This is a genomic window from Schaalia canis (assembly GCF_003858455.1).
Taxonomy (GTDB): Bacteria; Actinomycetota; Actinomycetes; order Actinomycetales; family Actinomycetaceae; genus Pauljensenia; species Pauljensenia canis.
The window spans coordinates 1-57,671 of the sequence record NZ_RQZF01000013.1 but is presented as its reverse complement, the minus strand read 5'-3'; the positions used below and the strand labels follow the sequence as shown (position 1 = coordinate 57,671).

The following is a 57,671-nucleotide window of genomic DNA, read 5'->3' as shown; positions in this document are numbered from 1 at the left end:
TGGTAAACCACGTCAACGGCATCGCATACCCTAGCCAACGCACGCCCACCGCCATGGAATCCAGCGGGAAAATCAGGCCCGAGAGGAGCACCTGCGGCATAAGAGTCATGACTGAAAGCTGGATTGCCTGCCCGGTATTTTGCGACACCACCGAAATGAGGATGCCCACCCCAAGGACAGCGAAGAGGAATAGCGTGGTCAGCAGGGCATAGATCGCGAAACTGCCTACGAAAGGCACGCCAAAAATCCACGAGGCCAACGCAGTGATCACCGCAATATTGCACAGGGAGATCACAAAGTAGGGCGTGATCTTGCCAGCGATGATTGCCGCCGGATGCAGGGGCATGACGGCGAGCTGCTCAAGGGTTCCCGCCTCGCGCTCGCGGACAAGGCCGATGCTCATAATGACCACGCTAATGAACTGGACGATGAGGCCCACCAGGCCCGGCAGCATGACCCACGAGGTTTTCAGGTCGGGGTTGAAGAGAACGGTTGTTGTCGAGTCGGCGTCAATGGTGTCGAGGTTGAGTGCGCTGGTGTCGGGCAGCACTGGGAGTTCTGGCAGCGCAGGGAGGTCGGGCAGCGTGGGGAGGTCAGGGAGTGCCGGGGGCTCCGGGAGTGACGGCAGGTTGGGAGGAGGGCCTGGCGTGGGATTGGCGAGGGCGGCGCGTAGCTCCTCCATCCGTGAATCGACTTCGCTGAGTGTGGAGCGCAGTTCAGTCAGCTGTGAGCGTGCCTCATTGATCTGGCTCTTGCGGCTGTCGAGGTCATCTCGGAGGGCTTCGATGTCTTTTGTGGTGGCACGGGCGCGTTCGCGGACATCCTCGGCGATGGTTTGCATCCAGGTTTTCTCAACGGCCATCGCTTCGAAGAGCCCTGATCCGTCGATCCACACGTGAGTTCGCGTCGACAGGAGGGCGTCATCATTGGTGGTGGCTGTGGCGAAGATGATGGCATCGTAGGCGTCTGCTCGGAGGAGGGGGTCAATGTTGGCTTCGCTCAGAGTGGGGTCGACGTGCTCGATGATAAAGCCTTCTTGCGAGGGGCTGAGGTTGGCGAGGGCGTCGGCGACGGAGCGCGCACCGGGGCCGCCGATAAGGACTTCATTGCGTTCGACGGTGAAGTTCGCGGCGAAACCGAAGACGATGAGGAGCATGGTCGGGATGAAGAGAAGGAGGGCGAGGGTGCGGCGGTCGCGTAGGAGTTCGCGGAATTCCTTGATCACCATGGCTTTCATTGCAACCTCCTCGTTGCCAGGTTTCACTAGGTGATGAAATTAGCGTAGCACGACTTTTCATCGCATGGTGAAAATCATCGATAGAATATGCCGAGGTTCGACGTTTGCGGGGCAGTGCGCGGCGAACACGCCCACGAGAACAAAACGTCCACCAGAAGACCAGGAGAGGGGAGAGGAAGTGGCAACTCGCGATTCTTCCACGACACACGAGGGGGCGAGGACGGCCTCGTCAAACCGTCGCGGACCACGCGCAGACCGCACCGATATCGCAGCCGCCATCCTCGACGGCGCCCGCAGCGTCTTCGCGCGCCACGGCTACCAAGGTGCCACCATCCGCATGATCGCCACCGAAGCAGGCGTTGATACCAAACTCGTTCACTACTACTTCGGCACCAAAGCAGAACTGTTCTCCGCCGTCATCGCCACGACCTTCGAAGCAGAAGGCGTTAAAGAACGCCTCATCAAAGCCCTTGCCCAAGAAGATCAAGGTTGGACGGGATACCTCGAATACATCATCACCACCCTGGACGATCCCCGCTTTGGCCCAGCGTTCATCTCCCTACTGCGCAGCGTTGGCACCCACGAAGAATCACACGCCATCATGCTGCGCTTCATCAGCGAACAGATCTTTCCGCAAATTCCTGGCAGCGCAGAAGGAGAGTCCGCATCCCTTGACCTCGTGCTCATCGGATCCCACATCTACGGCATCCTCTTCGCGCGCTACATTCTGGAACTACCTAAAGTAAAAACTGCAACGCCAGCGCAGATCGCACAAAGTGCTACGCCAGCACTTGATGCCTACATGAAAGCCTTTACCCAACGCAGTCGACCTCGATAGAGCCACCATGTTGCAGGAGACCTCAATGCCTTCATGGACCTTCACCGGCCGATTCCGCAGCTACCAACAGCGCGTCCTCGACCAGGCGCACACTCTTGCCTGTGACGGACGCCTTCACGTCGTTGCCGCCCCCGGATCCGGCAAAACCATCCTCGGACTAGAAGTCGCAGGACGGCGAGGGCAACCCACCCTCGTCCTCTCCCCAAGCCTCACCATTCGCGATCAGTGGCTCAGTCGCCTCAACGAACACTTCGCAACCCATACTCCCGAAGCCGCACAGCATTCCACGTCGATCCGCACACCCGCCTTCATCACCTCCACCACCTACCAGTCACTCCACGCTGCCCACGAACGTTCCACCGACGAAGAAACCGGCGAGACCTTCACCGACACCGACCTGCTTGCCCAATTCGACCACATCGGAACGATCATCCTTGATGAGGCCCACCATCTGCGTTCCCAGTGGCACAACGCCCTCGTAGACTTCATCGCCCGCATGAAAGAGAGGAACGTCGAACTACTGATCATCTCCCTCACCGCCACCCCTCCCTACGACACGACACCCGCACAATGGCAGCGTTACATTGACCTGTGCGGAGACATCGACGCCGAAATTTCCGTTCCCGAACTCGTGGCCACTGGCGACCTCGCTCCCCACCAAGACTACGTTCTTGTCGGTCTGCCCACCGAAGAAGAAATCCAACGCCTACGCGATCTCAGGCGTAACACCGTCGAGGCCGCCGCACGCCTTGCCAACCCCGATGATCAGACGGGTAGCGCGCGCACCCTCCTCACCGACGCGCCACTGCTGCTCGCCCCAGAGGAATACCTCGACGCCTGCCTCGATGACGAGCCCGGAAGCCTGGGCTTGCTTCTTCTCCTTCGGGAATGGGGAGTGCCTCTCCCAGAGGTTCTCACACTCCTGCTCACCACCGAGGAACACGCTGGCAGCATCGAGGACGGTTTCGCCTTCATTCTGGCCAATCCCACCCTTTTCCCCGATGCCTTTAACGATGCTGTCACCGAGGCGCTCAAAAGCGCCCACCTTCTGCGCGGACGCAAACTCATCAACACCACGGACCTTTCGGCCAACACGTTGCTGGTGAACTCGGCAGGCAAATGCGACTCCATCGGCACTATCGCCCGACATGAAGCAGAGCAGATGGGTGAGGACTTGCGCATGCTGATCCTCGCTGATCACATTCGCGCCGATATGCGCAGCCTCATCGGCACCGACCAGCCTCTTGTGCAGCTTGGCGTGGTTCCCGCCTTCGAGGCCGCCCGCCGCGCCCTAGCTCAAGCGGGAACGCCGCGCGCAGCGGCCGCCGCTCAGAGTATGGGGGTGCTGACAGGTAGTTTGCTCATTGCCCCTCGCTCAGCCCTGGAGCGGCTGAACGCCCTCGCATCTCAACATGGCGTTGAACTTTCCACTCGGGCCCTCCCCAACTGCGAGGACTACCTCATTGTCAGTGGGGCAGGCGCCGCAAAAACCTCAGTTCGGATTTTCACTGAGGCCCTCGCCGAAGGCACCCTGACAATCCTTGTTGGCACGGCGGCTCTGCTGGGCGAGGGGTGGGACTGCCCCCAGCTCAACACCCTGGTTCTTGCCTCCACCATTAAAGCCACCATGATGAGCAACCAGATGCGCGGGCGGGTCATCCGCATTGACCCTGCTGTTCCTGACAAGGTCGCTCATGTGTGGCACCTGGCCACTGCAGACCCTGTGCACCTGCTCAACCGCGACGTCGAAAAGGACGAACTCAGCGCTTCGCGTGATTTCAGAGCACTCAGCAAGAGATTCACAACCTTTGTCGGGCCGCGCGCTTACGATCCTGTCGTCGAAAACGGCATTGAGAGGTGCGCGGGAGAGTCTTCCGGGTGGACGGACGTGTCCATCCCGATACTGAACAAAGACACCCTGTCTCGCTCCAGTAATCGGCTGCTCGTTGCTCAACTATGGCGTCAAGCTATTGATGACCAGAACTACGAGGGCGGCGGTGGTATCCACCTGCGTACGCGCGCCGGCATTGCTCTCCCTGAAGTAAAGATCGTCGCAGCGGCAGAGATGTTTGTTGCCGCTGGCGTAGCGTTTGGTGCCATGCTTGTTTTTGAAACACTGCGTTTCTTTGCGCGAGCGGGAACATGGGGGCCTCTCACTCTGGCGATCTACCTCCTTGCAGCGGTGATTGTGGTGACGTGGGGTGTGCTCTCCTGGTATTTCCGTCGGCCCCTGCTCTACCCTGAGCATCGAATTCGACGTCAAAGTCAAGCTCTTGTGCAGGCTCTACGAAGTATTGGCCTGATTACCAGCGACAGTGCAACAGTGGATGTCGATAGTGACGACCAGTACACCTATCGGGCTTCGCTCAGTGGCGCAAGCGATCGTGAAGAGCAGGTGTTCGCGCAGGCGTTAACAGAAATGTATGCCCCGGTCAGAAACCCCCGTTACATCCTGATTCCCGCGCTACGGCATCTGCCGTGGAAAACCTTCTTTGCTCAGAACGTCCCCCAGGTGATTGGAAGCAAACGCGAACACGTTGACATCTTTGTCGATGCGCTAAAAACGAATGGTGTGCACATGCACGCTCTCTATGTGCGCAGTGTGGAAGGGCGCGCCTATCTGCTGAAAGCACGCAAACACGCAGCGAGCAACCGAGGCGCAGGCACGGTCGATCAACGTCGTTATATGACAGCCCGCAGAGTCTACGGGCGTTGAGGGCGAGGCAAAGGAACGGCGCCGCTTTCCAAGTGTGTCAGGCAGATTGAATTGCTTGAGCTTCCGGGGTGAAGTCGTAGATCATTGGAATCGCAGTGGTGACTGCCTGTAGTCCAGCGCGCTGGAGAATCGGGCGGGAGTACTCCGTGCAGTCGGCGTGGAGATAGCGTTTGCCTGCGGCGAGTGCGCTTCGAGCGCGCGCTGCCGTGATCGCACGGTACAGGCCAAGACCGCGATGCTCAGGCAAGCAAGTGCCGCCCATGAGCGAGGAAAAATCGGTGCCGGGGATGTGCTCGATACGGCCCGTGCAGACCATGCGATCCGGGCCAGTTGGATCAAGCGCGTAGCGCACACACCATAGTTCTGCGCCCTTGTTTGCATAGAGCCGACGCGTTTGACGGTCGGCATACTCGGCGCGCCGAGCATCAGAGAAGTTAAAGACCTGAGCTGCCAACTCATTGGCGGCATAGAGGTCTTCGCGTGAGGTTAGACGCTCAACGCGGTAGCCCTCCGGCAGGGGAGACTCAGCATCAAGGATCGCCTCAGCATCGCCAACCATCACGGTTTCAGCATCATCACGGCTGAAACCGTGAGCCTCCAGACGCTCACACAGATCTGCGGGTTCATCGTGTCCGCGCGCCTTCCACTCAAAAGACCGCACTGTTCCCACCTGGCGATAGTGGGAGATCACCTCGTCAATCAGGGCGTCAATGTCGCCGGCGCCCTCAAGGGAGGCGTAGGTGACAAGGCCCCGCCGGGTCGAAGTAAGGAGCGCGGCGTAAACGGGGCCGATGCGCGTGACAGAAGCAGCATCAAAGACCTCGGCATCGGTGCGCATCTGCGTGTCATAGATCTGCAGGAGGGAATCGCTAGTCATTGGCATACCCTACCTCCTTCCGACAAGACAGAGGCACGCGCACGAAGCAATGAGGTGTAGGCAAGGGGGCGGACATGACGGAGGCCGGAGGAGCGCAGCGGAGGAAAGAATGAGGATGCGGGCACGTTGGCCGCTGAAGGGCGAGGCAAACGCAGGAGTTCAGGCGGGCGGATAGAGTTCACACTGGCGGATAGCGACAATGCCCCAACACTGGCGTAGAATCGGAGAGTTGTCATGCGCCCGCTCGCCGGGTGCCCATTCCTTTGATTCTGGAGTGCACACACGTGAAGAGCACCGTTGAGACCCTCGAGCCCACCAAGGTTCGCCTGACCGTTGAGGTTCCCTACGAGGAACTCAAGTCCGAAATGGACAAGGCGTACAAGGATATTGCCAACCAGGTCTCCATCCCCGGTTTCCGTAAGGGCCGCGTCCCCGCACGCATCATCGACCAGCGTTTCGGTCGCGCCGCCGTCATCGAGCAGGTTGTCAACGAGGTCCTGCCCACCCACTACTCCGGCGCCGTGCAGGAAAACGACCTGCGCCCCATGTCCCAGCCTTCCGTTGAGGTCACCGAGATCCCCAACACCACCGGCGAACACGGCGGTCAGCTCGTATTCACCGCCGAGGTTGACGTTGTTCCCGCTTTCGAGGTGCCCGACGTTGACGCCTCCACCGTCATCGAAGTTGACACCACCGAGGTGTCCGACGAAGACGTTCAGGCTGAACTCGATGAACTGCGTGGCCGCTTCGCCACCCTCACCCCCATCAAGCGCCAGGCCAAGACCGGCGACTTCGTGACCATCGACCTTGTGGCCACGGTGAACGGCGAAGAGGTTGACTCCCTTTCCGACGTCTCCTACGAGATCGGCAAGGGCAACATGCTTGACGGTCAGGACAAGGCTCTGCGCGGCTGCCATGCAGGCGACGACATCACCTTCACCACCACCCTCAAGGGCGGCGAGCACGAAGGCGAAGAGGCTGAGGTCTCGATGCACGTTTCCTCCGTCAAGGCCCGTGAACTGCCCAAGGCTGATGACGACTTCGCTCAGATGGTGTCCGAGTTCGACACCATTGACGAACTGATGGAAGACCTGCGCAAGCAGGCCGGCCAGACCAAGACCTCCCAGCAGGCTCTTCAGGCCCGCGACCGCCTGGTTGAGCACCTGCTCGACAAGGTCGAAATCCTCCTGCCTGAGTCCGCTGTGGACGCTGAGGTTGCTCAGCGCGTTGGTGATTCTGCCACCGCTAAGGCGAAGAAGGAAGCTCGTGCGGAGATCGAAAAGGAGTTCCGCACCGAGATTCTGGCCGAGGCAATCGCCAAGAAGCTTGAGGTTCAGGTTTCTCAGCAGGAGCTCATTGACTACGCGCTGCAGATGTCTCAGACCTACGGCATGGACATCTCCCAGCTCTTCTCCAACTCGGCTCAGCTTTCCGCTGTTGTCGCTGACCTTGGCCGCGCGAAGGCTCTCATTGAGATGCTGCGTCTGGTGACCGTCAAGGACACCGCTGGCGCTGACGTTGACCTGTCGGCCTTCCTCGGTGAAGAAGCTCCCGAAGCTGAAGAAGAGGCTGACGAAGACGAAGCTGGCGACGAAGAGTGACCCTTTCAGTTTCTCACTGACTCGTCTTAAAGCCTGGGGCGGCATCCTGCGATGCCGCCCCAGGCTTTTTGTTCTCACCTGGAGGCCTAGGGTGCGCGAATGTGCTTGAGCGGGGAGTGCTGGAGGGGCCGTGCAGGGAGTTTTGGAGCACTTGTTGCATTGCGTGACACCTCTAGCTGTCACCTCAGGTCGCAACTGCTTCACAGCACAACACGTGTCACGTCACTGCACCACTGTCGCATGGGCTTTCTTCAGAGGAAGCCTTTGACCCGAGCAGGCCTGAAGTGGATGCCAACTGCTTGGTGCGAGCTGCATGCGGATGCCCTCAGCACGAGAGGGCTGATCGTTGTGGCTGAAAGCCCGTGCGCCGATAGCGAAAAGCAGTGGATGCAGCGCGCCCCATCCCGCAAAAAGCATTAGGTTAGGGGACAGTACAAGTCCGCAAGTGGACTGTGAATCCTGGAGGTGACACGTGAGCAACGTGATGCACGGCGCCGGCGCCGAATCCCCGATGGCGTTGGGTGACTCCGTCTACCAGCGCCTGCTGAAGGAACGGATCATCTGGCTTGGCGGTGAGGTCCGCGACGACAACGCTAATGCGATCTGCGCCCAAATGCTGCTGCTCGCGGCAGAAGACCCCAACCGCGACATCTACCTCTACATCAATAGCCCAGGTGGATCAGTAACCGCAGGTATGGCCATCTACGACACCATGCAATACATCAAGCCCGACGTCGTCACCGTGGGTATGGGTCTGGCAGCCTCGATGGGCCAGTTCCTGCTGACCGCAGGCACACCCGGCAAGCGCTACATCACGCCGCACACGCGCGTACTCATGCACCAGCCCTCAGGCGGTGCGGGCGGTACGGCAACGGATATTCGTATTAACGCTGACCTCATCCTCAAGATGAAGGAAGAGCTGACCCAGATTACTGCCGACCTGACGGGTAAGTCCTACGAGCAGATTCTTGCTGACGCTGACCGAGATCGCTGGTTTTCCGCCACCGAAGCCCTTGAGTACGGCTTCGTGGACAAGGTCGTGTCTACCCCGCAGGAAATCGGCAACCGCGCACAGGATGGAGCCAACTGACTATGAGCACCCAGCCCTACTTTGAGGCTATCGCCCGCCAGATGCCCCAGGCGCGCTACGTCCTGCCCTCCTTCGAGGAACGTACAGCCTATGGCTTCAAACGCCAAGACCCCTACGCCAAGCTCTTCGAAGATCGTATTGTCTTTATGGGCGTTCAGGTTGACGACGCTTCGGCTGATGACGTCATGGCTCAGCTTCTGGTTCTTGAATCTCAGGACCCTGACTCGCTGATCACCATGTACATCAATAGCCCCGGCGGCTCCTTCACCGCAATGACAGCTATCTACGACACGATGCAGTACATTAAGCCTCAGATTCAGACGGTCTGCCTGGGGCAGGCTGCCTCGGCTGCTGCTGTCCTACTTGCTGCGGGCTCTCCGGGCCGCCGTTTGGCCCTGCCCAACGCCCGCGTGCTCATTCACCAGCCTGCGATGGAAGGCATGCACGGACAGGCCTCTGACATTCAGATTTTGGCCGACGAACTCGACCGTATGCGCGCATGGCTGGAAGACACTCTGGCCGCCCACTCCAACACCCCTGTTGAGCAGGTGCGTCGCGACATCGACCGCGACAAGATCCTCACCGCACAGCAGGCGCTGGAGTACGGACTCATCGACCAGGTGCTTGCCTCCCGTAAGGGCAATGCCTAAGCAACACACCACTCAGTAACTGGCCCCTCGCTGACAGGCGCATAAGAAAAATGGGGCACAGTGACAACGCTGGGAAGAGGGCGGCTGCACTATGCAGCCGCCCTCTTTCCATGTATCTTCCCAGGTCAATTCAGCCCATGGTGGTAAGAACCTGTCAACTACCGTGAAGCCTCACTGAGCCGATGTGGTGGAATCTGCTCAGGCACGCTGCCATTGCGAACGGAACGCGCCCCCATGACTGCCGTGGCAACAGCATCACGGGCAGCCAACGGGTTTGCAAGATGCTCCGCTTCAGAACGGGCCGCACCCTGGGCAATGATCGACACAAACTCAGCCATCGTGAGTTTGTCAGCATCGCCATGACCACCCAAGTCGCCGACAATGGGGTACTCCTCATCGCCTTCAGGCGCGAAAGTGTGCCGTCTATTCCACACACGCACGACACCACCTTCACCGTCTCCGAAGTTTTCTAAACGCCCAGCATCCCCAATGACGGTGTAGTTACGCCAGTAGTCAGGTGTGAAATGGCATTGCTGGTAGGAGGCGAGAACACCATTGTCTAGACGCATCTGCAGCATGGAAATATCTTCAACGTCGATGATGGGATTCAGGTTGCGCTGTGCTCGCGGCGGCCAGTTATCCATAGAAAACCACTCGGGCATCGTCATATCCGAATTGTCCCGACGAGACTCAATATCCCCATAAATCATGAGGTCGCCCATCCCCTGCACCACAGACGATGACGCTCCCGCAAGGAAATGGATGACGTCAATATCATGCACGCCTTTTTGTAGCAGCAAAGTGCCCGCCCGTGAGCGATCCGCATGCCAGTCCTTGAAGTAGTAATCACCCCCGTTACCAACAAAATGTCGGCACCACACTGCCTGAACCTGACCGATGGCGCCCTCGTCAATGAGGCGTTTCATCAGCGTAATGACCGACATGTGCCGCATATTGTGCCCAACATACAGGGGCGTGCCCGTGGATGCGGCAAGGTCAACGAGGGCGTCTGAATCCTCTAAAGAAATGGACATCGGTTTTTCGAGGTAGACGGGAATACCCGCCTTGAGTAAGACCTCCGCGACGGCTTTGTGCGTATCATCTGGGGTACAGACGATGGCACCGCGGACGCGGCCGCTGCCGGGGCCTCCGGTGTGGGCGATGAGTTCTTCTACGGAACTGAGGATGTCGATATCACCAAAGAGTTCGCGGGCTCGGCCTCGTCCTGCTTCCGTGGTGTCTACAGCCCACGCCACCCGGGAGCCGGGCTCAACGGTGGGGATGTGCTTGCCGATGGTGGCGCGGGCACCGCAGCCAATCATGGCGTACTGGTAACTGGTCATGAAGGTTCTCCTATCCGCAAGAGGTCAGGCGGGGGTGCCGGGTTCGCGCAAGGTGATTTCTACGACGGTATCATCCGCATCAGGCAGCATGTGGGTGAAAGAGTCATCTCCGCCTTCCGGGCCGAAAGCAACGAAAGTCAGGTCGGGGTATGCCTCGATCACCCACGAGGACGCCAGATGAAGTTCCTCTCCGGTGGCAAGCAATTTGACCGACTCAATAGTGCTCGCATCCACGCCCGGCAGCGGCAATGGTCCGATGGGCTGCTCAAGGACATGCGCGTAGAGGTAACGGCCTCGTTGTGTCCATCGTCCCCACTCTGGTTTAGCAAGGGCCGATCCTTCAGCACCCTTGATGGATGCGCTATTTGTGTGCACCCACTGCCCCAGATAGCGCAGGACGTGCGCGGACTCATCGGGAATCCGCCCCTGCGCATCAGGCCCGACATTGAGCAGGAGATTACCTCCTTTACTCACGACTTCCACAAGTTTACGAATGAGGGTTTGTCCGCTTTTATAGTCGCGGTCGGAGTGGTGCCACGCCCAGTGGTTATTTAAGGTCACGCAGGATTCCCAGGGGACGGGCGCGCGATCATGACCGAGAATTCCCTCTGGTGGGACGATCTGCTCGGGCGAGACAAAATCTCCGCAGTAGGAGGAAGGCGAATCAGTCACGATACTGCCAAAGCCTGACGCTGACACTTCGAGACGATTGTCAACGACCGCATCGGGTTGGTGGCGGCGGACCATTGCCATCAGTTCTGTGGCGCGCCATGCTTCTCCGGTGAGCTCACCGTAGGAGAAGTCAAACCAGAGGATGTCCAGGGTGCCGTAGCGGGTGCAGAGTTCTTCAACCTGGGCGTGCATGAAGTCAAGGTAGCGGTTGAAGTCTCGATCTTCGTTGGTGAATGCCGGGTTGTTGCGTTCAGGGTGGAAACTGTCTCCGTAGTGGGGGTAGTCCGGGTGGGACCAGTCAATCAGCGTGAAGTACAGGCCAACGCGGATGCCTCGTTTGCGGAATGCTTCGAGGAACTCAGCGACGAAGTCTCGTTTGGGGGCCATTGCCGCAGAGGAGAAGGTTGAATACTGCGAGTCGAAGAGGCAGTAGCCGTCGTGGTGTTTCGCGGTGAGTACGGCGTATTCCATGCCGGCTTCTTGTGCGAGAGCTGCCCAAGCGTCGAAGTCAACGGACTGAGGGTTGAAGGCCTGCGCCCATGGGGCGTAGTCCTCGCTGCTCATTTCTTCATGGGAACGAACCCATTCGCCGCGCCCTATGGCCGAGTACACGCCCCAGTGAATGAACATGCCAAGGCGTGCACGGCGGAACCAGTCGGAGCGGGAAAAACGGTCGGGTACGGGGGTGCGTTGGTAGGGCAGGGTTGTGTTGAGGTGAGTTGACATGAGGATGGAGGTCTTCCAAATGAGGTGTGGGTGACGGCGGTGCCGACAGTTGCGCTGGGGTGGGGGAGCTTTAGCTCTTGACCGCTCCGGCCACCATTCCCGACACGATGTGCTTTTGGGCAAAAAGGTAGACGGTGAGGACGGGGATCACTGAGACAACAATGTTGGCGCAGACAAGGGCGTAGTTGTAGCTGTGTAATCCCTGGAAGTTAAAGACGGTCATCGGCATGGTCCATTTGTCCTGATTGGGCATGAGGAAAAGGACGTTTTGGAACTCGTTCCACGCGAAGGTGACAAGCAGGACGATGCAGGTGACGCTTGCTGGTCTGAGCAGCGGAAGGATGATGTGGAAGAAGGTTCGCAGCGGGCCGGCACCGTCCACAATGGCGGCTTCATCAAGTTCGCGGGGGAGACGCTGAATGAACCCAACGTACATGAGGGTAATGAAGGGGATCTGGATGCCAACGTCGACAAGGATCAGGCCGGTAAAAGTACCGTAGAGTCCTAGGAACTGTAAGACCTTGATAGCTGGGATGAAGCTGAAGGGGGCGATCATTCCAGCCAGCAGGTACTGGTAGGCGCGAACGGTGAAGGTTGTTCGTGAGCGTGCAATGACGAAGGCCGCCATTGCGCACACGAGGACGGTCAGTGCAGTAACTCCGACGGCAACAATGAGTCCGTTCAGGAGGCCTTTTGCCACGCCGGGGGTGGAAAGCACGGTGAGGTAGTTGTCCCATCGCCATTGTTCTGGCATGGAAAAGTTCATCACCTTTGATTCCTGGTCGGATTTGACCGAGGTGAGAAGCACTAGAGAGAGGGGAATGACGTAGGTGGCGGTAATGAGGATGGCGCAGAGGTAAACCAGCGCTGATACGACGGGGTTACGCGAGGTTGCTCCCATGCGCTGGAAGGTGCGCGTCATGCGAGTGCGGGGCGAGGGAGTGTGTGGTGTCGTCGTCATTCTGCATCAGCCTGACTGCGTTGGATGAGGAAATGGATGAGGAATGCGATGGTGGTGATGAGGACAAATTGTGCGAAGCTTGCCGCTGCAGGCAGTGCGAGGGAGCCGGTGACAAGCTGTTTGGCGATGAAGGTGGAGATCACTTCGGTTGAGTGGCCGGGGCCGCCGCCGGTGGTGGCGTAAATGATGTCAAAGGCCTTCATACCTGAAATGAAGGTCAGCAGGAGAGCAAGGTTGACGGCGTGGGCGACGAGGGGCAGTTTGATGGACCACACTGTGCGAATGGGGCCAGCTCCGTCGATTTTTGCTGCTTCGAGGGCGTCTTGGGGGACCGACTGTAGTGCGGCGAGCACGATGACAACGGTCCATCCCACACCGATCCACACGTCGATACCTGCCACTGTCACCAACGCGGTGTCGAAGTCCCCGAGCCAGGGGCGAGTGATTGCGCCGAGTCCGACGACCTCAAGGAATTGATTGACAATGCCATCGGAGTCAAGCAGGAAGTTAAAGACCATGCCGACGACCACCAGAGAGATCATGATGGGGGCGTAGACCAGTGCGCGAAGGAAGTCTCGTCCGATGAAACGTTGGTCCATGAAAAGGGCTAAGAGGACGCCAACCCCGGTTTTTCCTATGGTCACAAGGAAGGCGAAGAGGAATTGGTTGAGGACGGCGGGAAGGAACTGGCCGGTGGAGGAAAAGAGGGTGTAGTAGTTCGTCAAGCCGACGAACTTCATCGTTGAGGACGTGAGCGTGGCGTCGGTCAGAGACAGGCCCAGGCCGACGAAGGCGGGGATGATGTAAAAGACGGTGAAGATGATGAGTGCCGGTGCGAGGAAGTACGAGGGGTACATGCGTGCGCGGCGGCGAGAGGAAGCAAACACAGGTCCTCCTGAGCGCATTGTGAGAAGAGAAAGAGGGCGTGGCGAGGGCGGCCCACTACGCGTGTGGCGCGTGGTGGGCCACCCTCGAAGGAATCAGAATCCTTCGATGCCTGCAGCCTTACCTGAAGCGATCATGCCTTCAGCTTCGGCGGTGAGGAACTCATCGGCGCTCATCTTTCCAGCGACGAGCTGCTGGTAGGCGGCGATGAGGTCAGTCTCAGGTGCGGGCACTAGCGAGACCTTGTCGATAGCGAGGGTGGTGTCACCATTGGCGATTGCCTCGCTGACTTCCTTCATCGCAACCGGGGTGCTGTCGGGCACGGTGACGTCGGTGAAGTTGCTGATGCCGGGGGCTCCATCCATGAACTTCTGGGCGATCTCCTTGGAGGACAAGAACGCGAGGAACTTCTTTGCCGCATCAATGTTTGCGCTGCTCTTTGCGATGTGCAGACCATCGGCGCCAGAGACACCGAGCATGGTCTTGCCGTCTTTACTGGGCAGGGGGAAGAATCCGATGGTGTCCTTTGCGCTTTCGTTGAGGTCAGCTAGGGCGCCGATCACCCAGGTGCCGTTGATGATCATGCCGGCTTTTCCATCAACGAGGTTTTGCAGGGATTCTTCGTAGGTGGCGGTCAGAACGTTGTCGTTGAGGTAGCCATTTTCAGCCCACTGTGCAAGGGCGGTGTATTGGTCTTTGAGTTCGGGGATGGCATCCCAGCGGATTGAGTTGGAGTTGAGCTTGCCGATGGTGTCGCCGCTGAGATTCATCAGGGGGTTGGTGGCATTGCGGTGCTGGAGCAGGGTCCACCCGTCTTTTCCTGCGAGGTAGAGGGGAGCAACGCCGGAGTCCTTGAGGGTCTTCATGGCCGCTGTGAGTTCATCAAGAGTTGCGGGGGTGGTGATCTTTGCGGCCTCAAAGACCTTCTTGTTGTAGAACACGCCGAAGGAGGCGCCGGGGGTGGGGGAGGGGTAGGAGTAGATCTTGCCGTCGCTGAAGGTGATAGAGTCGATGGAGGCCTTCGGCATGCGAGAGGTGAAGTCCTCACCAGACAGATCGACCATGACGTTGGGAACATCGAACAGAGTGTAGGAGCCTGCGAAGATGTCAATATCGGTGCCGCCTGCTAAGCGGGAGCCGACAACGGAGTTGTAGTTCTCGTCGGGAACTGCCTGAAGGGTGACCGTAATGTCGTTGGCCGCATTAAAGTCTTCAACGGCGCTTGTGAGTGCGGGAACACTGGCCCACGAGGTTGGAAGCACGTAGGTGATGGAGGTCCCGTCCGTTGCGCTGCTTGCGGAGCTGACGCTGTCGTCGCCTCCTTGTGAGCAGGCTGCGAGCCCGAGGGTAAGCGCGAAGGCGCTTGCTGCGGCGACCATTGTGGTTGTTTTTCTCATAAGGGTTTCCTCATCGAGACGGGGAGCTGCTTGACTTGCTTTGCTCCGGGGCTGGTGGAATGGGAATAGGCAAGGGTGTTGCGTTGTGGAGGTGATACTCCAATGACGCGGCACCCAGGGTGCGGAGTTCGATGTTTTCGAGTCCGCGCAGCGCTGCACCAAGGGCTGGCCCCCAGGTGGGGAGCGCCGAGATTGTTGTGGCAAAGGCAGGCCCGTGGGGGAGTTCCTTGCGCAGTGCCTCGGTCACTTCGTGGAAGATGATGGAGCTGCGATGGGCGAGGGGTCCTCCGAGGACGATCATTTCGGGGTCGGTGCTCGTTGCGAGGAATGCGATCTGTTGAGCGGCGCGTCGGCTGAAGTCGCGGATGGAGGTGCAGGCTTCTTGATCTCCCGCTTCGCATTTATGTGCGAGGTCAAGCACTGCAGGCCAGCTCTCCCATTGGTTGCGATAGGTGTCGGGGAGTTCGGCGGTTGACTGTACGAGGTTGAGTTCGCCGGCGAACTCGTGGGCGCCGCGGCGGAGTTTGCCGCCAAGGATGAGGCCTGCTGCTACTTGGTACCAGACGAGTGCGTAGATGATGTCGTGGAGTCCGCGCGCGCACCCGATGTGTTGTTCTGCGTAGGCTGCAGCTTTGAGGTCGTTTTCGAGGATGAGTGGGCTGGGAAGCTCGGAGAAAAGTGAAAGGTCGATGAGGGCCTTGTGTTTGCAGATGCGTTGTACGGTGCCCGAAGAGTCGACTTGCCCGCCGATGGCTGCTGAGAAGCAACTGACGCTGTCAAGGGGGATGCCGGCTTCGCTCAGGAAGGTAGACATTTGCTCAAGGATTAGTGCGCTTCTTTCCTGTGGGGTGAGCGTGGCGTCTGCTTCGATGGTGAGAGCGTGTTCGATGGTGCCTTCGAAGTTGAGGATGAGGTAGCGGTGTTCGTGGCGTGAGATGTCGAGGACGCAGAGGGTGGCTCCTGCGGGGTTGAGGGAGAAGGCTGCTGCTGGGCGTCCTCCTTGTCGTCCGATGCGGGGTTCTTCTTGGGTGACGAATCCGCATTCGATGAGGGCGTCAAGGTGGGTTTTGAGTGCGGGCCGTGAGAGTCCGATGGCGCTGGCGAGGGCGTGCAGGGGTTGTGAGGAAGCGCGGCGTAGTTCAGCGACGCAGCGTGCTCGGCTTGCGGCGCTGAGGTCAGCAAGTCTGTCTGCGTGAACGGTGTTGTCCTCCATGACGACCACCCTGTCGTAACTTATGAAAGTCAATTTAATAAGTCGAGGATAGGAGCCTCGGCTTAGCTTGTCAAGACAGTGTGAATGAAGCTCCGAGGGCGGCGGTGGGATGTGATTTAGGTGAAGAACAGGGCGCGCCACCGCGCAAAGGCCTCGCCACTCACCTAGGCTTGAGGAAGAGATTTATCCTTTCACACGCCTCTGGAGGATGCTGCTATGAGCCGTCTTGTCGATAGCGACGAGCTCTTGAAGTGCTCTTTTTGCACAAAGACTCAAAAGCAGGTGCGTAAGCTCATTGGCGCCGGCAAGGTCTACATCTGTGATGAGTGCGTGGAACTGTGCAACGAGATCATTGACGAGGAACTCTCCGAATCCACCCAAAACACCCAAACCCCGCTGCCTAAGCCCAAGGAAATCTACGCTTTCCTCGACTCGTGGGTGATCGGCCAAGAACGCGCTAAACGCGCTCTCTCGGTTGCCGTCTACAACCACTACAAGCGCGTGCGTTCACGCGAAGCCGGTAATGAAGAGGACATGGCAGGCACGAAGTCCAATATCCTCCTTTTAGGTCCAACGGGCACGGGAAAAACCCACCTCGCACGCTCCCTCGCACGTCTCCTTCATGTTCCTTTCGCCATTGTTGACGCCACTGCTCTGACCGAGGCCGGATATGTGGGTGAGGACGTGGAGAATATCCTCCTCAAGCTCATCCAAGAGGCCGACGGCGACATTAAACGCGCCGAACGCGGCATTATCTACATTGACGAGATCGACAAGATCGGCCGCAAAGCAGAAAACGCTTCCATTACTCGTGACGTCTCGGGCGAGGGCGTGCAACAGGCCCTCCTGAAGATCATTGAAGGCACTGTCGCTTCGGTACCCCCGCAGGGAGGCCGCAAGCACCCCCACCAAGAGTTCTTGGAGATTGACACTTCGGGTATTCTCTTCATCGCTGCAGGCGCTTTTGCCGGCATCGACGAAATTGTTAAAGCCCGCCTGGGGCAACGCTCAACAGGCTTCGGATCGGAACTGAAATCCGCCTCTGAGATTGGCGACATCTACGAGCAGGTCACCCCCGAAGATCTGCACAAGTTCGGCATGATCCCTGAGTTCATTGGCCGTCTGCCCGTGCTGACAGCAACAAAGCAACTGACCGAGGATGACCTCACCCGAGTTCTCACCGAGCCGAAAAACTGCCTGGTTCGCCAGTACCAGCATCTTTTTGAGCTCGACGGTATGCAGCTTGACTTCACCCGAGAAGCCCTGCTGGCTATCGCGGCTCGGGCAAATGAACGGCAAACGGGCGCTCGAGGATTGTCCTCTATCATGGAAAACACCCTGTCAGACTTAATGTTTGAGCTGCCTAGCCGCTCTGACGTTGCGCGTGTCCTCATCACCCGCGACGTCGTGGAAGGCACAGGGAATGCAGAACTCTACGCCGAACGCACTGATATTCGAAGCGCCTAAGCGTACCGCCAAGGAACGAGGCAGAAGTCCGCGATCCTCTTCGCAGAGAACTACGGGATAGAGGGGCTGACACTCAAAGGAGTGCCAATGACAAAGAACAATCGCCCATCGTCAGAAAATGAGCCGCGCCCAGCGTCCCCTTCGCTCATCCCAGACGAACTGAAGGCTGCCCGCGCGACTATCGACAACATTGATGCGGCACTCATTCATATGCTTGCAGAGCGTTTCCGCTGCACCCAACAGGTTGGCCACATTAAAGCAATCCACGATATGCCGCCTGCCGATCCGAAGCGTGAGGCTCAGCAGGTAGTGCGTATGAGGGCGCTGGCAGAAGAATCAGGACTTGACCCTGACTTTGCCGAAAAGTTCTTGAACTTTATGGTCACTGAGGTGATTCGCCATCACGAAGCCATTAAGGAAGGCTATAGAAACGCCGACTGAACCGGCTTGCGCAGGTGAAAGGTATAGCGCACGACTTTCACCAACGACATACAGGGGCGGGGCGTGCATCGAAGGGGTTTCATGCATGCCCCGCCCCTGAGTATTGACGTCCGGGCTGCTCATCCGAATCGCCAAACTTCAGTAGGAGGCTCCGCGCAAAATGCTGCGCACTCCTACGATGCCGACTAGAGGACGCTGTCCGGCACACCCTCTAGCCGGCATCCGTCGTTACTTTCGGGCTGCTTTCACTGCCTCTGTTACCCGGCGGTGAGCCTCCCAGATTTCTTCTGGTAGCCCCTCAAATTGTGCAAGATGCTCCTCGCGGTGGGCACATTCGCGCTCCCACTGTGCGGCGTCGAAGGAGAGAATGGCCTCAAGATCCTTGCGCGAGCCGTCAAAGCCTTCAAGGTTGAGTTCCTCGGGTGTGGGGATTACGCCGACAGGTGTTTGAGTACCCGTGACGCGGCCTTCCTTGAAATCAAGGAGCCAGAGAAGAGCGCGTAGATTATCGCGGTAGCCGGGCCAGAGGAAGTGTCCATCTTCAGAATCTCGTTGGAACCAGTTAACGTGGGCGAAGATGGGTTGTTCTGAAGCAGCGCCAATAATACGCAGCCAATGGCGAGCGTATTCTCCTTCGGAGTAGGACATGAAGGGGCGCATGGACATGGGATCGTAACGCAAGACGCCCTCCTTGCCTTCTGCGGCAAAGGTTGCTTCTGCCCCAAGAGTTAGGCCATCGTAGACGCCTTCGGCAAGATCAGCAATAGCGCGGATGAGAGGTTCACGATCACGTACTCGACCGCCGAAGATGATGGCGTCAATGGGAACGCCTTGGGGTTCCTCGTAATCGGGGGCGATATTGGGAACATTGGCCAAGGTGGTAGTGAAACGCGAGTTAGGATGGGCCCACTCATCGCCCTTGTCGGTAGAGCGTTGCCTTTCGGCCGGTCGATCAGAGATCAGCTCTCCCCTCCAATCAAGCCAACCGGTGACGTCCTCTGGGTGGGTGGGGGTCCGGCCTTCCCACCAGAGCTCCTGAGTGGTGGGATTGTAGGCAACGTTCGTGAAGAGTGTGCGTGAGCCGGGCTTAATGGCTTCGATTGCGGTGGGGTTGGAGATTTCGTTGGTGTCCTTGGCGACGCCGAAGGCGCCGAACTCGGGATTCATGCCGTAGACTCGGCCGTCGCGTGGGTCTACGCGCAGCCAGACAATATCGTCACCGTAGAAGTAGACCTCGTAACGATCACCTAGGGCATCGGGCGGGAGCATCATGGCCAGATTGGTCTTACCTGACGCTGAGGGAAAACCACCACAAATGTAGTAGGTGTGGTCCTTTTCCTTGTCCTTGATTCCGATGAGCATGAACTGTTCGGAGAGGAATTCCTTTGAATCCCATCCATCGTAGGCGGCTTGGCGTAGGCCGTGGGCAATCTTGCCCAGCAGAGCGTTGCCGCCATAGGAAGATCCGAAATGGAGGATCGTCCGCTCGTCGGCAACGGTAGCAAAAAGCCGCTTGTCGTCTTCCGTGCCCTGGCCAAGATTCTCCAGGTCGCCCGTAACATGCACCGCCTTGACGAACTCGTCGGGATTGTCCAGGTTATTGAGGTATTCGACGCCAACACGAGCCATGCGGATCATGTGGAGCACGACGGTGCGATTGTCGGTGAGTTCAACACCTCGCGCCCACTTTTCGAGGGGGGAGCCGACAGGGGCCATGAGGTAGGGGATAACGTACATGGTCTTGCCCCGTGAAGCGCCACGCATGTGCTCCACCTGCACAGCGGTGACTTCGTCGGCATCGCGCCAGTTATTGTATGCGCCCTTGTCTGTGGGGCGGTGGGTGGCGACAACGGTGCGCTCTTCGGAGCGGGCAGTGTCCTTGTAATAGGAGCGTGAGTAGTAGAGCTGGTCGCCTGCTGGGAAGATTTCTCCGGCGGCGAGGCCTTCTTGGACGAGGCGTTCGTCGTCCGCAGCCGAGATGACTTCGATCCTATCGGGTTGGGTGATAGAGGCCCATTTTTCAACGTATGAGGTAACTGACGGATTGTTGAGGCCTGCTTCTTGCAGGAGGGTAGAGATATTCTCCATGACACACCTTTTCGGGTAGCCGAAACTGATGGCTTAAGAATATCGCATTTGCTAAGCGCGTGCTAGAGGGATGTCCCTACATGAATTACGGGTCACCGAAAAATCTGTGCGATGAGTTGATAAGAGGGATAAGGAAAAGCCTGCGCAAGAGAATGCAAACAAGGGGAGCGCGTGGGGTGAAGCGACTACCCGCCTCACCTCACGCGCTCCCCAACAGCACCGAGAGGTCTTAAAGAGTTGGACGAATCGTCCTCATACCGAAGATGAAGAGTCCTCCAAGGGACCGCCGTAGATGTCGTTAATGACATCAGCGAAGCGTTCCACCACAGCAGCGCGCTTGACCTTCAACGATGGCGTGAGCAGGCCGTTCGCCTCGGTGAAATCGGTCGTGAGCACACGAACCTCGCGGATGGACTCAGCGCGTGAGACTCCCTGATTCGCCTTCTCTACCGCACGATCCAAAGAGGCAAGCACCTCAATATCCGTGGCTGCTTCGGTGACAGACATCGGCGGAAGACCATGTCCCTTCAGCCACAAAGGCAGCATCTCAGAATCAAGGGTTACCAACGCTGAAATGAAGGGCCGGCGATCACCCACCACAACAACCTGACTGATCAGCGGATGGCTACGCAGCGGATCCTCCAATGACGCCGGGGAAACATTCTTTCCACCAGCGGTCACAATGATTTCTTTCGCTCGGCCAGTGATGCGAAGGTAACCGTCACGATCCAAAGAGCCAAGATCGCCAGTCTTAAACCAGCCATCCTCAGTGAAAGCCTGAGATGTTGCCTCCTCGCAATTGTGGTACCCCTTGAAAACAGAGGGCCCCTTGATGAGGATTTCACCCTCTTCAGAGATTCGCACCGATACAGGAGGAACAGGTGGTCCAACGGTGCCGATCTTATTCAGACGCGGGGTATTCACCGACAGAGGACCAACCGTTTCAGTCAAGCCGTAGCCCTCCAAAACAGGCAGTCCCATACCCGTGTAGAAGTGAGCAAGATGCTCAGCCAAGGGCGCGCCGCCAGAAATAATAAAACGCGCATTACCGCCCACTAGCTTGTAGATCTTCGAATACACCAGGCGGTCAGCGGTCGCCCTCGCCAAAGACAGCTTCCGAGAAGGTCCCTCCGGCGTCTTCGACGCCTTCGAGTATGAGATCGCCACTTTCGCCGCCCACCGGAAAATCTTCTGCTTCCCGCCAGCCGAAGCCTTCGCGTCGGCGGAGTTGTAGATCTTCTCGAGTACGCGCGGGACAACCAATAGGTAGGAGGGGCGGAAAGTCTCCAGGTCTGACAACAGATTCCGCGTGTCAGAAGTGTGCCCCAGCACCCCGTTACCTGAGAGCTGGAACACCTGCAAGAAACGGGCGAAAACATGCGCCAGAGGCAAGAAGAGCAGCAGGCGTGAACCCTTCGCCATAGCAACCTCGGGCATCCACTGGTGAGAGTTCACGGAAATAATCGTGAAGTTTCCGTGAGACAAGACCACACCCTTAGGCTGGCCGGTCGTTCCGGAGGTGTACACAATCGTGGCAATGGAATCCGTCGTCAGCTTCGCTGTGCGAGCCGTGACCCGAGTGCGCGGCACCGAAGCGCCCGCATCAACAATCGTGCGGATCGCCTCCGAATCCAAGGAAAGGATCGTCACCTCAGCATCAGCCTTCGCGGCAGCAGCCTTCGCCAGCTCCGCCATCGTGATGGTCTCCGTCACCATCGCCTTGACACCAGTGTCGCGAATAATAAAAGCAATCTGGTCAATGGAGCTGGTCTCGTAAATCGGTACCGGCACCAGGCCGGCAAACCAGCAAGCGAAGTCCAATAGAGTCCACTCGTAGCGGGTGCGGGACATAATGGCGACCATATCGCCAAACTCCAAACCCATACCGATCAGGCCCGCGGCCGTTTCCATGACAGCGTCATAAAACTCCGAGGCCGTAATCGCATGCCAAGCATTCCCCATACCTCGCTTGACCTCAATGAGGGGCTGGCGAGCAGAGCGTTGGACGCGACGCTGAAGAAGATAAGGGATCGTTGTGGTCGAGTCAGTCTTGACCATGACGGGCGCGTGCCATTCGATGGCGCCTTGGCCTTCAGTGTCAAAGGTTGCCTCGCCGGTAGAAATGCCGATGGGAGCAGGGTATGCCGCACCGCGAGCTGTAGCCTCACGCACTCCCATGACGCTATTGAGCGCAGCCGCTAAACGAGGCAGGCGCCGCGAGGAAGCCTCGTCAGAAGCCCCATTCACTGCAGGGGAGGTACTGGCAGAAGAGTCCTGATCGTGCGTTGCTACCATCAGACAAAACCTTTCGGGGGACGTCACAATCCGAATTCCACTCTAATCTTGTTGCCGGATTTTTTCTGCAAGGTCCGTGCTTCAGGAAGAGCTGGACAACAGAGGAACCCATCCTGTCGAGCGATATTGCGGATCGCGGGCTCAGTTGTCAAACATGTGACGGTCATATGCCTGTGGCCCCTGGCGGTGAGACAACCGCCAGGGGCCACAACAAGCTACAAGCGCGAGGCAATCAGCCCTTCTTACGGGCAGGAGCCTCGCCTAGCTCAGAGGAAGTCACAGCCACAGCCGCATCGTCACCCTCAGCCTCGCCGACAGCCTCAACGTTCATGACGCCCTCGATCTTGGTGGCCGCACGCAGGTCACGCTCAACAAGCTTCAGGGTCTCAACCAGAGCACCAGGAGCTGCCACCGTAACCGCCAGGAAGGGCGTACGCGGCGAGACTTTAGCCTCGGACTTCACGCGACGCAGGACAATCAGCGCAGCAGAAGCGCCCCGCAACACCTCGGCGTCGCCCTCGACGGCAGCAAGCTCATCCACGGTCGGCCACGCAGCCGTGTGCACCGAACCCTCGCGGTACCACGACCACACCTCTTCGGTGACGAAAGGCAGGAAGGGAGCAAGCAAGCGCACCACAGTGTTGATGACAATAGCCAAGGCTGCGCGGGCCGAACGAGCCGACTCTTCATCCCACAGACCTTCGCGGTTGTAGGCGCGCTCCTTCACGAGCTCCAAGTAGTCATCGCAGAAGGTCCAGAAGAAGGTTTCCGTCGTTTCCAAAGCCTTCACATGATCGTATGCGGCCAAAGCCTCAGTCGACACGCGCACAACCTCGCGCAGCTCAGCCAGAACCGAACGATCCAGGGCCTCGGTCACATGCGAAGGATCAAGGTCGAGGTCAGCGCCCTCGCCACCCATCGTCAGGGCAAACTTCGAAGCGTTCAGCACCTTGATAGCCAGGCGGCGCCCAATCTTCATCTGCGACTCATCAAAGGCCGCATCCAGGCCCAGGCGGGCCGAAGCAGCCCAGTAACGCACGGCATCCGAACCGTACTGCTCAAGCAAGCCCATAGGGGTGACAACATTACCCTTAGACTTCGACATCTTCTTGTGGTCAGAGTCCAGAATCCAGCCAGAGATGCCCGCATGCTTCCACGGCAAGGCAGCGAACTCAAGGTTTGCGCGAACCACAGTAGAGAACAGCCAGGTACGGATAATGTCCTGCCCCTGCGGACGCAGGTCCATGGGGTAGGTGCGGGCAAAGAGGTCCTCATCTTCCAGCCACCCGCAGGCGATCTGCGGGGACAGGGAGGAGGTCGCCCAGGTGTCCATAATGTCGAGTTCTCCGACGAAACCGCCTGGCACGCCGCGCTGATCCTCGGTGTAACCTGCGGGCACATCCGTTGACGGATCAACAGGCAGGGCGGACTCATCGGGGGTGATGATGTCGTCGTAGTTGACCTCGCCGTCCTCACCCACGCGGTACCACAGGGGGAAAGGCACGCCGAAGAAACGCTGACGGGAAATCAGCCAGTCGTTGTTCAGGCCACGCACCCAGTTCTCGTAGCGCACGCGCATGAAGTCGGGGTGGAACTCCAGCTCACGGCCACGCTCGACGAGTTCATCGTTGAGGTTCGTGGTCGAAGCGGGGTTGACCCACTCGCGGCCACCATTTCGGATGTACCACTGGCGGGAGGTGACAATTTCAAGAGGCTTGTCGCCCTTTTCGAAGAAGTTCGTCTGACGGACGGTCTTTTGAGGCTCGCCACGCATTTCGCCCGTTTCAGCCAGGCGCTCCACCAGCCACTCGCGGGCCGAGAACGTCGTCTTACCCGCGATCTGCTCGAAAGCAGCAACGCCCTCGGCGTCGGTAATCCACTCAGGGGTCTCGGTCTGAATACGGCCATCCTTACGCAGGATCGCGCGCAAGGGAAGCTTCAGGTCACGCCACCAGTCAATGTCGGTGGTGTCACCGAAGGTACAGCACATGGCAATACCAGCGCCCTTGTCCTTCTCGGCTTGCGGGTGGGCGAGCACTGGCAGTTCCACACCAAAGATCGGTGAGGTCACCGTCGTGCCAAAGAGGGGCTGGTAGCGCTCGTCATCGGGGTGGGCCACCAGAGCCACACAGGCGGCGAGCAGTTCAGGGCGGGTGGTCTCAATGCACACATCCACGCCGTTTTCCACGGGAGCGCCCTTGGCTTCAGCCTCGGCAGCCTTGGCAGGGTCGGTGATGTGGAAGGCCAGACGGTGGTAGAAGCCGGGGTATTCGCGCGACTCAAGCTCAGCCTGAGCCACAGCAGTCTGGAAGGTCACGTCCCACAGGCCAGGGGCCTCTGCCTGGTAGGCCTCCCCACGGGCGAGGTTACGGAGGAACGCTGCCTGAGCAACCTTGCGGGCGCGGGCACCAATGGTCTGGTAGTGCTGCTTCCAGTCCACCGACAGGCCCAGGTAGCGCCACAGGGCTTCAAACTGGCGCTCGTCCTCGACAGTCAATCGCTCGCAGAGCTCCACGAAGTTACGGCGCGAAATCGGCTTTTGATCGCGGGCCTTAATGGACTTACCGTCACCGCCTTCATGCGGAGGGACGAAATCAGGCTCGTAAGGCAGGGTTGCATCCACGCGAACACCAAAGTAGTTCTGCACGCGGCGCTCGGTCGGCAGGCCGTTGTCGTCCCAGCCCATGGGGTAGAACACCGACTTGCCGTTCATACGCTGGAAGCGGGCAATGAGGTCAGTGTGCGTGTAGGAGAACACGTGGCCGACGTGCAGGGATCCCGATACGGTCGGCGGGGGAGTATCAATGGAGTAAACCTGCTCACGGGTGGCAGTGCGATCAAAGTCGTAGGTGCCGGCTTCACGCCAGCTCTCATCCCACTTGGTTTCCAGGCCTTCAGTGCCAACCTTGTCGGGAACGACGGGTGCCGCAGTCGACAAAGGGGTGAGGTGCTCAGCCATTACAGGTTCTCCATCCGAGTCGTGGACATGTACCGTCTAAGCCTACGGGGTATGGGGATGGTGGCACTAATTTCTTCCCAGAATTGTGCTTGTTGTGAGGGCCACATCCGAAGTGAGGGCCACATCCAATAGTAATGGGGACTCTTCTGTGCCAGTTAGCGTGTCGTGTACGTGATAGCGCTTAATGTACGCAGTACACCGCGTACACCATGTGTTAAGACGTACAGTAAACGCGAAGTAGCACACAAGACTGTCCTGAATCCATGCAACAGGGGTGCAAAGGCGTAGGTTTAGATGGTGACTGAAGGAAAAACGCGCAAAAAACTCACTCCCACCCGAATCGTCGGAGTAATCGGAACTGGAATCGCCGCAGGATTCCTAGCCGGACTTTTTGGTGTGGGCGGAGGCATGATTATTGTTCCCGTCCTCGTCCTTGCCCTCGGTATGAGCCAACGTCAAGCTGCGGCAACCTCCCTGGCCTCCATTGCCGTCACAGCATCCTTCGGCTCCATCACCTACGCCACACAGGGACATGTGTCGATCCCTGCAATGCTCTTCGTCGCTACCGGCGCCCTTGTTGGCGCGCAGATAGGCACATGGCTGCTGCGTATTTTGCCCGAACGCATCCTGCCGTGGATCTTCGTGGGTTTTGCGGCAATGATTATCGCCATTCAACAAATCCATGAGCCGGTGCGCGCAGCCGTCATTGACATCACCTTCACCTCGGCAATCGCGATGATTGGCGTTGGCCTTGTCTCCGGTATTTTTGCTGGACTCGTCGGCGTTGGGGGTGGCGGTTTGATCGTGCCAGGCCTAGAGATTGTGGTTGGGGCAGGCGACCTCATCGCGCGCGGCACCTCGCTACTTGCGATGATCCCGACCTCCTTGTCGGGCACCTATTCCAACCTCAAACATGGTCTCGTGGACCTGCCCGTCGGCATCCTCATCGGGCTCGCTGCGTCCCTCACCACTCCGCTGGGTCTGTGGACTGCTAGTTCAATCAGCCCACGAACTGGAACCTATCTCTTTGGTGCCTTCCTGGTTGCTGTCAGTATCAGCACTGTGCTCAAGGCGCGAGCTAAACGCCTCAAAAAGAAGTGACCCTGGCACACAATGAGTGATGTTGGGGCGCAACTAAGCGATGCGATGCCCCAATAAGCGACTCTGGGGCCCAATAAAAGACGCCGGGTCGCACGCTACTTATGCGCCATCACATGCGCGTGCTTACTGCCCCGTACAGGGGAGCGGCGGCAAAATGGAGGCCTGCAGGATGATCGACACTGCTACTGACCCCCGTACAGGGGAGCGGCGGTGTCATTTCTGGGGGTGATGCGGTGTGTCAATGACAACACCGTGAAGAAACGAGCGGGAATAACCAAGGTGAAAAAGAGCGCAGTCGAGCTGGGAAGATCGCAACCAGGGTGGGAGGATATCGACAAAGTGGTGGACACCAAGCCCGCTAGAACTCATCATTCCCTTGCTTAAGCGTCGGGGCGTCCTCCATAAATGGAGGACGCCCCGTGTGCTTCGTCAAAGACGAGGGTGTTGATGCGAAGGTGATCGCAGATCAGAGCACCATTGCTGCAACCCAGCCAGCCAGGAGCAGCGGAATATTGAAGTGGATGAAGGTCGGAATGACCGAGTCGCGCATGTGGTCGTGCTGACCATCAGCGTTTAGACCCGCTGTTGGACCAAGAGTGGAGTCTGAAGCCGGTGAACCAGCATCACCCAGCGCGCCTGCCGTACCAATCAGTGACACGGTGGCCAGCGGGCTAAAGCCCATAGCGGCACACAACGGCACGTAGATGGCGGAGATAATCGGCAGGGTTGAGAAGGACGAGCCAATGCCCATCGTGATAATCAGACCGACCAGCAGCATAGCGAAGGCAGCAGCGGCCTTGCTTTCTGCGAAGAGGGCGGCGGAAGACTCAACGAGGGGACCGATCTGCTCGGTAGCCTTCAGCACCGATGCAAAGCCTTGGGCGGTAATCATAATCAGGCCGATGAGGGCCATCATCTTCATGCCGCCGGTGAAGACCTCATCAGCGGCATTCCACTTCACCACGCCAGTCAGAACGAAGAGCATCAGACCAACAAGGGCGCCCACCAACAGAGGATCAGCGTCTGTGCCAAGCCAGGTCATCCACACCTGGATCACGAAGCAGACCACGATCGCAATGAGGGAAACAGCAATCTTCAGCGGCTGAATCTCAACTTTCGTGAAAGACTCCATCTGCTTGCCATCACCGTAGGTGCGAGGCTTGCGGTAGGTGACGAACACGGCGATCATCAGGCCGATAAACATGCCAAGAGCGGGAATACCCATTGCCTTCATAACGGGCACGTTGCTGACATCCATACCAGCGCTGGAGATATTGCCGTACAGAATATCGTTGAGGAAGATGCTACCGAAACCAATCGGCAGGAACATGTAGGTGGTGACCAAACCGAAGGTCAGAACCGAAGCCACTGCACGGCGGTCAAGCTGCAGGCGATTCATCACCACGAGCAGCGGCGGAATCAGCAGCGGAATGAACGCGATGTGAACGGGGATGAGGTTCTGGGACATCACTGCCATTGCGGCAATACCACCCAGCAGACCAAACTTAGTCCAGCGTGCAACCTTCTGGGAAGTCGACATATCGCCGGAATCAAGCTTGGCGATGAGCCAGTTTGCTAGGAGCTGGGGCAGACCAGAGTGAGCCACAGCCATAGCGAAGGCACCAAGCAGGGCGTAGGAGAGGGCAATTTTTGCGCCTCCGGCAAGGCCATCTTGGAAGGCAACCATGGTGGCTTCCAAGCCCAGGCCTGCCACGAGTCCACCGACAAGAGCGCCAATGAACAGGGAGATCACAACGTGGACGCGGGCCACGGACAGGATCAACATGACAAGAACGGATAAGACGACGGCGTTCATATGTGCTTCTTTCGAGCGTCGTAAGGGGGAAAGGGAGAGGGTATACGCGGGCTAAGCGCATCCCGAAGGTGAGCGCTCAGCCCAATCGGTGGTCATGGCCGACCGCAGCGTCAACCGCACGCACAATAGCGGTAGACAGGCCGGCTTCCTCCCCTGCAAGGAGGCCCGCAATGGTGGAGCCTCCCGGTGATGTCACCTGGTCAATGAGTGTTGAGGGGTTTGCCCCCTCGGCGGCAGCCTTCAGCATCAACTGAGCGGAGCCGAGCATAGCGGCGGCGGCAATCTCAACGGACTGCGCCTTTTTCAGACCGTACTTCACTCCTGCACGGCCGAAAGCATCAATCATTTGGAAGAACCAAGCGGGGGAACATCCCGCCAGGGCTGTAAAAATCGGGAAGTCTTTTTCCTCAATGTCAACGACAGACCCTACTGTCTCCAGCACAGATCGGGCGGCCTCACATTGAGCATCGCTCACGACATCATTTGGGCACAACGCCGTGACTGAAGCGCCAACTTGAGCGTTCACATTCGGCATCGCTCGCATGAGGGGGACCGTCGCACCAAAATCTCGGCTCATCGACTCCAAGGAGCGACCAGCAGCAATGGAGAGGACAGCAACCTCTTGTCCACGCTGCTTAACCGTACTGCGGATTTCAGCAATAACAGCGCTCTGCACCTGGGGCTTGACCCCCAGAACAATGAGGTCGGCCTGCCAGGCCAACGTATCATTCGACGAGGCCACCGTGCCGCCAACTTCTGCGGCCAGTGCCGGAGCGGAGACGCCACGCGCATCGCTGAACAGGAAGGACGAGCCGTCCATTCCTGCGGCAACAGCACCACGGGCGATGGCTCCCACCATCGATCCGGCGCCGATAAAGCCGATGCGCATTGCAACCTCCAAAAGCATCACCTTTCCACGACCTTCGGTGGAAATGTGTTGCTGATAACTCTAACCTGCTCTTCGTGACGGGCAAAAAAGTGTCCACATAGTGCCCACTTTTCCTAAAAGAGCAGGTCACGGAGGGTACGTTTAACGCCGACGCGTACCAAAAATCGTTCGCGTAATCTCCCTGCCAAGCTGTGAGCCAGCCGAACGCAGCATCGACCCCAGAGCCTTTTCCACAGAACTCATCCGCTGCTGAGCGGCTTTCTGACGTGCAGCTTCTTCTTTTTCTGCGCGCTTTTGAGCCTCGCGCAATTCGCGTTCGCGTTGTTTTTCTGCCGCGCGGATTTCACGTTCAAGAGCAGCTTCGCGTGCCTTGGATTCCTTAGCGGCGATTTCCTCCGCCTCTTTCAGACGCCGCAAACGCTCCTGCTCGGCCTCGTAGTCGCTGGAACGCTGAGAGAGCGCTTCTTCGGCCGAATAAGGGTTCACCGCCGACGCATAGCGGGACACCAATGCCGAGGCAGCATTGATTGACGTGATCGTTGCAGGGCTTGCCGGGCCCATGACCGAAGCTGGCGCCCAGATGCTGACGGGCACTACAGCGGTGGGACGCCCCTTGGGGGAAAGGACACTGACAATTGCCTCGCCGGTACCAAGGTTGGTAAGAACTTCGGCCAGGTCAAGATCGGTCGCAGGGAAGGTTTCCACCGTTTGACGGAGCTTCTTTTGATCATCGGGTGTGACAGCGCGCAAGACGTGCTGCACGCGTGAACCAAGCTGAGCGAGAACGTCAGCGGGAATATCCTTCGGAGTCTGCGTCACAAAGACAACGCCCACACCCTTAGAGCGAATCAGGCGCACAGTTTGGACGACCTGCCGGACGAATTCCTTGGTAGCGTCAGCAAACAGCAGGTGAGCCTCGTCAAAGAAGAAAACGAGCTTAGGTGCTTCAATGTCGCCAACTTCGGGAAGGTCAGAGAAGAGGTTGGCCAGTAGCCACATAATGACGGCGCTAATGAGGTTGGGGCGCTGACCAATATCGCCCACACCAAGCAAAGAAATGATGCCCCTGCCGTTCACGGTGCGCATGAGGTCAGCAGTATCAAAGGCCGGCTCGCCAAAGAAATCAGCGCCGCCTTGAGCCTCCAGCGTCGACAGCGTACGTAGAATAACGCCGGCCGTAGCCTTAGAGACGCCACCGATGCTATCGAGTTCTTCCTTCCCTTCGTCGCTGGTAAGGAAGGTGATCACCGCACGCAGGTCGCTGAGGTCAACAAGATCAAGGCCCTGTTTGTCGGCCCACAAGAAAATGAGCTGGAGAGATTGCTCCTGCGTGGTGTTCAGACTTAATGCGCGTGAAAGCAGAATCGGGCCGAAATCAGAAACGCGGGTGCGAACCGTAGCGCCAGGGAATTGTGAGTCAGCACCCCCCAGGCTCAGTAGCTCAAGGGGGAAAGCGTCGGCTGCCCAGGCTTGACCATTGTTGGTAGTGCGGGCCAGGAGTTTTTCCGAGGCTGTGCCCAGCTCAGCCAAGCCCGTGAGGTCACCCTTGACGTCACACAGAAGGACGGAAGAACCCGCAGCAGACAGGCCCTCGGTGAGGAGTTGCAGGGTGCGGGTCTTGCCTGAACCGGTGGCGCCAGCAACCAGGAGATGGCGGTTGAACATCGCCAAGGGCATGCGTGCGGTGACGGCAGGAATGTGAGCGCCCTCGTCAATGAGGGTGCCAATGGTGATGGCTGGATCAGTGAAGGAATAGTCGGGTGCGACGCTCGCGGCAAAGTCAGACAGGGGAGCACCACTAGATGAACCACCGTCGCGTGAAGTGTTTTGCGACGAGGCCTCCGCCTCGGCAACGTGGGGTGCAGGGGCGGCACTTGCCGCCTCGGCCGCTGCACGGACCTGCGCAGCTTTTTCTTGTGCTTCGGCAGCGACTCGGGCGGCCTCTTCGGCGGCTTCTTGAGCGCGGCGAGCCTCAGCGGCAACGCGTTCTGCTTCTTCGAGGGCGGCGCGGGCAGCCTGGGCCTGAGCTTCGGCAGCAGCTAGTTGGTCACGCAGGGCATCAACATGTTCACTCACCCTTTAGATACTAAGGGACTGGGAGCGTTTACTCATGCCCAATGAACGGACTGCACTGCGACATTTTGAGGCACTTATCCACAGAGGCACACGTCAGTACTGGATATCCACAGTCCTCTTCTGCCCCCATTGGACAGGCCAGGCTATGGATCTAGCGTCAATGATGTGGACCTTTTGCAACGCTATCGACTTCGCCAACTCACGCGAGCTGTCTACGACTCTGCTGCCCCTCACCATCTCGACTGCTTCGATGACGGGGAAGGGAAGGAACAATATGCTCAGGCCACAACAGAGCACCCTTCACGCAGCCCCCTGCGTTTTCGGCGTCTCCTCGACTACCCAGCAGCTCTTGGAGCGATCGTTGCCTGCATTCTTTTGCTCACCATCATGCTCATCAAATCAGCCGCCTGGGGAATAGAACATCAGCCGGTTGCCCTGTCGGAAAGTCCCGACCGAGTAGGGGCTGCGACACAATCGGGGGAACTGTCAGCACTGGGGCATCGTCGGCACCCCATGCCCGAGGATCTTTCTCAGTCGACAGTTACTCCCACTATCACGGTACATATTGAAGGTGCAGTGGCACGCCCCGGCATTGTGATGCTTAGCCAGGGGGCTCGCGCCCATGAGGCGATCCAAGCGGCTGGAGGGGCAACACGTGAAGCGGCACTGCGAGAAATAAATCTTGCACGCGTACTTTCTGACGGTGAATATTTCTATGTTCCCCACATCGGAGAAGAACAGGACGAGCTTCCCGCGCCGGCTCAGGCCGCAGTGACAATGGGGCGACACGGACCCTCTGCAGGCAATGCTCCGGCGGAAGGAACTGGCACAACAGCTCAGGGATGTGTGGACATTAATACCGCTGACGTGGCCGGTCTTCAGGTATTAAAGGGGGTTGGTCCTGCCCTTGCCCAGCGCATCCTTGAGGCAAGGGAACAGCGGGGAGCGTTTGAGAGTATCGACGACGTTGACGCTATCAGCGGTATTGGCCCTGCGATGCTGAGGAAAATTGAGCCGCAGTTATGTGCCCTTCACGGCAGGTGAGCGGGGATGAGCGACGGCACACACGAACGAGGCCCTTCAACGTCGAGTCCCATGCCTGCTTTTATTGACCTGCGCCTCGTTCCCGCCGCCCTTGCAGTGTGGGCGGGGTGCTGGTGGGGGACAGGCGCATACGATTGGCCTTTTGGGTATCTGGCGATCCTGAGCGTAGTCATGGGGCTATTCGTCATTGCTGCGCTCGCCATGATGTGGAGGCGACGTGAGGAAACAGCTCGACCAGAACCCCGCCACCGGCTCACCCCCTCTGGTTCAGTGCGCTCTAGTCTCGCGTTGGTGTGCGTGGCCACCGCTGGAGCCTGTCTTTTAGCCGCCCAGGCGCGTGCCACTTACGAGGCAGACCCGTTCCATCAAGCCTTCCTCTCGCATCACAGTCTCGAATGCGACGTGGAGATCATTGGCTACCCCCGCGCTCACAACACTGGCTCATCCTTCTCAGGGAAAAGCGTGAGCCTACCAGCGCGAACTGTGCGCATTTACCTGAAGGATGGGCGGGCGGTGGCCTCGTCAGTGGAAGTCAGGATTCGCGGGAAAGGGATGATGGCCTTCCAACGGGGCGACCGTCTGCGCATACGCGTCAAGCCTGCTGCCCGCCAACGCCTTCCAGCTCCGATTGCCGCCGAACTGCAGATGACCCGGCTTATTGAGCGGAGCCCCGCCCGTGGCCTCACCGCCATTCCCGCAGTGATACGTGCTCACACGCACGCCGTTCTTGCTTCTGCTTCACCTGATGCGCAAGGCCTCATACCCGGCATGGCAATGGGGGACAGGAGTGCGCTGCCAGCACAGCTTAACAAGGCCATGCGGGCAGCCTCCATGACCCACCTCAGTGCGATCTCCGGCATACACATTGCCGTGCTCCTGACAGGAATCGCACTCATCGTCCCTGGCCGTGGGGTGCTGCGGATAACGGCAATCGTCTGCGCTCTGACGACGGTGATCCTCCTTGCCGGACCAACTGCGTCGGTGCTGCGTTCAGTGACGATGGCCGCCATCGGCGCATGGGGGCTGCTCTCTCGGCGGAGCGGTCAAGGGTTGGCCTCATTGGCTGTCGCTGCAATCGTCATGCTTTACGCCGATCCATGGAATGCACGCTCTTTCAGCTTTGCCTTGTCCACGGCAGCGACCGCCGGAGTTGTTCTACATGGACGGCGCTGGCAAGAGTGGGGGACAAGACGCTTCCAGCAGCACACGGCACTGAATGGGATCGCGCGCACTGTTCACGCAATGGTGAGCGTGCCACTCGCCGCACAAATATGGGTGATGCCGGTGATGATCCTCATGGAGCCGCAACTGCCACTGTGGGGAGTGGCCGCCAATGTAGCGGTCGCACCAGTAGTAGCACCCTTGACCTTCCTGTCCCTCGTAGTGTGCCTAGGCGCGCCAGCGTGGCCGGGACTAAGCATGACGTTTCTTGCTCTTGCGGACCCTCTCTGCACATGGGTGGCCGGAATCGCGCGAAGCGTCGCAGATCTTCCTCACGCGCAAATACCGTGGGTAGAGGGAATTGACGGGGCAATCCTGTGGTGCGTCATGCTCATGATCGCCAGCGGTGGAATCAAAGTAGTGATGCGTGTGGGACACTGGAAGGCGACACGGACACCAGCAGGTACAACACACCGAGGGGAACATGGCGCAACGTAAAACCACCGGGCGAAGCAAAGCCCCATCTGCGCCCATCGCCCTCGCCCCTGTAGTACTCATTAAAGGCAGCGAAGGGCTTCTTGGCGACCGAGCGATGGATCGACTGCGGACCCTCGCCTACGAGGCCGACCCCCAAACGGAACGCACGGACGTCAGCGCAGCCTCATACCAGGCCGGTCAGCTCGACATGCTGACATCCCCCTCACTTTTTGGCGAGGCACGACTCATTATCATTCCCGACCTTGAGACAATGAGTGACGCCCTGCTGAACGACCTTCTCACCTACGTCTCTCAACCTGTTGACGATGTGTGGCTTCTTCTACGACACAACGGCGGCACCCGCGGTAAAAAACTTCTTGACGCAATCACTAAAGCAGGGTTTCCCGTCATCACTGCCGACCCCTTGAAGAATGACAAGGACAAACTCGATCTAGTTTTCTCCGACGTGAAGGCAGCACGCCGCCAGATCGACCCTGAGGCAGCACAGGCTCTTGTGGATGCACTCGGTTCTGACGTTCGATCCCTCGCTGCAGCCGTCTCTCAGCTTCTCGCTGATGTCGAAGGTCGTATCGGCGTCGAAGAAGTGCGCCGCTACCATGCCGGACGCGTTGAGGCCTCCGGCTTTGAGGTGGCCGATGCGGCTATCGCAGGAGACTCCGCGCGCGCACTCATGCTGCTCCGACATGCCTTCGCCACAGGCACCGACCCTGTGCCGCTAGTTGCTGCCCTTGCCATGAAGCTACGAGGAATGGCAAAAGTGTCGGTTGCTGGCAGCGCAGGTCCCAGCAAACTCGGCATGGCGCCCTGGCAGATTGAACGTGCCCGCCGCGAATTACGAGGCTGGTCCGACGGGGCGCTCGCGGGTGCCATCCGAGCGGTGGCAACCGCTGATGAGGAAGTGAAGGGACTGTCGCGTAGCCCTGAACATGCGGTGGAGAAAGCGGTGCTGACGATCTGCCGTTTGAGGGGAGCATCGCAGTCATTCCGTTAAGGAAGGGCATGCAGGAGGGGCGGTGCGAATCAAGTTCGCACCGCCCCTCCTGAGCAGTTATTGGGTGAAGTCTCTTGACTCAGCGATCCTGACGGGCAGGATGGTGAGAATCAGAGGGACTGAACGCGCTTAGCCAGCTTGGACTTGCGGTTAGCTGCCTGGTTGCGGTGAATAACACCCTTGGAGACAGCCTTGTCCAGCTTGCGCGAAGCAACGCGAAGAGCTTCGAGAGCTGCTTCCTTGTCGCCAGCCTCAACGGCTTCGCGGGTCTTACGGACCAGGGTCTTGAGTTCAGACTTCACAGCCTGGTTGCGGATGCGGCGCTTCTCGTTGGTGCGGATTCGCTTGATCTGAGACTTAATGTTAGCCACAGTCGGAAACTCCTTGAAAGTATGTGAGTACAGGGTCGGTGAGGGCTGTGTCTTTGCCGGGACTGGGGCGTGGGGACACCCGCAAACGGCTAGGACCAGACCCCCTGCCCGACCAGGCATGGGAGTCCGACGAACAAGATTACCAGCGTTGGGGGTGGCATCCAAGCCTGTAGCTCACCTTGGGACGTGAATGCAGTCACGCCAAAGTGTTATGGGTTATCCACAGGCGGGTGAATGTGCTTCTTTTTCGTATCAGTTCATGTCAGTCTAATAAGGTACGTTTACTTGTAGAGGGAGAAATTTATGCACACGCTACATCGCTCACCCTTGACGGTCGCAGAACTCTTGAGCCAATTCACTCAGGCCATCCATGCAGGTGACGCTGGCCATTACGAGGACGCTATCGAACTGACCTGCGAGCTGCTCAATGACCAGCGCATCCGCCCCGAAGACCGAGGCCGCTTCTACCGCTACCTCATTCAATGGTCAGTTGAATGCGGGAATCCCTCGCAAGCCCGTTTTTACGCCAGCCAAGCCGTGCGCGAACTTAAAGGCACGCTTGGAGCAACGCATGAAATGACTCTTCAACTACGTTCATCTGAACTCTTCTGGATGTGTGAGTCGGGCATGGCTGACATCGCACATCGTCGCTTCCCTGACCTCATTCGTGACGTGGAAGAACACCTTGAACCTCGTCATGAATTGCGATGGGCCGTGCTCATGAACGCTGTCATCCCTTTAAAACAACAGGGGAACTTCACCCGGGCGGCCCAACGCTATGAGCGCATCCTTGGCTCAATGCGCCGCCGTCCTCCCCGCGACCCGCTGACACTGATCCTCGCCCGTGACAACTACGCTGAGCTTCTTGCTTGTGCAGGTAACTATGAACGTTCCCTCGAACAATATGGTTCTCTCCTCGAAGACGTCAGTGCAGTATTTGGAGAACGCGACCCTCGTACCCTCATGCTGCGCAACCGGATAGCCGGCGTCCGCTTCGACGCCGGCCAGGATGAGGAAGCATGGGAGGAATGGACTGTGTTACTTCCTGTCTTCGATGACGTGTGTGGACCGAGCCATCCAGAAAGCGCGCGCCTTCGCAGCCTCTGCCTTCTTCATGCTCTTGAACAGGGAAAGGAAGAAGAAGCCCTCGGTCATGCTGAGACCTTATTGGCTTTCCCTCGCGAAGATTCGGATGAGAGTGATCAGGCAATGATTCGTGCAGTTATTGCCGAATTGCGAGGCGAGGCGCCCGCTGCTGAAAGTGACCAGGATGGACAGCAAAGCGAGTGGGAGCCCGGTCAGAGTTTCTACGCCCCTGATCAATGCCCGTGCGCCCTGTGTAGCGGGGATAGAGCGGCATAGTGGGCTGGTAGCGGGCGAGGGAGTAGCGGGCAGGGAAGGAAGCGTTGCTTCATTCTCCTAAGGGGCGTGAGGCGTCCTCACGATGAAGGGGAGTTCGCCCGAACGACGCAGGCGTGAAGCTGGACGTCGCCGAGCTTCCCTTGCGATGTGGAAAGAGTATGTGCGGGTCTGGGTGTGGATCATCGGGGTGTTTGGCAAATGCAGTGCGCCTCACATGCCAAGGCGTAGTCACAGGTGGAATCTCGACTGTAAAAAATGGGACGATAAGGGGGTCCATACCATTTGACGGAGGAATTCCTTGTCCCCCATTCCTACGCCTGCACAGCAGTCGGCAATCCGCCCCGCTGCGACACCCCAGGAACTGATTCGTAACTTCTGCATCATTGCCCACATTGACCACGGTAAATCAACCCTGGCTGACCGCATGTTGCAGCTCACCGGCATTGTCGAAACCCGCGACATGCGCGACCAGTACCTGGATCGCATGGATATTGAACGCGAACGTGGCATCACCATTAAGTCCCAGGCTGTGCGTATGCCCTGGGGCGTGGGGGACCAAGCCTACGCGCTCAACATGATTGACACGCCCGGTCACGTCGACTTCACCTACGAGGTGTCCCGCTCGCTGGCCGCCTGCGAGGGTGCGGTGTTGCTGGTGGACGCCGCCCAAGGCATTGAAGCCCAGACCTTGGCCAACCTGTACCTGGCTATGGAAAACGACCTGGCGATCATCCCGGTCCTCAACAAGATTGACCTTCCGGGTGCTCAACCTGAAAAGTACGCTGCAGAAATCGCCTCGCTTATTGGTGTGGACGAGTCCGAGGTTCTGCGCGTCTCGGGTAAGACCGGCGAGGGAGTCCCCGGACTGCTCGACCGCATCGTCGAGGTCGTCCCCGCACCCTCAGGTGACCCTGATGCGGCCACCCGCGCCATGATCTTCGACTCCGTCTACGACACCTACCGTGGCGTGGTCACGTATGTGCGTGTGGTGGACGGCATGCTCTCAACCCGCGCCCGTATCAAGATGCTCTCCACCGGTGCCACCCACGAACTGCTGGAGATCGGCGTGATCTCACCCGAGCCCACGCCCTCGCAAGGCATTGGTGCCGGTGAGGTCGGCTACCTCATTACCGGCGTGAAGGATGTGCGCCAATCTAAGGTGGGTGACACCGTCACCGCTGCCGTGCGCGGCGCCACCGAGCCCCTGGCCGGTTACGAGGAACCCAAGCCCATGGTGTTCTCCGGTATCTACCCGGTGGACGGCTCAGACTTCCCCAACCTGCGTGACGCCCTCGAAAGGCTGCAACTCAATGACGCTGCCCTGACCTACGAGCCCGAATCCTCTGCAGCCCTTGGCTTTGGTTTCCGCTGCGGCTTCCTGGGCCTACTGCACTTGGAGATCGTGCGCGAACGCCTGGAGCGCGAATTCAACCTTGACCTTATTGCTACCGCCCCGAACGTGATCTACAACGTCAAGAGCGAAGATGGCACCGTTACTCGGGTAGATAACCCCTCCGAGTATCCCGAGGGCAAGATTGCAGAGGTGCGCGAACCTATCGTTAACGCCACCGTGCTTACCCCCACCGAGTTCACCGGTGCCGTGATGGAACTGTGCCAGGAACGTCGTGGTTCCCTCAAGGGAATGGACTACCTCTCCGAAGACCGCGTGGAAATCCACTACACGCTGCCACTGGCAGAAATCGTCTTTGACTTCTTCGACCACCTTAAATCGCGCACCCGCGGCTATGCCTCGCTGGATTACCACGAGGCAGGCGAGCAAAGCGCTGACCTGGTGAAGGTTGACATTCTTCTCAACGGTGAACGCGTTGATGCTTTCAGTGCCATCGTCCATAAGGACGCCGCTTACGCCTACGGCCAGCGCATGACCAAGCGCCTGAAGGAACTCATCCCCAGGCAGCAATTCGAAATCCCTGTGCAGGCTGCTGTGGGGGCGCGCGTGATCGCCCGCGAAACCATTAAGGCCCTGCGTAAGGACATGCTGGCTAAGTGTTACGGCGGCGATATCTCGCGTAAGCGCAAGCTGCTGGAAAAGCAGAAGGAAGGCAAGAAACGAATGAAGTCCATTGGGCGCGTGGATGTGCCCCAAGAGGCCTTCATCGCCGCGCTGACCTCTGACGTGCCTACCGGAAAGAAGTAGGGACGCCATGACAGGTCAGCACAACGACCAAGGTCGCGCGCAAGAACAGGCACAGACGCAGGAATCGACACTGGCGCCAGTAGCCGACGAGGGGGCAGAGCTTTCACCTCTGCATCATGTCGATAGCACCCCCGAAACAGGGCAGGACGGCGACGTGTTCTTCGCGCGCACGAAATCCTTTACCCGCCGCCAGCGCGCTATTCCCCAAAACCTTGAGCGGACTATGGCCCAGCATGCTGAACGCTATGTGGTGCCCGTGCGACGCTCGGTGGGGTGGACCACGGTGGCCGCAGACTTCCGCATCGACCCGGCGGAGCTTTTCGGCCGCGAAGCGCCCCTGACCATTGAAATTGGTCCGGGTACGGGCGAACAGGTGGTAGCTGCCGCGAAACGCTGGCCCGAGCGTAACTTCTTAGCCTTTGAGGTCTATCAGCCAGGCATTGCCAAGCTCGTCTCGCGTGCAGTGGCCGAGGGCGTGACGAATGTGCGCGTCATTGAGGCCGACGCCCAGCAGGCGCTGCCTATTGTTTTGCCTGATGCCAGTGTTGATGAGATCTGGACCTTCTTCCCTGACCCGTGGCGTAAAGCCCGTCACCGTAAGCGCCGACTGGTCAGTGATGACTTCGCTCTGGAGGTCAGCCGCCTGCTGGTTGATGGTGGCGTGTGGCGTGTGGCCACCGACTGGGATGATTACGCCTGGCAGATGCGTGATGTGATTGAGGCCTGCCCGCTGTTGGAAAACCCTCATGCAGGTGAGCGCCCTGACCCGAACGATCCCGAGGGTGACCGCGGTGGTTTCGCTCCCCGTTTTGAGGGACGTATCGTCACTCACTTTGAAACCCGTGGGCATGATGCGGGGCGCGTCGCGCATGACGTGGTGGGGGTTCGTCTACCGCGCGGTGCTGAACATGCTCCAACAGTGAGCGAGTAGCTTCGTGGCACCCAGCTTGCCTGAAGGCATTGTCTGGCCTGAGGACGGTCGCCTTGACCCGCAGCGCGTTGAGGCCGAGGCCGCGCGTCCTTTCAGCGTCTACCTGCATGTTCCCTTCTGTACGGTGCGCTGCGGGTACTGTGACTTCAATACCTACACCACAGGCTTTGGCCCGGGTGCCGACCGCGCAAGCTACGCGGACACGGCACTGGCAGAAATGCGCCTGGCCGAAAGGGTCCTTGACGACGCTGGAGTTGGCGGGCGTCCAGCCTCGACGGTCTTCTTTGGGGGAGGTACGCCCACCCTGTTACCTGCTGCGGATCTGGCCCGTCTGCTAGAGGGTGTGCATGAACACTTTGGCTTAAGCGAGGACGCGGAAGTAACCAGCGAGGCCAACCCTGAAACCGTCACGCCCGAGTACCTGCAGATGTTGGCTGAGGCTGGTTTTACGCGCGTGTCGATTGGTATGCAGTCGGCTGTGCCGCATGTGCTGGCGACCCTTGATCGCACTCATACTCCAGAGCGAGTGCCCCAGGTTGTCCAGTGGGCAAAGGATGCGGGCTTGGATATTTCTGTTGACCTCATCTACGGCACTCCGGGGGAGAGCTTGGAGGATTGGCGGACCTCGCTTGAAGCGGCGATCTCGATGACGCCAGATCACATCAGCGCCTATGCCCTTGTCGTTGAGGAAGGCACGAAGATGGGCGCGCAGGTAGCGCGTGGAGAACTGCCCACCCCTGATCCTGATGATGAGGCCGATAAGTACGAGCTGGCTGACGAGATGCTCGCTTCGGCGGGTTATCGCTGGTATGAGATTTCAAACTTTGCGCGTGTTGAGGCTGAAGAACGCGCGTCTGACGAGGCCGGGGCGGGCAGCGCTTTAGAGACTCCTCTTGCCCCAACTCAACTACGTCATGCTTCTCGTCATAACCTTGCCTACTGGCGTGACTGGGATTGGTGGGGGATTGGCCCTGGCGCGCACTCGCATGTGGGGGCGTTGCGCTGGTGGAATGTCAAGCACCCCCGCGCCTACGCTGGACGTTTAGGCGCTGGACACTCTCCGGCTGCAGCCGGAGAGGTGTTAGATGCACAAACGCGCGAGCTTGAACGCGTCATGCTGGCCGTGCGTACGGCTGAGGGGATCGATATCGACGCCACTGTTGCGAGAGAAACCATTGCGGGACTCATTGCTGATGGGCTAATTGATGGAGCCGCGGCAGTGCATGGCCGGGCAGTGTTAACCCTACGAGGTCGACTTTTAGCCGATTACGTCACACACCGCCTGATGGGGAACTAGGTGTGAAGGGCGCACTGCTCATGTGGCTGCGCTAAAGAAAGGCATAGAGGGCCTAAAGGGTGCACAGCAACGTCCGCACACATGGGTTCCTTTCTGTCGCAAAAACGGGGTGCCGGGCCTAGGCTTGTACATGTATAAGTCATTGAGAATGAAGGAGAAATCATGACTGACATGACAGACCACGGCCCTAAGCCTTATGTCGTCGACATTGAGAAGGTAACCCTGGAAAACACCAACTACCGCACGACCATCTGGACGGGCACGAACCTGCAGCTCACCGTCATGTCGATCCTGCCCGGCCATGATATTGGCCTGGAGGTCCACGAAGATCACGACCAGTTCCTTCGCGTTGAAGAAGGCAAGGGTCGCGTGCAGATGGGTCCTGCTGAGGATCAGTTGACCTTCGATGTCGTTGCTGAAGATGACGATGCGATCTTCATTCCCGCCGGCTCCTGGCACAACGTGACCAACGTGGGCGATGAGCCCCTCAAGGTCTACTCCATCTACTCTCCGCCTGAGCATGAGCACGGTACCGTGCACGTGACCTACGAAGAGGCCATGGAGGCTGAGGCCGAACACCACGGTCATCACTGAGCGTTGAGCTAGTTCTTCAGGAAGGACGCTCCCAACTTCCATCACAGCGGCCTATTCGCGCGTAGCTGTGAGGTAGAGGTTGGGAGCCTCCTTTTTGCCGCGCCCTCGGGGGAAGAGGGACCGTTGCGCCCAGAAAAAATCGAGGAAACCGTATCCAAAATGTGACCTATTTGGCTTGCGTGTGCTTTTCCTCTGAGTGACACTAGAAACACCCCACTGATAAAACGTTTTACCTCACGTGATTCAGCCGAAAAGGTCAGACAAATTCAGAAAGGGGAACACTCATCACGAGGACGTGAAAGGAGAGCACCAATGGGCGCACGCGTTACCATCGCAGACGTCGCCGCACGAGCTGGCGTGTCCATCTCCACTGTGTCTCTGGTCCTCAACAACAAGCCCACCCGAATCTCTGAAGAAACACGGGAACGGGTACGCCAAGCGGCCCAAGACATTGGATACAGCCCCAATAAGGTTGCCCAGGGTCTTCGCCGCCGCCTCACTCACACCCTCGGCCTGATCTCTGACTCCATCGCCACGACCCCCTACGCCGGACAGATGCTTGCAGGAGCACAAGATGTCGCCCGCGAAAACGGCTATATGCTCTTTTTCGTCGATACGGGTGCTGATGCGGAGATCGAAGAACAGGCGCTCTCCCAAATGCAGGCTCAGCAGGTCGATGCCCTCATTTTCGCCGCCATGTGGCACCGCGAAGTGACGCCGCCAACCAACCTGCCCAATAAAGCGGTTTACCTCGACTGTTTCTCCCAGACATCACCTCGTCCAAGCGTCGTTCCTGACGAGATTGCAGGAGGCCGCGCCGCTGTGCAATATCTCGTCAACGCCGGTCATAGGCGAATCGCCTACGTTGATGTCGACGAAAATCCGCCACCTATCGCCTCCAAGCTGCGCCACCGCGGATACCTCGCCATTCATGAGGAAAACCACCTGCCCGTTGACCCTGCCCTCCACGTCAAAGGTGCGAGCACTCATGACGGCGGTCGTCAGGCAACAGAAAAACTACTTGCACTCCCGAAGGAAGAACGGCCCACAGCAATCTTTTGCTTCAACGACCGCATGGCCGCAGGTGTCTACACCGCTCTGCGAAGCCACGGGTTCGAAATTCCCTCCGACCTGTCCGTTGTTGGTTACGACGACCAGCAACTTGTCGCAGCCGAACTCTACCCGCCCCTGACAACCGTGGCGCTTCCGCACTACGAGATGGGCAAATGGGCCACGGAGGTTGCACTCGGAATCAGACCCCACTCGGGTACTGACCCGCCACATCTCATGCCATGCCCGCTGATTACGCGGGAATCGGTAGCCCCGCCGCCAGTAGGAGCGCCAACTCACCCCGGCGGCGAGGCCTAAGGAAACACAAGGAGATCATCCCTCCCCATCAACGGCCAGCCTCACACTGGCCGGAAAGGAACAACCATGAACCCTCGGTTCCTCAAAGCCATGGTAGTCGCCTCCGCACTGTCCATGGTTACCCTGTCCGCCTGCGCAAAAGCAGGGGAATCTGGAGGCAGCGCAGCCTCAGGCGCATCCGACGGCGCACAAACCATTCACATGTGGACCCACTCGGCAGGCAATCCCGCTGAAATCGAGGTTTACGACACCATCATCGCTGACTTCAACGCCTCCCAAGACAAGTACGTTGTCGTTCGTGAAGACTTCCCTCAAGCCTCCTACAACGACTCCATCCAGGGCGCAGCTACATCAGGCACCATGCCGTGTCTCCTCGACATGGATGGTCCCATCGTGCCGAACTGGGCATGGTCGGGATATATTCAACCCCTCGGCCTGCCCACATCAGTGACAGATCGCCTCTTGCCAACTGCTATCAGCGAGTACAAGGGTGAAATCTACGCAGCGGGCTATTGGGATGCTGCCCTGGCAATCCTGGCACGCAAGTCAGTCCTTGAGAAGAACAATATCCGCATCCCCACCATCGACCAGCCCTGGACCCTGGACGAGTTCAATGCTGCCCTCGACACTCTCCAAAAGGCAGGCTACGCCACGCCTTTGGACATTGGCGCCGAAGACAAGGGTGAATGGTGGGCATACGCCTACTCACCCATGCTGCAAAGCGCCGGAGGCGATCTCATTAACCGCGACACCATGACCAGTGCACAAGGCAGCCTCAACGGCCCAGAAGCAGTGAAGTTCTTTACCTGGTTCCAAGACGCCTTCAAAAAAGGATGGGCCTCTAACTCCGGCGCTGTTGGCAATGAAGAGTTCAACGCTGACAAGGTCGCCCTTGCCTACACCGGTGGCTGGAATGCCCAAGCTGCCTTCGAGGCCGTCGGCGATGACCTGCTGATCCTGCCCCCACCGGACTTCGGGAAGGGACCCAAGATCGGTGGTGCATCCTGGCAATGGGGAATCTCAGCTAATTGCGACAATGTTGAGGGCGCCCGCGCGTACCTTGAGTTCAGTTTCCAGGACAAGTACATCACCGAGTTCGCAGACAAGCAGATCGTCATCCCCGCAACAGCCGAGGCCGCAGCAAGCTCGAAGTATTTCGCAGAAGGTGCCCCCTTTACCCCCTTCGTCGAAAACTCCAAGAACTTCGCCCTTTTACGGCCCCAAACCCCCGCCTACGCGGTGATCTCCTCCGTCTTTGAAAAGGCCGCCAAGGACATCATGAACGGTGCCGACATCCAAACAACCCTGGATGCTGCGGTTGCCGACATTGACGCCAATATCGCATCCAACGATAACTACGGGTTCTAACGCCCCTCGGGAGCTAGCTCGCGCCGACAAACCGGCATACAGCCGCAGGCTCTATGTCGCGCGCAATGAGCTGCAGAGCGCTATGCCACCGCCGTCGCCGCGAGCTAGCCCCACCCTTGTTCTGCCTGAATGGAGTTCGCCATGTCGCACACACGCTCCGGGCAGCAAAAAAGCCACCGCCGCGAAGCCCTCATGGGCGCGGCAATGGCCAGCCCTGCCCTGATCCTGCTCATCCTCTTCATGCTGATCCCCGTGATCTTGGCGTTTGCACTGTCCTTCACCAACGCCCGCCTCATCTCCCCCCAACCACCACGATTCGTCGGACTCGATAACTTCATCCGCGCCTTTACCTCGGACCCCGTGTTCCTCAAATCCCTTGTGAACACCTTTATCTTCGCCGCCGTCATCGTGCCCGTACAGGCTGGATTCGGCCTGTTCCTGGCCATCCTCGTCAATCAAAAACTACGAGGCATCACATGGTTCCGCGTCATCTTCTTCATCCCCGTTGTCACCTCCATCGTGGTGGTGTCGATCCTATGGAAGTTCCTCTACCGTCAAGAGGGACTGATCAACTCCATGCTCGACACCTTGACCTTTGGCTATTGGAACGGACCGAACTGGCTAAACGACCCTTCAACCGCCCTTCCAGCCATCATCTTCATGTCCATCTGGCAAGCCGTCGGCTTCCACATGCTCATCTGGCTTTCTGGACTCCAGACCATCCCTGAAGAACTCTACGAAGCAGCCAAGATGGACGGCGCAACGACCTGGCAACAATTCGTCAACGTCACCTGGCCCGGCCTCAAAACCACACGCGTCTTTGTCCTCATCCAAATCACGATTGCCGCCCTTGGCCTCTTCGTCCAACCCGATGTGATGACCCAAGGCGGCCCCGTTAACGCCACCAGCACACTGGTCTACCACGCTGTTCGTAAGGGCTACCGCGAGCTTGAAACTGGCTACGGCGCCACCATCTCGCTCATCTTCTTCATCCTGGTGCTCATCATCGCCTTGATCCAGCACTACCTCACTCGGGAAAAGAACTGACCATGACCACCATGACCTCCCCGCGTATCCCCGCCGTGAAGCGCGACTCTGAAAGCGCCGCCCGCCAAAGCAAACGTGTTTTCTCCTACCTGGTGCTGCTCGGACTCGCCGTTTTCTTCCTTTTTCCCCTGGTCTTCATGTTTGTCTCGAGCGTCAAGCCTGACACTCAGATCATCTCGGACATGGACTCCATACGAGCCTTCCTGCCAGTAGGGGATATCTCCCTCGACAACTACTACGGAGTGTTCACGCGAGTCCCCGTTGCACAGTTCCTCATGAACTCACTGCTGGTGACGATCCTGACTGTCGTGCTGGGCCTCTTCATCAACTCAATGTGCGCCTTCGCCCTGTCACGCATGGAATGGAAAGGGAAAGGAATAGCCTTCGCTTTCATTATCGCCACCCTCATCGTCCCCTTTGAAACCATTGCCGTTCCCATGGTCTACTGGGTGTCACGCCTGCCGATCCTCGTCTGGGAAGACGGAATGGTGAAGTACGACTTCGGGTGGATGAATACCTATGGCGTACAGATTATTCCCTTTATCGCCAACGCCTTTTCTATCTTCCTCTTCGCCCAATACTTCAAGACCATTCCCACCTCGCTGGACGAGGCCGCCCGCATCGACGGAGCCGGATGGTTCACGATCTACCGGCGCATCATCATGCCCCTGTCTGGCCCAGCCTTTGCGACCGTTGCGATCCTGACCTTCCTACCCGCATGGAACCAGTACCTGTGGCCGCTGATGGTTGTCCAGCAGGAGAAACTTCGTCCCGTCATGGTGGGTATGCAGTACTTCTTCCAGCTCGACACCGCCTGGGGTGAGGTCATGGCCTACACCTCGTTGATCACTTTGCCGGTGCTCATCGTCTTTATGAGTTTCCAACGCGCTTTCATCCAGTCTGTCGCTGCTTCTGGCGTGAAGGGCTGAATCCGAATCCTCCTGTGAAGAAAGATCATTATGTTTGCACTTCAAGACTCGTGGGTATGGGATTTTTGGACCGCCCGCGACGGTGACACCTTCCACCTTTTCTTCCTCTATGCTTCAAAGGCCCTCCATGACCCGGAGCGGCGCCACTACCGGGCCTCCATTGGGCATGCCATCTCTACCGACCTTGTCAATTGGACGCGCATTGAGGATGCTCTCGTGCGTGAGGACGCTCCCGCTTTCGATGACCTGGCCACATGGACGGGATCCGTTGTGCAGGGCGAGGACGGGCGCTGGAACCTCTTCTACACCGGGGCAACGCTTGACCCGGAGGGGAAAAACGTGCAGCGCATCGGCCGTGCAGTCTCTGACGACCTCGTGACCTTCACCAGGGTGGCGAATAATCCGCTGCTTGAAGCCGACCCTAAGCGCCATGAAACTGTGGCCGCCGGCCTATGGCATGACGAGGCCTGCCGCGACCCCTGGGTCTACCGTGACCCTGAAGGAAAGGGGTGGCACATGCTTGTCACCGTTCGTGCAACGGAGGGAGAACCCTTCCGTCGGGCGGTAGTTGGTCACGCGTGGTCGCCTGACCTGGAGACCTGGGAGTGGCGGGATTCGCTGTCCCAGCCCATCTCTGACTTTGGTCAGTTAGAGGTGATTCAGGTTGTTGAGATTGAAGGCCGCCCCGTTGGTATCTTCTGCTGCATGGCCGGTGAAATGGCACCCGAACGACGAGGGCAGACCACGGGCGGAGTATGGGCAATGCCTGCTGACTCCCTTGTTGGGCCTTTCCATCCTGAGGATGCTTATCTCCTCACCGATCGGCGCTACTACGCGGGCAGACTCGTCAAGGATGCGCGTGGTCAATGGAATCTCATGGCGTTCCTGCACGACGGGCCTGACGGGCAGTTTGTCGGGGCTATTTCTGACCCGATGCCTGTCGCGTGGGCGGGGGAGAAGCTGACAGTGATCGACAGCAAGGAATGACATCCGTAGGGCAAGGGTAACAAGCAACGCGGCCGGTGCGATGAGAGTAGTGAAAGGGCGTTGCTCCTGATCTAGGGGTGGTGTGGCGTGCCTGAGTGCGCCACACCACCCCTGATCCGTTAGGGTTGGCCCGTGCATGACCGATACGGAACCAATATTTTCGCTCACGATCCTCACCGCGACGGGCCGAACGCGCGTCGACCTCGTTCAACGCCAATGCCCGTCGAATACGGGATGGTCCTAGAGGACGTTGCTTCGGGATGGGTGGGCGCTGTGGTGCGCGTGGAAAAGTCCGGCGGCGTACACCTGGTGGAACTTGAGGACCGTCACGGGCGTCGACGTTCCTTCCCGCTGGGGCCAGGCTTTTGGTGGGAAGGAAAACCCATTGACGCTCAACCTCCCGTTACTCCTGTACGTACCTCCACGCCTGCGCTAACCACTCCGGGTGGGCGGGCGGTGACGAACTCTGGTTCCATCGCTGGCCCGAAAGGTCCTGCGAAGGTGGCGCGTGCCAGCCGTATCTGGGTGGAAGGTCGGCACGACGCTGAACTGGTGCAGCACGTATGGGGGGATGACCTGGCGGAGGTCGGCGTCGTCGTCCAGCTCCTTGAGGGTGTGGACAATCTCGAAGCGATCCTAGAGGTTTTTTCGCCTTCAGATAGTGTGCGTGCGGGGATCCTGCTTGACCACTTGGTTCCAGGATCGAAGGAATCTCGTATTGCCCACGTTATTGAGGCCAGGTGGGGTGAGGGCGTCTTGATTGTGGGGCATCCCTTCGTTGACATTTGGCAGGCTGTGAAACCTGAACGTGTGGGCCTACAAGCCTGGCCTGACGTGCCCAAGGGAGTGGATATTAAGCACGGTACTCTGGCGGCTTTAGGGTGGCCGCATGCGTCGCAGGCGGATATTGCACTGGGCTGGAAGAGAATCCTGTCGACAGTGCGCAACTACAAAGACCTTGAGCCGGACTTGCTTGGACGCGTTGAGGCCCTCATCGACTTTGTTACTGAACCTGGAACACATTAACGCGAGAAACGTGGATGCGAGCGTGCCCGCATCACACGTCGTGCCGTGGCATTCGCCTTCAAAGAGAGTAAGATTGGCACTCGAAGAACCAGAGTGCCAAAGCTGGGCAGTCGGGTCACAATGAGATCGTTGAGTGTCGGAGGGAGGGCAAATGTCGAAGGACCGCAAACTCGATGTCCTACGCGCCATCGTCTCCGAATACGTCCGCACACGCGAGCCCGTCGGCTCGAAAGCGATTGCTGCAGGCCACGACCTCGGTGTCTCATCAGCAACAATCCGCAACGATATGGCGCTGCTTGAAGATGCCGGCTTGATCTACCAACCTCACACCTCGGCCGGACGTGTGCCCACAGACAAGGGATACAGGCTTTTCGTTGACCAACTCTCCACCCTCAAGCCCATGTCCGTGCCCGAAATCCGAGCCGTTGAAGCCTTCCTTGCCCAAAGCGTCAACCTTGACGACATTGTCCAAGGCACCGTTCGACTTCTCGCCCAAGTAACCCACCAGGTTGCCGTCGTCCAATATCCCACGACAATCTCCACCCGCCTACGGCGCGTTGATCTTGTGGACCTCACACCATTTCGTGTCCTCGTCGTTGTTATCACCGACGCTGGAGAAGTCGATGAACGCACGATTGAGAACCCCGCAGGTGTTGACGACCGGACAATTGCCTCCTTGAATCAACGCCTCAACACCGACTACCGAGGCTTCACCCCCGAACAGATCCGTGCACACGCGCAGGAGATCATCTCCGCCCACGACCCCGCTGACCAGGGCTTCGTCACCGAAGTTCTGGGCGCCGTCCTCGACCTTCTCTCCCCCCAAGTTGAATCAAAACTTGCTGTCGCAGGACTATCGAACCTCGCACGCTCAGGCGTTGACTTCCGCGATCTTGTCCCCGTGCTTGACGCCCTCGAAGAACAGGTTGTTCTCCTACGCCTCTTTGCCGAAAACGCCACAGCCGAAAAAGACGTTCACGTCACCATCGGCACCGAAAATCCCCACGATGCTCTGGCGGAAACCTCGGTCATCACCGGCACCTACACCCCAGGGGACGGGCCGATCGCTCACCTGGGAGTGGTCGGACCCACTCGAATGGACTATCCGCGCACCATGTCGACAGTTCGAGCTGTCGCAGCCTACCTCTCACGCTACTTAAACCGCTAACTCTCAACCGTTTCTAAGGACTGACACCACCTTGAAGGATTACTACGAGATTCTGGGCGTTACACGCGAAGCAACCCCGGAAGAAATCAAGAAGGCCTACCGAAAGAAGGCCCGTCAGCTTCACCCCGACTACGCTGGCCCCGAATCCGAGGAAGCCTTCAAAGACCTCTCTTTGGCCTACGAAACCCTCTCCGACCCAGAAAAGCGCCAGCTTTATGACATTGGCGGTCCTGAAGCTGCCCGTAACGGTGGCATGGGCGGTGGCGATCCTTTCGGCGCATTCGGGGATATTTTCTCGATGTTCACCGGAGGTTTTGGCGCATCAGGCCCCACGCCGCGGGCCCGGCGCGGTCAAGATCAGCTTCTTGGCGTCGACATCACCCTGGAAGAAGCAACCTTCGGTATCCACAAGGACGTCAACGTCAACACCTGGGTACGCTGCGAGGTCTGTGACGGTAGTGCCACCCAACCGGGCACCCACCCCGTCACGTGCTCGACCTGTGGCGGCAAGGGCTCAGTCAGTCGCATCCAGCGCTCCATCCTTGGTGACATTCGCACCCAGATGCCGTGCGCAACCTGTGAGGGCCACGGCACCACGATTCCCAATCCCTGCCAGGAATGCTCCGGCCAGGGGCGCGTACGAAGCCGCCGTTCCGTCACGGTGAACATTCCTGCCGGTGTTGAGCATGGGACGCGTATTCGCCTGTCGGGACAGGGCGAGGTTGGACCTTCCGGTGGGCCTGCGGGTGACCTCTACCTTGAAGTGCGTGAAAAGAAGCATGCGACCTTCACGCGTCGAGGCGATGATCTCCATACCTGGATCACCATTCCCATGACAACCGCAGCCTTGGGCACCGATTTTGACTTGCAAACTTTTGACGGGTCGGAACGTGTGACGCTTAAGCCGGGTACACAGCCAAACGACCAGGTGAGTTTGAAGGGCCTAGGTGTCGGGCACCTGAATCGTGCTGGGCGAGGCGACCTCTACGTGCACATCAACGTCGAAATCCCCACCAAACTTGATGCGCGCTCAGTGGAACTGTTAACTGAATTGGCAGATATTCGCGGGGACGTGCGTATCGAACCTACTCGCAACGAACAGAGCATGTTTGAGAGGTTAAGGGATAAACTGACCGGCCAGTGAGGTTCCCTTCCTGTGGGGCTTCCCGTTAGAGCACTGTTTCAGGGCCTTGACTGGCTGCCCGGCTGGGGTGTTTTCCCGGCTTGACCGTCTGCTGGCTTGTTCGTCTACTGAGCCCGGCCGTCTACTACTCTGGTCGTCTACTGAGCCCGGCCGTCTACTGCTCCGGCCGCCGCCGCTACGAAAGGGGTTCGTGATGACTCTTCCCGTCTTTCTCGCACACGAGGCCACCCCCGCTGTGGAGACCCTGCAGGTCGGGGACTCTGTCGAGCTGGCTGGCGATGAAGGACGCCACGCGGCAAAGGTTCGTCGACTGCACGTGGGGGAGCGCCTTGACCTCGTCAACGGGCAAGGACTGCGCGTGCGCGGAGTCGTCGAAGCCGTTGACAGCTCAGCGCTGACTTTGCATGTCGAGGCCATCACCAACGAGGCGCCGCCCACACCGACGTTGGTTCTTGTCCAAGCTCTCGCAAAAGGAGGGCGCGATGAGCAAGCGGTGGAGAGCGCCACGGAGATCGGCGTCGATCACGTGCTGCCGTGGCAGGCAAATCGTTCCATTGTGAAGTGGACGGGCTCGAAAGCGGAACGCGCTCGCGCAAAATGGGAGGCGCTGACCGAGGCTGCAGCAAAGCAGTCACGCCGAGCCTGGGTGCCGACAGTTGAACCCGTAGCAGACTCAAAGGCATTGGCGCGTTGGGTGGAGAAGCTGGTGAGCGACGGGGGAATATGCCTCGTGTGCCACGAGGAGGGCAACGAAACCCTCGTGGAGTATCTCCAGCAGAACGAGGGGGACAAGTCACCCGTGCACGAGGCTACGGCTATCGCTGTGATCGTCGGCCCTGAAGGCGGCATTGACGAGGGAGAACTTGCCGCCCTGCGCGAGGCCGGAGCCTCCGTCGTGCTTTTGGGCCCTCACGTCCTGCGCTCATCGAGTGCAGGAGCCGCTGCCCTGACCTTGTTGAGTGCGGCAACGGGCCGCTGGTAGAAGCGACGCGTCAGACTTCAGGATCGGGAGTCTGCGCTTGGTGAGCCGTGCTTTCAGAATCCTCGCTGGTCGGCTCGGCAGTGTCCTTGGCAGCAAGTTTCTTCTTCTCTAACTGGTAGTCGAAGGCGAAGAGTCCAAAGAAGGCTGCGGCAATCAGCAGGAGTAGGCCGCTGGGGAGAGTCAGTCCTGTTTTCATGATGCTGGAGGCACCTGAGAACAGGAAGTACACGCCAGCCATCACCATAATGACCTGCATGAAACGGAAGGGACTTTGGGGCGACATCGGTGTTGTCCTCGCAATGAAGTGGTGGAGTCGGATCAATGGTCATTATCCCCTATATCGGTGGGAAAGATAGGAGCGCTCAAAAGCTGCAGACTCGGCGGATGAGGGGACACGTGCGATCACGCTCAGTCGGAGTACCAGGGCTCGGTGTGCCCGCTAGGATGGTTGGTGGTGATTCTTTGTGTGAAGTGAATCGCCTACTGTTTCCTGCGTGATAAACGAAGGTTGTTTGATGAAGCTTTCGGATGCCAATCTTGATGATCTTCAAGGTATGCCTGATGTCGATTTCGATTTTGGGGTGTCGTCCGCGTTGGTGGCGGCTTTCCGGGCGGCGGCGTCGAAGCTTGAGGGGCAGCAGGGCTCTCGGGTGTTGTTCCGGCGGAATGCGGGGGAGGGGTTTGAGGGTTTTTACGCTCAGCGTTTTTTGGTGAATGGCACAACGCAGATGAGCGATTGTGGGGAGATTGTCTCTCATTTGCGGCTGGCGGCTTCTAAGGTTGAGCGTTTGGAGGAGTTGGCTCGGGAGGAGAATAATCGTCGTCGTCTTGCGCGGGAGTGGGCGCAGAGGCGAGCTGAGCGTAACGCGTTGCAGGCGTTTATTGAGGACCATATTTTGTGGAGTGAGCCTCCGCCTTTTTCTTCTATTGATACGGCGGGACGAGGGCCGTCTGAAAGCGTGCCTGCTCCTGCGGCTGGGATGAGGGAGGTTCCCCAGCAGGGGTCGGGTGCGGGTGGTACTTCGTCTGCTGTTCCGGATAAGCTTCGTTCTTTCTCATCGTCGACTCGTGGGGCTGATCAGGAGCTGTCGTGGGTTCCAGGGAATCTTGAGTCGCATTGTTCGTCTTTTGCGTCGGCGTGTCGTTGGGCGAGTTTGGATGCTTCAAGTGTGATTTCGGGGTTGCGTCGGTGGCTGGCTGATAATGAGAGTGAAGCGAAGTGGATTGATGTCGTCGCTGATGCTTTTGAGCGAGCGGGTTCGGCTGGTGAGCTTTCGACTTTGCCTAATGAGGCTCTCGCGGCCGCGATGGCTGCTGCGGGCGTGAGTGATACTCGCGAGGATATTGTTATTACTCCTGCTGTTGCTTTTGGTTCTCCTCCGACGACGGGTTATTGTGACGATCCGATTAATGCTGCTACGGGTAATTTCCTTGAAAATGAGGAGGATCTGAGTTTTAGCGGTGTTGCGGCTTCTTTGTCGTTGCGGCGTTCGTATTCGTCGATGAACACCAGCGTGGGTGCTTTTGGGCGGGGTTGGTCTTCGTGGTGTGATGCGCGCCTTGTGTTGACTGAGGAAGCTGCTGAGCTGACTGTTTTTGATGGTCGCCTTATTCTTTTCCCACGTTTTGGGCGGGGATGGGAGCGCGCCCGGGGGGAGAACTTATGGTGTGAGGCGCTTGATGCGGGCGGGTATGTGGTCTCTTCGGCGTGGGGGTTGCGCTGGGTTTTTGACGCTCGTGGTGTGCTTGTGTCAGCTTCCGAAGGAGCGGGGACGTGTATTGAGTTTGAGCGTTTCAGTGATGGCCGGATTTCTTCGGTTCGTCATGAGTATGGTCGACGGGTAACCTTGTCGTGGGATGATGCTGGTGATCGGGTTATCCGCGCTGAAAGCAGTGATGGCCGGGTGGTTGACTATTCCTATGATCATGCGGGGCGCTTGGTTGGCGTGCATGCGGGGGCAGGGGCGCGCCGTTATGAGTGGAATGATGAGGATCTGATTAGCGCTGTCATTGATGCTGACGGCGTAGTTGAAGCACGTAATACCTACGATGAGCATGCGCGTGTGGTCACTCAGTGTTCGTCTTTTGGCCGGACCACCCACTTGACCTACCTGCCTGGCGGGGTGACGGTGAGTGCTGACGCGGACGGTTCACGTCATAACACGTGGATTCATGATCGCAAGGGGCGTCTGATTGGCCTGGTTGATGCGGATGGGCGTCGTCAATCGACAAGTTATGACGGGTCGGGTAACCCTGTTGTGGTTACTCGGCGGGATGGGCAGTCAACGGTTTTCCTTTACGATGAGCGAGGCCGTAAAACGTTGCAGCAGGAGCCTTCAGGGGCGCGCACCGTGTGGGAGTATGACGAGTGCGACCGCGTGGTGTGTGTGCGTAGAGCGCCTTCTGCTCACGCGACTGAGGATGAGTGTGCGATCACTCGGATGGAGTATGAGGGTGAGGGGCGTCATCCTTGGCGCATTGTGGATGCCGAGGGTGGCGTGAGTGTGTTGGAGTGGGAAGGGCCGCTGCTGCGTCGTATTACTGACCCGGTGGGCGTGAGCGTGTCCTTTGCGTATAACTCTTTTGGTGAGTTGGTTGCGTCAACGGATGGGGCGGGAAACACTGCCCGTTTGGAGCGTGACGAGGCCGGGCGTGTTGTCGCTGCGGTGACGCCTTTGGGGAACGTCACCCGCTACCACTACCACCCTGATAGTGGCGTGTTGTTCTCGCGGGTTGATCCGACGGGGGCGCGCTGGTGTTATGAGTACAGTGCTGGTGGGCGTTTGGCGGCAACGATTGACCCTTATGGTGGTCGGCTTGAGCATGAGTATGGTGATCATGGTGAGGTTATTGCCACCCGCGACCCGCTGGGGCGTACGGTTACCCACTTGTATGACGATCTGGGCAACTTTGCTGGAGTGGAGTTGCCCGATGGGTCGACGTGGGAGTTTGGCTATGATGCTCTGTCGCGTTTGACGCATATGAGCGACCTGGGTGGTGGCCAGTGGCAGATGGGCTATGACGGTGATGGTTTCTTGGCCTCCACCGTGGACGCTACGGGGGTCACCCGCCGGGTGGAACGGAACACGTGGGGGCAGCCTACCCGCGTTGACGATGGCGATAATCCCCTTCACGCCCGTTATGACGCGTTGGGGCAGATGGTTGCCGTTGCGGGCGCTGATGGGGCTGAGTCAATTGTGCGCTATGACCGCTGCGGGCGTATGGTCGAGCAGATCGATGCTGAGGGCGGGGTGTACCTGTATGAGCGTGATGCGGCTGGCCGGCTGGTGGCGGTCACCCAGCCCACGGGCGCTACGTATCGCTACGAGTACGATCAGTGCGGGCGTTGGGTAGCGACAATCTCCACCGGCGGGAACCGCTACGAAATGATCTACGATGCGGATTCACAGATTGTGGGCGAGATCTGGCCCACTGGTGAACGCGTTGAGACCACCTTTGATGCGGCTGGGCGTATCACCTCGCGGCGCGAGCCTGGCCGGGGCACGGTACGTTTCACGTACGACAAACTCGGGCGCATGACGCGCACGAGCGACCCTTGGAACGGGAAGCGCACTTTTACCTATGACGCTGCTGGCCAGGTGCTGGCCGTGACGAACGCGTTGGGTGGGGTGACCCGTTTCGAGTACGACGACCTGGGTCACATCCACAGTGTCATTGACCCGCTAGGCAAGCGCACCAAACGCCGGTATGACCCGATGGGCAGGCTCGTATCCTCCATTGACGCGTTGGGCAGGGAAACAACCTTCACCTACGATGAGGCAGGCAGGCCCACCAGCACCACCATGCCAACCGGGCACGTCACGCGTTGGGAATACACCCCAGGCGGGCTCCCCTCACGCACCCTCGTTGATAACGAGCTGGTGGTCGAGGTAGAGCGCGACTACGCCAATCGGCAGTTAAGCATGACCGACGCGTCAGGCACTACGGTGAGCTGGCAGTGGGATAAGCGCGGACTCTTGTTGCAGCGTTTACGAGGGGGCGTGGGGGTGTCCTACACCTACGATGAGGCTGGCAGGCGCACCACCATGCGCACCCCTGACGGGTCGGTCACCACCTACTCGTATGATGCGAATAATGACATCAACGCCATCACCCACCCCAGTGTCGGGCACGTAACAATCAGCCGCGACACTCTGGGGCGCATTACCGGCGTTGACGCCAAGGGCCTGCACGCCTCATGGCAGTGGGGCCAGGGCGGGGTTGTCGCTCATGAGGTCAACCGTCATGGTTTCATTCAACGCACCCGTCTCGAACGCGACGAATCAGGCCGAGTGGTAGCCGAAGTGCGTGACGGACTGCGCGTGTCCTATGAGTATGATGCGGCTGGGCAGCTGCTAGCTACCCGAACCAATGAAGGCCTGGAGACCACCTACACCTGGGATGAGGCAGGCCGCCTGGCCTCAGAAGCCACCAATGGGGCCCTGACGCGGTATTTCTATGATGACGCAGGCCAGCTCACCACCGCCCTCACACCTTCCGGACAGCGCATCACCTACACCTACGATGAGGCAGGCAGACGCGTGCGTGAACAGGCCAACGGCTGGGAGCGCCGCTTCACCTGGGATCCACGTGGCTACCTGGCCCATATCACCACCCTCACCCACCAAGGAGACCACCCACTAGTGGCGCGTGAGTGGTGCGAGGTCGATGCCGGCGGGGAACTCGCCACAGCCAACGGTCAAACCATGTACTGGGATAGCGCCGCGCTTCTACCCACCTTAGCCCAGGTTGGCCAGCGTGTGCTGACCAACGCTTTGAACGCCCTTGCCCTGCCCGAACACGACGAAGGCCAAGGCGAGGCTCGTTGGCTGGTGCCTGACATGGATGGGCGCGGCGTGTTCACCGCCCTCACCACCGCAGGTGCAGGCGAGGGCGCGCAGGCTCAAGTCGGCCAGGGCGCCAACGCTTGGGGTGTCCACGCCGCCACCGACGGCGCACACCTCGACCCTCACACTCACACACACTCCGGCGCTGACGCATGGTCCCACACGACAAACACCCTCCTAGCCCCCACCCACACCCCCACCACAGGAAAAGACACTGTGGGAGCCCTCACCCTGACCGGCAGTGGCGGTATCAGCCTGGGCGGCATGGAATGGATGACCCAGCGCACCTACGACCCCCACACGCGCTCCTTCCTCTCCCCCGACCCCCTCCCCGCAGTGCTGGGCGCAGCCTGGGCAGCCAACCCCTACTCCTACGCAGGCAACGACCCCGTCGGCGCATCCGACCCACTAGGCCTACGTCCTGTGTCTGAAGCTGATTTGCGTGCCTATCAGCAGGCAAGTACATCGACGTTGAGTGCGGGTGTAGCAGCGGCTGGGTCGTGGTTGAAGGATAACTGGGAATACATTGCTGCTGGAGCGGTCATTGTTGCTGGCGTAGCAGTAATGTGCACAGGCGTGGGCGGCCCACTAGGGGCAGCCATGATCGGCGGAGCCCTCATGGCAGCGGGGGGCTCGATCGGATCCCAAAAATACACCACCGGCACAGTCAACTGGGGCCAAGTCGCCAAAGACGGCCTCATCGGTGGGGCTACAGGCATTATCGGCGGCGGAGCAGCAATGGCCGCTGGCCGCATGACAGCAGGAATGACCTCCTGCCTGGGGCGCAATATTCTTGTTGGCGGCGTGGAAGGCATGACTGATGGGGCCGCCTCCAACGGCCTGAACTACCTCACCAGCGGCCAACCCATCACCCTCAACGGCCTAGCCCACGCCGTTGGTGGCGGCGCCTTTGAAGGAGGGGCTTTTGGTGCGGGTGGGGGTGCGCTCACCAAAGTCACAGGCGTAGCTCGTTTTGGCTGCTTCACAGCCGACACCCCCGTAGTCATGGCTGATGGGACCACCACCCCCATCAGTCAGGTTCAAGCAGGCGATGAAATCC

42 protein-coding genes (1 of these 42 running past the window's edge) are annotated in these 57,671 nt (G+C 58.9%); 26 read left to right on the top strand and 16 right to left on the bottom strand.

Translation table 11 applies throughout. The features are described 5' to 3' along the window. Positions 1 to 1,237 carry the 5' portion of an ABC transporter permease gene (locus tag EII11_RS09745; RefSeq protein WP_124872202.1) on the bottom strand. The gene continues 149 nt to the left of window position 1, outside the view, so the window shows 1,237 of its 1,386 coding nt (coding positions 1–1,237); the start codon lies at positions 1,235 to 1,237; the stop codon falls past the left edge of the window. Between the two features lie 178 nt (positions 1,238 to 1,415). On the opposite strand from EII11_RS09745, the gene EII11_RS09740 reads away from it, so the two are divergent. Together EII11_RS09740 and EII11_RS09735 are read left to right on the top strand one after the other, a co-directional pair. Beyond that, complete coding sequence (locus tag EII11_RS09740; protein ID WP_165867140.1) at positions 1,416 to 2,075, top strand: TetR/AcrR family transcriptional regulator; 660 nt, start codon at positions 1,416 to 1,418, stop codon at positions 2,073 to 2,075. A gap of 25 nt (positions 2,076 to 2,100) precedes the next feature. Further along, positions 2,101 to 4,791, top strand: coding sequence for a DEAD/DEAH box helicase family protein (locus tag EII11_RS09735; RefSeq protein ID WP_165867139.1), 2,691 nt, complete (start codon positions 2,101 to 2,103; stop codon positions 4,789 to 4,791). Between the two features lie 37 nt (positions 4,792 to 4,828). Here the strand turns inward: EII11_RS09735 and EII11_RS09730 are convergent, their stop codons facing one another. Beyond that, positions 4,829 to 5,668, bottom strand: coding sequence for a GNAT family N-acetyltransferase (locus tag EII11_RS09730; RefSeq protein ID WP_124872193.1), 840 nt, complete (start codon positions 5,666 to 5,668; stop codon positions 4,829 to 4,831). A 284-nt stretch (positions 5,669 to 5,952) separates the two neighbouring features. On the opposite strand from EII11_RS09730, the gene tig reads away from it, so the two are divergent. The 3 genes from tig (at position 5,953) to EII11_RS09715 (ending at position 9,009) form a co-directional block, all read left to right on the top strand. Then, positions 5,953 to 7,269: a trigger factor gene (gene tig, locus EII11_RS09725; protein WP_124872190.1), complete on the top strand. Its 1,317-nt coding sequence runs from the start codon at positions 5,953 to 5,955 to the stop codon at positions 7,267 to 7,269. Positions 7,270 to 7,753: 484 nt separating this feature from the next. After that, positions 7,754 to 8,359: an ATP-dependent Clp protease proteolytic subunit gene (locus tag EII11_RS09720; protein WP_124872232.1), complete on the top strand. Its 606-nt coding sequence runs from the start codon at positions 7,754 to 7,756 to the stop codon at positions 8,357 to 8,359. A gap of 2 nt (positions 8,360 to 8,361) precedes the next feature. After that, positions 8,362 to 9,009 (top strand): ATP-dependent Clp protease proteolytic subunit, encoded by a 648-nt coding sequence (locus EII11_RS09715; RefSeq protein ID WP_124872186.1) that lies wholly within the window; start codon positions 8,362 to 8,364, stop codon positions 9,007 to 9,009. A 158-nt stretch (positions 9,010 to 9,167) separates the two neighbouring features. Here the strand turns inward: EII11_RS09715 and EII11_RS09710 are convergent, their stop codons facing one another. The 6 genes from EII11_RS09710 to EII11_RS09685 all read right to left on the bottom strand — a co-directional run bounded on the left by EII11_RS09710 (position 9,168) and on the right by EII11_RS09685 (position 16,206). Next, positions 9,168 to 10,352, bottom strand: coding sequence for a Gfo/Idh/MocA family protein (locus EII11_RS09710; RefSeq protein ID WP_124872183.1), 1,185 nt, complete (start codon positions 10,350 to 10,352; stop codon positions 9,168 to 9,170). Positions 10,353 to 10,376: 24 nt separating this feature from the next. Beyond that, positions 10,377 to 11,750: an alpha-L-fucosidase gene (locus tag EII11_RS09705; RefSeq protein WP_124872181.1), complete on the bottom strand. Its 1,374-nt coding sequence runs from the start codon at positions 11,748 to 11,750 to the stop codon at positions 10,377 to 10,379. Between the two features lie 70 nt (positions 11,751 to 11,820). Further along, a complete protein-coding gene (locus EII11_RS09700) occupies positions 11,821 to 12,711 on the bottom strand; it encodes a carbohydrate ABC transporter permease (RefSeq protein ID WP_124872178.1) in 891 nt (296 codons plus the stop codon). Continuing rightward, complete coding sequence (locus EII11_RS09695; RefSeq protein WP_165867138.1) at positions 12,708 to 13,598, bottom strand: carbohydrate ABC transporter permease; 891 nt, start codon at positions 13,596 to 13,598, stop codon at positions 12,708 to 12,710. The genes EII11_RS09700 and EII11_RS09695 overlap by 4 nt, the downstream gene beginning before the upstream one ends. Positions 13,599 to 13,691: 93 nt before the next feature. After that, positions 13,692 to 14,993 (bottom strand): ABC transporter substrate-binding protein, encoded by a 1,302-nt coding sequence (locus EII11_RS09690; protein ID WP_124872172.1) that lies wholly within the window; start codon positions 14,991 to 14,993, stop codon positions 13,692 to 13,694. 10 nt (positions 14,994 to 15,003) lie between these two features. Beyond that, the gene (locus EII11_RS09685; RefSeq protein WP_124872169.1) at positions 15,004 to 16,206 is read right to left on the bottom strand and encodes an ROK family transcriptional regulator; all 1,203 of its coding nucleotides are present in this window, start codon (positions 16,204 to 16,206) and stop codon (positions 15,004 to 15,006) included. Positions 16,207 to 16,422: 216 nt separating this feature from the next. Between EII11_RS09685 and clpX the strand changes: the two genes are divergently transcribed. Together clpX and EII11_RS09675 are read left to right on the top strand one after the other, a co-directional pair. After that, complete coding sequence (gene clpX, locus EII11_RS09680) at positions 16,423 to 17,673, top strand: ATP-dependent Clp protease ATP-binding subunit ClpX (protein WP_124872167.1); 1,251 nt, start codon at positions 16,423 to 16,425, stop codon at positions 17,671 to 17,673. An 87-nt stretch (positions 17,674 to 17,760) separates the two neighbouring features. Beyond that, positions 17,761 to 18,114, top strand: coding sequence for a chorismate mutase (locus tag EII11_RS09675; protein WP_124872164.1), 354 nt, complete (start codon positions 17,761 to 17,763; stop codon positions 18,112 to 18,114). Between the two features lie 228 nt (positions 18,115 to 18,342). On the opposite strand, the gene EII11_RS09670 is transcribed toward EII11_RS09675, so the two are convergent. From EII11_RS09670 to valS, 3 genes are all read right to left on the bottom strand, one after another. Further along, positions 18,343 to 20,202, bottom strand: coding sequence for a phosphoenolpyruvate carboxykinase (GTP) (locus tag EII11_RS09670; protein WP_124872162.1), 1,860 nt, complete (start codon positions 20,200 to 20,202; stop codon positions 18,343 to 18,345). Between the two features lie 252 nt (positions 20,203 to 20,454). Next, positions 20,455 to 22,380 carry an AMP-dependent synthetase/ligase gene (locus tag EII11_RS09665; RefSeq protein ID WP_124872230.1) on the bottom strand — a complete coding sequence of 642 codons (1,926 nt, stop codon included), beginning with the start codon at positions 22,378 to 22,380 and terminating at the stop codon, positions 20,455 to 20,457. A 349-nt stretch (positions 22,381 to 22,729) separates the two neighbouring features. Continuing rightward, positions 22,730 to 25,456 (bottom strand): valine--tRNA ligase, encoded by a 2,727-nt coding sequence (gene valS, locus EII11_RS09660; protein ID WP_124872159.1) that lies wholly within the window; start codon positions 25,454 to 25,456, stop codon positions 22,730 to 22,732. A 294-nt stretch (positions 25,457 to 25,750) separates the two neighbouring features. Between valS and EII11_RS09655 the strand changes: the two genes are divergently transcribed. Further along, positions 25,751 to 26,557, top strand: coding sequence for a sulfite exporter TauE/SafE family protein (locus EII11_RS09655; RefSeq protein WP_124872157.1), 807 nt, complete (start codon positions 25,751 to 25,753; stop codon positions 26,555 to 26,557). A gap of 466 nt (positions 26,558 to 27,023) precedes the next feature. Here EII11_RS09655 and EII11_RS09650 read toward each other — a convergent pair whose 3' ends face one another. The 3 genes from EII11_RS09650 to EII11_RS09640 all read right to left on the bottom strand — a co-directional run bounded on the left by EII11_RS09650 (position 27,024) and on the right by EII11_RS09640 (position 31,338). Beyond that, complete coding sequence (locus EII11_RS09650; RefSeq protein ID WP_124872155.1) at positions 27,024 to 28,373, bottom strand: Na+/H+ antiporter family protein; 1,350 nt, start codon at positions 28,371 to 28,373, stop codon at positions 27,024 to 27,026. 76 nt (positions 28,374 to 28,449) lie between these two features. Then, complete coding sequence (proC, locus tag EII11_RS09645) at positions 28,450 to 29,262, bottom strand: pyrroline-5-carboxylate reductase (RefSeq protein ID WP_124872153.1); 813 nt, start codon at positions 29,260 to 29,262, stop codon at positions 28,450 to 28,452. A gap of 141 nt (positions 29,263 to 29,403) precedes the next feature. Then, positions 29,404 to 31,338 (bottom strand): helicase HerA-like domain-containing protein, encoded by a 1,935-nt coding sequence (locus EII11_RS09640; RefSeq protein ID WP_124872150.1) that lies wholly within the window; start codon positions 31,336 to 31,338, stop codon positions 29,404 to 29,406. A gap of 165 nt (positions 31,339 to 31,503) precedes the next feature. On the opposite strand from EII11_RS09640, the gene EII11_RS10775 reads away from it, so the two are divergent. From EII11_RS10775 to holA, 3 genes are read left to right on the top strand one after another with little or no spacing between them, the layout of a single operon-like run. Further along, on the top strand, positions 31,504 to 32,382 hold the full coding sequence (locus EII11_RS10775) for a helix-hairpin-helix domain-containing protein (protein WP_205649284.1): 879 nt from the start codon (positions 31,504 to 31,506) through the stop codon (positions 32,380 to 32,382). A gap of 6 nt (positions 32,383 to 32,388) precedes the next feature. Next, positions 32,389 to 34,041 (top strand): ComEC/Rec2 family competence protein, encoded by a 1,653-nt coding sequence (locus tag EII11_RS09630; RefSeq protein ID WP_124872148.1) that lies wholly within the window; start codon positions 32,389 to 32,391, stop codon positions 34,039 to 34,041. Then, positions 34,028 to 35,032 carry a DNA polymerase III subunit delta gene (gene holA, locus EII11_RS09625; RefSeq protein WP_124872146.1) on the top strand — a complete coding sequence of 335 codons (1,005 nt, stop codon included), beginning with the start codon at positions 34,028 to 34,030 and terminating at the stop codon, positions 35,030 to 35,032. The genes EII11_RS09630 and holA overlap by 14 nt, the downstream gene beginning before the upstream one ends. 110 nt (positions 35,033 to 35,142) lie before the next feature. Here holA and rpsT read toward each other — a convergent pair whose 3' ends face one another. Next, positions 35,143 to 35,403: a 30S ribosomal protein S20 gene (gene rpsT, locus EII11_RS09620; protein ID WP_124872143.1), complete on the bottom strand. Its 261-nt coding sequence runs from the start codon at positions 35,401 to 35,403 to the stop codon at positions 35,143 to 35,145. A gap of 303 nt (positions 35,404 to 35,706) precedes the next feature. Here rpsT and EII11_RS09615 point away from each other — a divergent pair, with 303 nt between their 5' ends. The 14 genes from EII11_RS09615 (at position 35,707) to EII11_RS09550 (ending at position 51,764) form a co-directional block, all read left to right on the top strand. Further along, entirely contained in the window at positions 35,707 to 36,765 is a 1,059-nt protein-coding gene (locus EII11_RS09615; RefSeq protein WP_124872140.1) for a hypothetical protein, read from the top strand. 298 nt (positions 36,766 to 37,063) lie between these two features. Next, positions 37,064 to 38,923 (top strand): translation elongation factor 4, encoded by a 1,860-nt coding sequence (lepA, locus tag EII11_RS09610; RefSeq protein ID WP_124872138.1) that lies wholly within the window; start codon positions 37,064 to 37,066, stop codon positions 38,921 to 38,923. A gap of 7 nt (positions 38,924 to 38,930) precedes the next feature. Continuing rightward, positions 38,931 to 39,854 (top strand): tRNA (guanosine(46)-N7)-methyltransferase TrmB, encoded by a 924-nt coding sequence (trmB, locus tag EII11_RS09605; protein WP_124872135.1) that lies wholly within the window; start codon positions 38,931 to 38,933, stop codon positions 39,852 to 39,854. A gap of 4 nt (positions 39,855 to 39,858) precedes the next feature. Then, positions 39,859 to 41,151, top strand: coding sequence for a coproporphyrinogen-III oxidase family protein (locus tag EII11_RS09600; protein ID WP_124872133.1), 1,293 nt, complete (start codon positions 39,859 to 39,861; stop codon positions 41,149 to 41,151). Between the two features lie 162 nt (positions 41,152 to 41,313). After that, positions 41,314 to 41,745, top strand: a complete 432-nt coding sequence (locus EII11_RS09595; protein WP_124872130.1) for a cupin domain-containing protein — start codon at positions 41,314 to 41,316, stop codon at positions 41,743 to 41,745. A gap of 312 nt (positions 41,746 to 42,057) precedes the next feature. Continuing rightward, positions 42,058 to 43,113: a LacI family DNA-binding transcriptional regulator gene (locus EII11_RS09590; RefSeq protein WP_124872127.1), complete on the top strand. Its 1,056-nt coding sequence runs from the start codon at positions 42,058 to 42,060 to the stop codon at positions 43,111 to 43,113. A gap of 66 nt (positions 43,114 to 43,179) precedes the next feature. After that, entirely contained in the window at positions 43,180 to 44,481 is a 1,302-nt protein-coding gene (locus EII11_RS09585; protein WP_205649283.1) for a sugar ABC transporter substrate-binding protein, read from the top strand. Between the two features lie 141 nt (positions 44,482 to 44,622). Next, complete coding sequence (locus tag EII11_RS09580; protein WP_240623139.1) at positions 44,623 to 45,528, top strand: carbohydrate ABC transporter permease; 906 nt, start codon at positions 44,623 to 44,625, stop codon at positions 45,526 to 45,528. 2 nt (positions 45,529 to 45,530) lie between these two features. Next, the gene (locus EII11_RS09575) at positions 45,531 to 46,457 is read left to right on the top strand and encodes a carbohydrate ABC transporter permease (RefSeq protein ID WP_124872124.1); all 927 of its coding nucleotides are present in this window, start codon (positions 45,531 to 45,533) and stop codon (positions 46,455 to 46,457) included. A gap of 30 nt (positions 46,458 to 46,487) precedes the next feature. Then, positions 46,488 to 47,444, top strand: coding sequence for a glycoside hydrolase family 68 protein (locus EII11_RS09570; RefSeq protein WP_124872121.1), 957 nt, complete (start codon positions 46,488 to 46,490; stop codon positions 47,442 to 47,444). A 132-nt stretch (positions 47,445 to 47,576) separates the two neighbouring features. Then, on the top strand, positions 47,577 to 48,470 hold the full coding sequence (locus EII11_RS09565; RefSeq protein WP_124872118.1) for a DUF3097 family protein: 894 nt from the start codon (positions 47,577 to 47,579) through the stop codon (positions 48,468 to 48,470). 151 nt (positions 48,471 to 48,621) lie between these two features. Continuing rightward, positions 48,622 to 49,638, top strand: a complete 1,017-nt coding sequence (gene hrcA / locus EII11_RS09560) for a heat-inducible transcriptional repressor HrcA (RefSeq protein WP_124872114.1) — start codon at positions 48,622 to 48,624, stop codon at positions 49,636 to 49,638. Between the two features lie 31 nt (positions 49,639 to 49,669). Then, the gene (dnaJ, locus tag EII11_RS09555) at positions 49,670 to 50,782 is read left to right on the top strand and encodes a molecular chaperone DnaJ (protein ID WP_124872111.1); all 1,113 of its coding nucleotides are present in this window, start codon (positions 49,670 to 49,672) and stop codon (positions 50,780 to 50,782) included. 193 nt (positions 50,783 to 50,975) lie between these two features. Then, on the top strand, positions 50,976 to 51,764 hold the full coding sequence (locus EII11_RS09550) for a 16S rRNA (uracil(1498)-N(3))-methyltransferase (protein ID WP_124872108.1): 789 nt from the start codon (positions 50,976 to 50,978) through the stop codon (positions 51,762 to 51,764). 10 nt (positions 51,765 to 51,774) lie between these two features. Here EII11_RS09550 and EII11_RS09545 read toward each other — a convergent pair whose 3' ends face one another. After that, positions 51,775 to 52,047 carry a hypothetical protein gene (locus tag EII11_RS09545; RefSeq protein WP_124872106.1) on the bottom strand — a complete coding sequence of 91 codons (273 nt, stop codon included), beginning with the start codon at positions 52,045 to 52,047 and terminating at the stop codon, positions 51,775 to 51,777. Between the two features lie 232 nt (positions 52,048 to 52,279). Between EII11_RS09545 and EII11_RS09540 the strand changes: the two genes are divergently transcribed. After that, the coding region (locus EII11_RS09540) for a DUF6531 domain-containing protein (RefSeq protein WP_124872104.1) at positions 52,280 to 57,671 on the top strand (5,392 nt) is incomplete at its 3' end.

What these genes read in the sequence shown, in the direction of transcription:
- EII11_RS09735 (WP_165867139.1), top strand. Translation starts at nt 2,101, where the DNA reads ATGCCTTCATGGACCTTCACCGGCCGATTCCGCAGCTACCAACAGCGC.
- EII11_RS09730 (WP_124872193.1), bottom strand. Translation starts at nt 5,668, where the DNA reads ATGACTAGCGATTCCCTCCTGCAGATCTATGACACGCAGATGCGCACC.
- EII11_RS09720 (WP_124872232.1), top strand. Translation starts at nt 7,754, where the DNA reads ATGCACGGCGCCGGCGCCGAATCCCCGATGGCGTTGGGTGACTCCGTC.
- EII11_RS09715 (WP_124872186.1), top strand. Translation starts at nt 8,362, where the DNA reads ATGAGCACCCAGCCCTACTTTGAGGCTATCGCCCGCCAGATGCCCCAG.
- EII11_RS09710 (WP_124872183.1), bottom strand. Translation starts at nt 10,352, where the DNA reads ATGACCAGTTACCAGTACGCCATGATTGGCTGCGGTGCCCGCGCCACC.
- EII11_RS09705 (WP_124872181.1), bottom strand. Translation starts at nt 11,750, where the DNA reads ATGTCAACTCACCTCAACACAACCCTGCCCTACCAACGCACCCCCGTA.
- EII11_RS09700 (WP_124872178.1), bottom strand. Translation starts at nt 12,711, where the DNA reads ATGACGACGACACCACACACTCCCTCGCCCCGCACTCGCATGACGCGC.
- EII11_RS09690 (WP_124872172.1), bottom strand. Translation starts at nt 14,993, where the DNA reads ATGAGAAAAACAACCACAATGGTCGCCGCAGCAAGCGCCTTCGCGCTT.
- EII11_RS09685 (WP_124872169.1), bottom strand. Translation starts at nt 16,206, where the DNA reads ATGGAGGACAACACCGTTCACGCAGACAGACTTGCTGACCTCAGCGCC.
- clpX (WP_124872167.1), top strand. Translation starts at nt 16,423, where the DNA reads ATGAGCCGTCTTGTCGATAGCGACGAGCTCTTGAAGTGCTCTTTTTGC.
- EII11_RS09675 (WP_124872164.1), top strand. Translation starts at nt 17,761, where the DNA reads ATGACAAAGAACAATCGCCCATCGTCAGAAAATGAGCCGCGCCCAGCG.
- EII11_RS09670 (WP_124872162.1), bottom strand. Translation starts at nt 20,202, where the DNA reads ATGGAGAATATCTCTACCCTCCTGCAAGAAGCAGGCCTCAACAATCCG.
- EII11_RS09665 (WP_124872230.1), bottom strand. Translation starts at nt 22,380, where the DNA reads ATGGGAGTGCGTGAGGCTACAGCTCGCGGTGCGGCATACCCTGCTCCC.
- valS (WP_124872159.1), bottom strand. Translation starts at nt 25,456, where the DNA reads ATGGCTGAGCACCTCACCCCTTTGTCGACTGCGGCACCCGTCGTTCCC.
- EII11_RS09655 (WP_124872157.1), top strand. Translation starts at nt 25,751, where the DNA reads ATGGTGACTGAAGGAAAAACGCGCAAAAAACTCACTCCCACCCGAATC.
- EII11_RS09650 (WP_124872155.1), bottom strand. Translation starts at nt 28,373, where the DNA reads ATGAACGCCGTCGTCTTATCCGTTCTTGTCATGTTGATCCTGTCCGTG.
- proC (WP_124872153.1), bottom strand. Translation starts at nt 29,262, where the DNA reads ATGCGCATCGGCTTTATCGGCGCCGGATCGATGGTGGGAGCCATCGCC.
- EII11_RS09630 (WP_124872148.1), top strand. Translation starts at nt 32,389, where the DNA reads ATGAGCGACGGCACACACGAACGAGGCCCTTCAACGTCGAGTCCCATG.
- holA (WP_124872146.1), top strand. Translation starts at nt 34,028, where the DNA reads ATGGCGCAACGTAAAACCACCGGGCGAAGCAAAGCCCCATCTGCGCCC.
- EII11_RS09615 (WP_124872140.1), top strand. Translation starts at nt 35,707, where the DNA reads ATGCACACGCTACATCGCTCACCCTTGACGGTCGCAGAACTCTTGAGC.
- trmB (WP_124872135.1), top strand. Translation starts at nt 38,931, where the DNA reads ATGACAGGTCAGCACAACGACCAAGGTCGCGCGCAAGAACAGGCACAG.
- EII11_RS09595 (WP_124872130.1), top strand. Translation starts at nt 41,314, where the DNA reads ATGACTGACATGACAGACCACGGCCCTAAGCCTTATGTCGTCGACATT.
- EII11_RS09590 (WP_124872127.1), top strand. Translation starts at nt 42,058, where the DNA reads ATGGGCGCACGCGTTACCATCGCAGACGTCGCCGCACGAGCTGGCGTG.
- EII11_RS09585 (WP_205649283.1), top strand. Translation starts at nt 43,180, where the DNA reads ATGAACCCTCGGTTCCTCAAAGCCATGGTAGTCGCCTCCGCACTGTCC.
- EII11_RS09580 (WP_240623139.1), top strand. Translation starts at nt 44,623, where the DNA reads ATGTCGCACACACGCTCCGGGCAGCAAAAAAGCCACCGCCGCGAAGCC.
- EII11_RS09575 (WP_124872124.1), top strand. Translation starts at nt 45,531, where the DNA reads ATGACCACCATGACCTCCCCGCGTATCCCCGCCGTGAAGCGCGACTCT.
- EII11_RS09570 (WP_124872121.1), top strand. Translation starts at nt 46,488, where the DNA reads ATGTTTGCACTTCAAGACTCGTGGGTATGGGATTTTTGGACCGCCCGC.
- hrcA (WP_124872114.1), top strand. Translation starts at nt 48,622, where the DNA reads ATGTCGAAGGACCGCAAACTCGATGTCCTACGCGCCATCGTCTCCGAA.
- EII11_RS09550 (WP_124872108.1), top strand. Translation starts at nt 50,976, where the DNA reads ATGACTCTTCCCGTCTTTCTCGCACACGAGGCCACCCCCGCTGTGGAG.
- EII11_RS09545 (WP_124872106.1), bottom strand. Translation starts at nt 52,047, where the DNA reads ATGTCGCCCCAAAGTCCCTTCCGTTTCATGCAGGTCATTATGGTGATG.